Below are 44901 nucleotides of genomic sequence, written 5' to 3' on the forward strand. Positions count from 1 at the left end.
CCCGGGCCCCGCGCCGGCCGACGGTCCCGTGCCGAGCCCCGGTCCCGCGCCGGATTCGGGACCGGCCCCGGACCCCGACCCGGTGCCGGACAACGTCAGCCAGTTGCCGACCAGCCTCAACGTCATCTACGAGATGGGCCGGCTGGACGAGCGACTCGAACAGGAACGCCGCCGACGAACCTGAAGGCGCACCGCCGCCACCGGTCTCAGCGTGCCGAGTAGGCACCCTCACGCCGAGGGATCTCGTCGTCGTACGCCCCGACCGGCCCGCTGTAGCGGACCTTGCCCTTCGGGTACGGCCAGGCGTTCGCGACGCACCCGTGCAGCCCCAGCGTCTGCTGCTGCATCACCGGCGCCGGCCGGCCCCGTCCCGGGCACCGTTCGTGGCCGTACCCCAGTTTGTGGCCCACCTCGTGGTTGACCATGTACTGCCGGTAGGTGTCCAGGCTCGCGCCGTAACGCGGCACCCCCTTGACCCAACGCGCCACGTTGAGCACCACACGGGCACCGTTGCGGCACGAGGTGTAGGCGTCCGGCACGTCCTGGCAGAGAGTGTCGCGGGTGCCGGGGGTCGCCAGGTAGATGGTGAAGTCGGTCGGTTCGTCGGCACCGACCCGGCGCAGCCGCCACGCCCCGCCCGCCGTCCACCCGCGCGGGTCGTTCAACGTCGTGGTGATCGCCGTCGCGATGTCAGCCACTGGCAGACCTCGGATGTCACGCTCCACGGCGACCCGGTAGCGCAGCAACCGGCCGATTGTCGCGCGTCCGGGCGATTTCTCGCCGGACGCCACCGACCAGCGGTTACCGCCGGTGGCCGGGTAGCTGACCGGGATGACCGGCGCGGAACTGGGTCGGACGTCGGTGGTTGCGGTCGGCCGAGCAGAGGTTGTCGCTGGCCCGCCAGCCAGCGGTCCGGCGGCGACCGGCTCGGTGACGGGTTGCCCGGCGGCCGGCAGACCGCATCCGGTGAGCAACGCCATCACCAGCAGCGACGCCATCGAGGCGGTACCCCAGCGGCGGGTAACCTTCGTCGACATGTCTCTCCCCTCGGGCGTCGCTCGGCGGCGGCGCGGAGGAGAAGACGGGTGACCGTGGCGAAAAGTTGATGTGACCCAGGGCTCAACCTTTCGCCGGCCCCGCCCGTCTCTAGCTCTGTGGCACGGGGGAGGATTCGCGGTGGCGCGGGGTGACGCGGATTTCGTCGAGTTCGCGCGGGCGGCGTCCGCGCGACTGACACATGCCGCGTTCCTGATGACCGGCGACCACCACCAGGCCGAGGACGCCGCGCAGACCGCCCTGGTCCGGACCTACGCGTCGTGGTCGCGGATCCACGACGACGACGCCTACGGGTACGCGCGCCGCACGCTGGTCAACCATCTGGTGGACGGGTGGCGACGACCGATGCGGGAGTACCCGACCGACGAGGTGCCGGAACAGCGACGTGAAGACGTGGCCGACGACGTGGCAACCCGGCGCTGGTTGATCGCCATCCTCGGTGCGCTCAGCCCCCGGGAGCGCGCCATCGTCATCCTGCGCTACTACTTCGACCTGCCGGAGGCGCAGGTGGCCCGGGAACTCTCGGTATCCGTTGGCACGGTCAAGAGCACCAGCTCGCGAGCTCTGGAGAAGTTGCGCAGCGCCACGCCCCGGATGGCCGATGAGGAGGCGCGCCGATGAGCGAGCTGGAACGACTCCGCCACGCCATGCGGGCGACCGAGCGTCCCGACGCCGTGCTCGATCTGGCCAGCGTGATGCGCGAGGGACGTCGGTTGCGTACCCGACGGCGCGTCGCCGGAGCCGGGGCGGCGACCCTCGCGACCGGCCTGGCCGCCGTGGTCGTCGTGGTGGCGGTCGGCGCATCCGGGCCGGGCGCTCCGGCGCCGACCGAACGCCCACCGCCGGTCGCTGTCGCTCCGCCCTCGGTCGGTGTCTCGCCGATGGCGGAGAAGTCGCTGAAATCCACGCCACCGCCGACGGTGCGTAACGACGAGCCGCTACCGAAGCCCCTGGGCCAGTTGGTGGACAGCGGGGTGCGGCACGGCACCGAGCGTCGGGTCTACTACTTCGTCCCGGTCTCCGTGCCGGGCGAACCCAAGGTGTCCATCGGTCTGGCCGCCGGTCGCCAAGCGCCGGGCGGCCCGTTGACCACGGACATCCTGGTCAACGACGTCGAAGGCAGTGACCGCAGCGCCGGGTTCCACCAGATCGGCTACGACGAGGGCTCGGCCCCCGCGCCGGTGCCCACCTTCGGCTACTTCGTCGGCCCCGCCAAGCGGATCATCGGCACCGTGGACGGTCGGCAGGTCGATGCCCGAGTGGCGCGGTGGAGTTTCGACAAGCAGGTGGTGATCTTCTGGTTCGACCCGGTGCACCTCACTCCGGGGGAGCGGCTGGACGGCATCGTCGCCCGCGACGGCGGCGGCCGCCGACTCTGACGCGCTGCCGACTCTGACGCGTCCCCGGCGCTCAGGCCAGCCGACGCTCGATGGTCACCGTCGTTCCCTCGGCGGTGGAGACCAGTCGCACGTCGCCGTAGGCGTTCATCAGCAGCGCGCCGCGTCCCCGGTCCATCGCCGGCCGGCGGTCCCGCCAGGTGCCGAAGTCCCGTACCGAGATCCGGATCAGGCCGCCACCCACCTGGACGCGCATCCGCACCTCCGGACGGCTGGGGCGCTGCGCGTGCTCGACGGCGTTGTTCACGGCCTCCGAGGCGGCGAGCAGGAGATCTTCCAGGACGTCCGGGTCGACGTTCAGGTCGCCCAGGGCGCCGCGGACGTCCCGACGCATCGCGGCGGCCGAGGTGGGTTCGGACGGGTAGGTCCACCCGACGTCCAGGAGGTCACCCAGCACGTCCGGGTCGGCCGGCGGCTCCGCGACCCCGGACGCGTCGCGGACGGGATCGAGCGTCGGGGCCGGCTTGACGGGGCCGACCGGGGCAGGTCGTGCCGGGGCGACGACCGTCGCCGGGTCGCCGCCGAGGGCCGCCGGAGGGGTCCGGTCGCGGGCTCGTCGGATACTGGCCCGGATCCGGGCGATCAACTCGGCCGCGGCGAACGGTTTCACCAGATAGTCGTCGGCGCCCAGGCTCAGACCCTCCACGCTGGCCTCCCCGCCGGCCCGGGCGGAGAGCACCAGGACCGGCAGCGCCCGGGTGGTCGGGTCGGCCCGGAGCCGGCGCACCAGGTCGAAGCCGTCCAGTACCGGCATCATCACGTCGGTCAGAACCAGGTCCGGCAGGTCGCGGTGGATCTCGTCGAGGGCCTGCTGGCCGTCGGTGACGGCACGCACCCGCCAGCCCTGCCCGGTGAGCAGCCGGCTGAGGTACGCCCGCATGTCGGCGTTGTCGTCGGCGAGCAGGATCCGGGCCCCGGCCAGCTCGTCCGTGGCCGGTCGGAACGCGGGATCGGGCGCGGGCGCCACGTCGTCCGGTTCGGTGAGCCAGCCCACCGCCTCCTCGACAGCGGCCCGCGCCGCGTCACCCCGCCCGTCCACTGCCGGCCCGCTGACCGCGGTGCGGTGCGTCGCCGACCAGGGCAGCGTCACGGTGAACCGGCTGCCGACGCCCACCTGGCTGGTCACTCGGACGTCGCCGCCCTCCAGCCGGGCCAACTCGTACACCAGGGCCAGGCCGATGCCCGTGCCCTCGTGACTGCGCGAGCGGGCACCCCGCACCCGGTGGAAGCGTTCGAAGAGTTTCGGCAGGTCCCGTTCCGCGATACCGATGCCGGTGTCCGCGACGGTGAGGCGCACCTCCTCGTCGTCGGCGTCCAGGGTGACCCGGATATGGCCGATGAACGTGTACTTCAGGGCGTTGGAGAGCAGGTTCGTGACGATGCGTTCCCAGTTGACCGGGTCGACCGCGACCGGTCGGGGCAGCGGTGGGCAGTTCACCTCGAGAGTCAGTCCGGCCCGCTCGACGGCCGCCCGGAACACCCCGGCGAGTTCGGCGGTCAGCGCCGCCAGGTCGACCAACCGGGCGTCGCTGCGCGCGCGCCCGGCCTCCAGGCTGGAGAAGGTGAGCAGGCTGTTGACCAGCGTCAACAGTCGTGTGGCGTTACGCCAGCCAGTCTCCACCCGCTCCCGCTGCACCGCCGGCAACGGCGCGGTGGCGTCGGTGAGGGCGTCGGTCAGCGGGCCGAGGATGAGGGTCAACGGGGTACGGAACTCGTGGCTGACGTTGGCGAAGAAGTCGGTTTTGACCCGGTCCAGTTCCGCCATCGCCTCGACCCGGCGCCGCTCCTCCTCGTACTCCTGGGCGTTGCGCAACGCCACGGAGATCTGCTGGGCGAGGAGCTGGTGAAAGGAGCGGTACGCCTCGTCGAGCCCACGGCTGGGGCTCACCCCCGCGAGCAGGACGCCGAGCGGCTGATCCTCGTCGCCGGAGGGCAGCGGCAGCGCCAGCGCGGTGCGGACCGGGTCGTTCCATGGGCCGGCGGGCAGCGGCAGCCGGTCGGCGACGTCGGTCACCTGGGTCGCCCGGCCCTCGGCGGCGTCCGTCAGCCCCCAGGCGTACGCGGGCGGGCCCGGGTCGGTCAGCTCGACGGCGTCCGGCAGGGCCCGGGCGTGCCCCTGCTCGCCGCCGGTGCAGGCGACCCGTCGCAGTACCGCGCCGTCGCGCAGGTAGATGGCGGCGAACGGCACGTCCAGGGGATGGTCGTCGATCACGTCGATCAGTAGTGCGCCGGTGGCGTCCACGTCGACGGTGCGCCCGTCGCCGAGCACGGACAGGTCGCGCAGGAGGCGGAGCCGGCGTTCGCCGATCACCTGCTGGGTGACCTCGCTGCACACGGTCAGCACGCCGACGGTGTGGCCGTCGTCGTCGCGGGCCGGGGCGTGCGAGACGCTGAAGTACGCCTCCTCGCGGTAGCCGGCGCGCTCCAGCAGCAGTTGCAGCGCGGGGACCCAGCTGGCCACCGCGGTCGCCATCGCCTTCTCGACCAGCGGTGCGAGCACGTCCCAGCCCTCGGCCAGGGTCATCCGCACGTCGTCGCCGAGCGCGGCGGGGTGCTTGTCGCCGATCAGCGCCGAGTACGCGTCGTTGTAGAGCTGGGAGTAACTCTCACCCCAGAGCAGCAGCATCGGGTACCGCGAGGAGAGCACCATCCGGACGGCGGCGCGCAGGCTGTGCGGCCATCCGTTGACCGGGCCGAGCGGGGTGCGGGCCCAGTCCAGCTCTGCCATCAACCGTCCGGTTTCGCCGCCGCCGAGGAACAGGTCGCTGCTGGGTCGTGTCACGCTCGATCCGGCCCCATCGCAAGCCCCCGTTCCGGGCCTGACGACCCCTGCCGCGTTACCTACCCATCCTGACACTTCTACTCAGTTGTGCCGACGCCGGTACCCACCGTCGAACCGGCGGTGGTTCGGGACGAACGACCGATGCCTCATACATCGACATCTGTAATTGTCTCGGGTATCCCTCCGACCCCGAGGAGCCCCCATGAGAGGCAGAACGCTGAGCGCGAGAATCGCGCTCGCCGTGTTCGCCGCAACGACGGTGACGCTGGCCGCCCAACCGGTGACCGCGTCACCCCCGACCGCCACGACGGTGGCCCGGCCGATCGCCGCGCCCGTCGCGGCGTTGGCGGCGCCGGACATCTCCGTCACCAACGTCCAGGCGCACCTGACCCAGTTCAACGCCATCGCGAACAGCAACGGTGGCAACCGACGGGCCGGCTCGGCCGGCTACACGGCCTCGCTCAACTACGTCAAGACCAGGCTCCAGTCGGCCGGCTACACCGTCAGCGAGCAGTACTGCTCCAACTGCCGGTACCCCTCGAACAACCTGATCGCGGAGTGGCCCGGCGGTCCAGCCGACCAGGTGGTCATGTTCGGCGCGCACCTGGACGGCGTCTCAGCCGGTCCGGGCATCAACGACAACGCCACCGGCTCGTCGACCCTGCTGGAGAACGCGCTGGTCCTGGCCGCGCAGAACCCGACCATGACGAAGCGGGTGCGGTTCGCCTGGTGGACCGACGAGGAGCAGGGGCTCAACGGCTCCCGCTTCTACGTGAACTCGCTCAGCGCCACCCAGCGCGGCTACATCAAGGGTTACTACAACTTCGACATGGTCGGCTCGGTCAACGGCGGCTACTTCATCAACCGGGTCACCTCGACCACGGCGGCCCCGCTCAAGGCGTACTGGGACTCCCTGGGCCTGCAACCGGAGGAGAACGTCGAGGGTCAGGGCCGCTCCGACGACTACTACTTCCAGCAGGCCGGCATCCCCACCTCCGGCTACGCCGCCGGCGCCAGCGCCCGCAAGACCAGCGCCCAGGCGGCCAAGTGGGGCGGCACCGCCAACTCCGCGTACGACCCGTGCTACCACCGGTCCTGTGACACCACCGCCAACGTCAGCGCCACCGTGCTGAACCGGGCGGCCGACGGTGTCGCGTACGCGCTGTGGCAGCTCGCCGTGAGCGGCGGCACCCCGACCTGCACCGGCGGTCAGGTGGTCGGAAACGGTGGCTTCGAGAGCGGCAGCACGCCGTGGACCGCGACCTCCGGCGTGATCACCAACTCCAGCGGCCAGCCCGCCCGGACCGGGTCGTACAAGGCGTGGCTGGGCGGCAACGGCAGCACCCGCACCGAGAGCCTGTATCAGTCGGTGACGGTGCCGGCCGGTTGCGCCACCTACACGCTGGCGTTCTGGCTGCACATCGACACCGCCGAGACCACCAGCTCCACGGCGTACGACCGGCTCACCGTGCAGGTCGGTTCGACCACGCTGGCGACGTACTCGAATCTGAACGCCGCGACCGGCTACGTGCAGCGCAGCTTCAACGTGGCCGGGTTCGCCGGGCAGACGGTGACGCTGCGGTTCACCGGCACCGAGGACTCGTCGTTGCAGACCAGCTTCGTGATCGACGACGTGACGTTGCAGGCGAGCTGACCGCGTACCCGAAAGAGGTGGGCCGCCGCCGGGGTTTCCCGGCGGCGGCCCGTCGCGTCGTGGATCAGGGGAGCTGTGGGTAGAGCGCGGCGACGCCGCCGGGGAACCCGGCCTGCACCCGCCGGCTGACGTCGTCGGCCACGATCTCGTAGGCGTCGGCCTCGACGCCGTCGACGGCGAGCCGGGCGATCACCGCCGGGTCGGACTTGGGGCCGGTGACCGTCGCGGCCATGTCGGTGTCCAGGTAGCCGACGTGCAGGCCGGCCACCCGGACGCCCCGGTCGGCGAGCTGGAGGCGCAGCGCGTTGGTCATCGCCCACTCGGCGGACTTGGCAGCGCCATACGACCCGTGCAGGGGGAAGTTCACCCAGGACAGCACCGAGAGCACGTTGAGGATGGTTCCGCCACCGTTGCCGGCGATGACCGGCGCGAATGACCGGATCATCGACAGGGTGCCGAGGTAGTGGGTCTCCAACTCCAGCCGGATGAGGTCCAGGTCGCCGTCCAGCAGGTCGGCCCGGTTGTCGACGCCGGCGTTGTTGATCAGCAGGTTGACGTCGCCGGCCAGTTTCGCGGCGGTGGCCACCGAGGCGGGGTCGGTGATGTCCAGCCGCACCGGCGTCACGCCGGGCAGGTCGACGCTGTCGGGATTGCGGGCGCCGGCGTAGACCGTGGCGCCCCGGGTGAGGAGTTCGGCGGCCAACTGTCGGCCGAGGCCCCGGTTGGCGCCGGTGACGAGGGCGGTGCTTCCAGCAATCTTCATGGCGGTCACGCTATCCGACCTGACTTCTGTAAAGCAAAGTCAGCCATGTCACGGGGGTGGTCGGCTGGATCGGGAATACGACCCGGACGCGCCCACACCCCGACCGGTGACGACTCGTATCCTTTCCGCGAACCTCCGTACGAGCCGAGATGGGAGACGGTGTGAGCAACCAGGCCGAAACGTTGGAATTCCAGGCCGAGGCGCGTCAGCTCCTCCAGTTGGTGGTCCACTCCATCTATTCGAACAAAGACGTCTTCCTGCGGGAACTCATCTCGAACGCGTCCGACGCACTGGACAAGCTCCGGCTGGCCACCCTCGTCGACAAGGACCTCGTCGCTGACACCGACGACCTGCACGTCGCCTTGGAGATCGACCGCGACGCCCGAACCCTCACCGTTCGGGACAACGGCATCGGGATGACCCGCGACGAGGTCGTCCAGCTGATCGGCACGATCGCCAAGTCGGGCACCGCCGAGCTGCTGCGCCAACTGCGCGAGTCCGCCGACGCGCACGCCAAGCAGGACCTCATCGGCCAGTTCGGCGTCGGCTTCTACGCCGCGTTCATGGTCGCCGACCGGGTCACCCTGCTGACCCGCAAGGCCGGCGAGACCGGCGGCACCCGCTGGGAGTCCACCGGCGAGGGCACCTACTCGATCGAGGCGGTCGACGAGGCGCCGCAGGGCACCACTGTGACCCTGCACCTCAAGCCGGCCGACACCGAGGACAACCTGCACGACTACACCGCCGAGTGGACCATCCGCGAGATCGTCAAGCGCTACTCCGACTTCATCGCCTGGCCGATCCGGATGAGCGTCGAACGCCCCGGCGCCGACGGTGAGGCCGCCACCAGCGAGGTGCAGACCCTCAACTCGATGAAGGCGCTGTGGGCGCGGCCCCGCGACGAGGTCGACGCCGCCGAGTACAACGAGTTCTACAAGCACGTCAGCCACGACTGGGCCGACCCGCTCGAGGTCGTGCACATGAAGGGCGAGGGCACCTTCGAGTACGAGGCGCTGCTCTTCCTGCCCAGCCACGCCCCACTGGACCTGTTCTCCCCGCAGGGCCGCCGAGGCGTCCAGCTCTACGTCAAGCGCGTCTTCATCATGGACGACTGCGAGGCCCTGGTCCCGACCTACCTGCGCTTCGTCAAGGGCGTGGTCGACGCGCACGACCTGTCGCTGAACATCTCCCGGGAGATCCTCCAGCAGGACCGGCAGATCCAGATCGTCCGCCGCCGCCTGGTCAAGAAGGTCCTCGCCACGGTCAAGGACCTCAAGGCCAACCACGCCGAGCGCTACCGCACCTTCTGGACCGAGTTCGGCGCGGTGGTCAAGGAAGGGCTGATCGACGACACCGACAACCGGGACACCCTGCTGGACCTCCTGTCGGTGGCCTCCACCCACGACCCGGCCGAGCCCACCGACCTGGCCGGCTACGTGTCCCGGATGAAGGACGGCCAGAACGACATCTGGTACGCCACCGGCGAGTCCCGGGCCGCCATCGAGAACTCCCCGCACCTGGAGGCGTTCCGGGCCAAGGGGCACGAGGTGCTGCTCCTCACCGACCAGGTCGACGAGGTGTGGGTCGAGCGGGTCGGCACGTACGACGGTCGGCCGCTGCGCTCGATCGCCAAGGGCGAGATCGACCTGGACACCGACGAGGAGAAGAAGCAGGCCGAGGCCGAGCGTGAGCAGCAGCGACAGGAGTTCGCGGCGCTGCTCGACTGGCTCGGGACCACCCTCACGGACAGCGTCCGGGAGGTGCGCCTGTCGTCGCGGCTGACCACCTCACCGGCCTGCGTCGTCGGCGACGCCCACGACCTCACCCCGACCCTGGAGAAGATGTACCGGGCGATGGGGCACGAGCTCCCCACCACCAAGCGGATCCTGGAGATCAACCCGGGTCACCCGCTGGTGTCCGGGCTGCGCAAGGCCCACGAGCAGGGCAGCGACTCGGCCGCCCTGACCGAGACCGCCGAGCTGCTCTACGGTCTGGCGGTGCTCGCCGAGGGCGGTGAGCTGACCGACCCGGCCCGCTTCACCCGGACGCTCGCCGATCGGCTGGCCCGCACCCTGTAAGGCCGGGCTGGGTTACGACAGTTGAACGCTCGGCCGGATCACCGGCCGAGCGTTCAACTAGGTGGTGCGGATCAGCCCCGGTGTTGGTGCCCCGTCACGCGGCGGAGGCGGCCTTCGACCCGCGGTGCGACGCCGCCGGACCGGCGTTCCAGCCCCAACGGGGGGCCGGTACCGCCGCCTCGCGGCGCCCGTCCGTGTCGACGTCCTCGCCGTCGGTCCCGTCGACGGTCAGCTCGACCGAGCCGGGTGCGCTGCGGGCCAGTCGCAGTGAGTGCTCGGCACCGGTGCGGGCCGCGCACGGCCAGGGCTGCCCGGCGCACTGAAGGTTGCGGCACTGACCATCGTCGTCCGCCTCGTGTGCGCTCAGCACGTCGACCGCCAGCTGCCAGAGCAGCGGGTCGGTCACGTCGTGCGGGCGCTCGGCGGTGCGGCTCGGTCGGTTGCTGGTGTCGTCGGACATGGTGGGCCCCCCTCGTCAGGCTGTACCCCCCAAGGGTCACCCGTCAGCCGCCCGCTAAACCCCCGACCTGCCGTGATGTGTCTCAGCTCGCAACTGGGCCGCGGACGCCGCACGCGTATCGGTCAGTCCGGCAGTAGCGGCACCCGGCTCCCGGCCGATCCGGCTCAGTCGAGGCAGAACTCGTTGCCCTCGGGGTCGGCCATGATGAGGTGACCGGCACCCAACGGGGGAGCGGGTTCGTGCCGACCGAGCCGCTTGGCGCCATGCGACACGAGTCGATCGGCCTCCACCTCCAGGGCCGCCATCCGCTCGTCACCCGCCAGCCCGGGGGCGGCGCGGACGTCGAGGTGGACGCGATTCTTCACCCGCTTGTGCTCGGGCAACCTAGATTCGGTAAGAACCGATGGGTATGCTGATCCTGTGGCAGCGATCGATCCCCAGGCCCCGATCGGCGTGACGTATCCCCACGTCGCGCTATACACGCGTATCAGTAAGGACAAGTACGGCAACGCCGAGAGTTGCTTCGATCAGGAAGCGATCGGGCGGAGGTATGCCGACAGGATGTGGCCGGGTGTGCCGGTGGTGGTGTACTCCGATCCGGACCTGTCGGCGTTCGACGACGATGTTCATCGGCCGGGTTATGAGGCGTTGAAGGAGGCCATCAAGGCCGGGTTGGTGCGGCACTTGTGGGCGGTGGAGCAGACTCGCATCGAGCGGCGGGAGGTGCCGTGGTTTCAGATGGCGGCGCTGCTGGACTCGGTGGGTATCGAGTTGCTGCACACGCACCGCGACGGCGTTGTGCGGGTTCAGGACGAGGTGGCTGGTATCAAGGCGGTGCTGGCGGCGTCTGAGGTCCGCAAGATGAAGAAGCGCATCGCGGACAAGTTCGATGCCCAGGCGGCTCGTGGCGTTCCGCCCGGCTCGCGGCCCTACGGGTATGTACACGGTCGTTTGGACAACGGCGACCGGACGTACGTGATCGTGGAGGATCAGGCGGCAGTGATTCGCGAGGCGGCCGGGCTGGTTCTGGATGGCTGGTCGTTGGAGAACATCGCGCGACGGCTGCGGAAGCGGGGTGTCTGTGGCGCTCACCGGGTGAAGGTCCGCGATGAGAACGGCGAGGTCGTCACCGACGAGACCGGTCGGCCGGTCACTCGCCCATCGGAGATCACCGGCGCCACGGTGAAGGGCATGCTCACCAACCGGGCGGTCGCCGGAATCAACGTGCGCAGGGACGTCGAGGTCGGCGACGGCAACTGGACGCCCATCCTCGACAGGTCCACGTGGCGTCTGGTGGGCGCGAAGCTGGGCGGCGACCGGCAGGTGACGACGGTCAAGGGGCGCACGTACGTCATCGGTGACAGTCATCGTGGCCGGGCTCCTGGCCGCCGGTACCTGCTCACCGGCGGGAAGGCCCGGTGCGGCGTGTGCAAGGCCGAGCTGGTGGGCTCGGAGAAGCAGCTGCGCAACAAGTCTCGGGGCGTCTACACCGTGCCGTACCTGTTCTGTCATCCGAAGACCGGCGGCAAGTCTTGCGTCGGCATCATGGCGATTCCGACCGAGGAGTTTGTGGTTGCCGAGTTGTTCGATGAGATCAGGCGCCGCAAGGACGATCAGCAGATTGACGATGGGGCCGTCGGTGCTCGGCGCGACGAACTCGACAATGCGTTGAACGACGTGGATGAGCAGCGCAAGGACCTCGCTCGGATGTGGGCGTTGAAGCAGTTGACCGGTGTCGAGTGGGCTGAGGCGCGTTCTGCTCTGGATGCTGAGCAGCATCGGTTGGAGTCCGAACTTCGCAGGCTTCCTACGGCTGGCAAGGGTCGTGATCCGGCGGCGATCCTGGCCGACTGGGCCGTGATGACGCTGGACGAGCGACGTGAGGTGATCGATGACTACATCGAGAAGGTGGTCATCGAGCGCGCCAGGCCGGGGTTGCAGCGGTTCGACTCCGACCGGGTGAAGGTCATCTGGCGGAAGCCGCTGCACGCCCGGCCTGGCGGCTGACGCTACGACGTGACGTCATCCGGGTTCGGGATTCTCGCTGTCTGCTGGCGAGGTGGTGTCGACGGGGCGTAGCTCGGCGGGGACGTCCCAGCCGCGGGCGACGAGTTCGGCGATCAGCCCGCGGCTGAGCCGGGGTCGCTGATCGGCAGGCATCGCCAGCCTGCGGCGGCGTGCGGACCGGAAGACCCGCATTGCTTGCCGGCCGACCAGCGATGGCTCCTGCGGCTCGGGTGTGGTCGCGTGGCTCGCATCGGGCCGAGCGCCGACGGCGACGGTGGGCGCTGCGGCGCTCGGGTGGGATGCGGACTGTGGATCTGGCAGTGCCTGGCGTTGAGGGGTTGGGGTTCCGGCGTCAGTGGCCGGGACGTCTTCGGCCATACGGCTCCATCAATGTGTGTGTCTGGCTGGGGCTCGGTGTTGCGTTCACGGGGTTCTCCTGTTCTGCGCCTCGGGGGCGCTTCGTGGCCGCCGCGACGGTCGCGGCGGAAGGCTCGGACCCTCGGTGTGCAGAAGGTGGGTTGCGGGTTGGAGGAAGGCTTGGCCTGGACTCATCGATGAACTGTTTTGTTTGTCGGGTTCCAGCGGGCGTCGTGGTCGGGGTCGATGTAGGGCAGCTTGATGAGGCGTTGCCGCCCGGTGGTCGTGCTGCCGAAGACGTGCCACACATCCTCGGCGGGAGTCTTGCCGGTGCCGGTGAGGTAGTCGGCGGCTGTGGTGGCGACGATCGCCGGAGGCCGGTCGGCGTAGGCGACGCGGAGCCGGTCATGCCAGTGCTGCTCACGCAGCACGGTCGGCAGCACGAAGAGCACGGGCCAGCCCCACGTTTTGGCGTAGGCGAACAGCAGCCCGTACTTGCTCACCTTCTCGGTGAGCAGGTCGAGGCGCTCGCTCCCGGTGTCGTACTCGGCGAAGAACGGCACCGCCCGCCCGTCCTCGACCCACACGCCCGCTGCGTCCGGGCGCGGTAGGCCAAGGAACTTGGTCATCAGCCTGTGGTCGGAGCCGTCGCGGAACAAGGCCCCCGGCTCGTGGAACGCCGCTGCCGGCCGCCACACTGCGAGCCTCGCGCCGGGGTGGGTGCGCTCATGGAAGGCGAGGTCGATGAACACGCTGTTCCCGCCGAGCAGGTGCGGAAGATCCGGCCGGGAGATCAACGATTGGTAGCGGCGGCGGGCTTGGTCCCGGCGGGGCAAGCCCTCGCCGCGTTGGCCCATGACGTGCTCGTAGCCGAGCTGGGCCAGGACGTAGTGATAGGGGTAGGAACCTCCGTCGAGCTTGTTCGGCCGGAAGCGGGCCACCGCGCCCAGAGTGCTCAGGCGCAGGAGTCGGCGTTGGGCGAAGTCGAGGGAGGGAAACAGGGCTTTGGCGATCTGGTCGGTGGTCAGGACTCCGTGGTCGTAGAGCCAGGCGAGCAGGCGATCGTCTCGGTTCGTGATGGAGGCTTGCAGCCGCAGCAGCGGTGGCACGAGCGTTGCTCGTCTACTGGATGTGTTCACGTACACCCCTGGGGGGAGAGACCCCGTGAAGGGTCTGTCTGGATACTTCGCGGACCGCTGTTGGGCGGCCCGACCTGCACTGTTAGGCGTTTGATGGGGTCGGTTTGGGGGTCGGTGTCAAGACGGACGGCCGGACGGAGCCCAACACCGACCCCGCCACGGACACCGGCACCGCGAGCAGCAAACGCCAAGCGGCACAAGGCATCCGGGTCTGTGGGGAAGAGCTTGTCGGCATGGTGGGTGAGATAGCGAACGATGTTCATCGGGTGAAGCCTTTCGAGAGCCAGACATCTGTCTGATGGGCATGTCCGTGGTGCTTGCGGGGTCCGGCAGAAGCGTGATGCGCCGGTCGAGGTCCTGTCAGCGCTCCGGTCGAGGTGCTGACAGGTCGGGTGCGGACGGTCGTGACGAGTCCTCGGCCGTCTCGTCCGTGTCCGCGCCATACTGGACGCGACCGAGGACCGGACGGACGGGACCGGGACTCATGTCCGCTGACCGACGCTCCCGGCCGCGCCTCGACGGTCCGGGTACGGCGGTGCGGCGGTGCTGGGTGGCACGGGCGAGGGCCGCTGTGTGCAGCGGCCGACAGCCGTGGGTGGGGTTCGGCGTGGTCGTCGCGGCTGTCGGGTCCGTCATCCTCACGGGGACTGGTCTGCGATCGGACGCGGTCGAACGATAGGCTCGGTTGCGGGTTCCTCCTTCGGTATGGCCTCGCCGGGGCGGGGCGCGGCGGATTGGCGCGGGGCGGGTTGTCGAGTAGAGCGTCGCTGCACTCCAGTACCCGGCCTGTCCGGTCTGGCGAACGCCACCCGAACCTGACCCGACCTGACCACGGCCGGATGCGACCTGACAACGCAGCTCAGCGGGGGTGCGGCGTGCGGCCTGACAGGTTCGCCTGGCACCCCTCTTGGGCAACCGAAACCCGCGTCTCTGGACAAGGTGTGATCCAGTTCACGTCTAACGCCCACCTGGCAGCGGCACGGCGGGTGCTCTGTGGCGAGCCTGTCGCCGCGACAATCGAGAGCTGTGGAGCCTGTCGCGGTCGCCCCGGTGTTCGTCGCCGAGCGGCCGATCCTGGGCTGGCTCGACCCGGTCTTCTTCACCCTCGCCCAGCGTGTGCACATCCCGGCCCTGGCGCTGACCGCCGACTTCCCGCCGACCGACTGCACCCCGGAGCTGTTGCGCGCCGAACTCGAACGCCGCACCGACGACAAGGAGCCCACCGACGACCTATGGACCGCCGTCATCGCCCAAGCGCGTCAGCCCGGCGAGGCCGGGCGGGTGTGGCAGCTGCTGGCGTGCGGGCTCGCGCTCAAACGACTGCGGGCCGTGGACCGACGTATGCGCGCCGCGACCGTGGACGAGCGCGGCGACATCCACGCCGACCTGCTCGAAGGGTTCCTCAACCGCCTGGCCACCGTCGACACCAGCAGGCCCAACATCGCGGGCAGGCTTGTGGACGCCGCAAGGTACAACGCGCGCAAGGCCCGCAAGGCCCGCCGCACCCACCTTCCCGTCGAGTACGCCCTCCACGCGCCCGACCCCACCGCCACGCCCGGCACTGGCCCGCACAACTGGACCGAAGCCGTGCAAGGCATGGCCGACGACTTCACCGCCGCCGGCCGCCGTCTCGACCCCCAAGGTCTGGAGCTGATCGCCCGCACCCTGCTCGACCGGCAACAACTCACCGAGGCCGCAGCGGACCTCGGCCTGAGCGTCGATGCCGCCTACAAACGCCGCCGCCGAACCGAGGAGGCCATCGCCGCCTTCTACTGCATCGCCGGGCGCCGCCCGGCCAGTGGGCGCGCCAAGGCCGTCAGACGCGATCCTGCTGCCACGGCAGAGGGGGCATAGCCGGAACCGCGGATTCGTCCACGGCGGGTCGGCCGTGAGCCACCTCCCACAACTCGCGGAAGATCTCCGCCAAGTCCTCGGCCCACATCTGATCAGCCTCGACCCGCCACACCGTCCGACCGAGCGCGTCCGCCACGACGAGCACCGGCCCGCCAGATCGGGCCACCAGCGTCGCCGACTCGGCGTGCCCCACCACGATCGGGGCTTCGTCCCCACGGGCGGCGTACACGCGATCACGACCCGGCGGCGGGTCCTCGCGCGCCAGGTCCCACACCGCGAACACCGCCTCCTCGATCGCCGGGACCGCACTGACCCGCGCCATCAACGCCAAGGTCGCCCCCTTGGACGACTCCCACCGTCGCCCCGGCAGAATCGCCAGCTCCAGCGCGAACTCGGCGCTACGCGCGATACGCCACGCCCGCCGCTCGGCCAGCCGCCGCGCCGCTTCACCCCCCTCGACGGGCACGGCCGCCCCGGCGCGCCGATCAGCGTCATGGTCGCTCACATGCGTCAGCCTGCCACCTCCGCCACGGCCCCCGATACCGTCCCACCCAGCGAACCAGCGGTGCAACAGAGCCCTCCACGATTCCAGAGGATTGACAGGCAGGCCACCAGCCCACGCTTGAGCGCGCCGCGTCCTTGGATGTAGAGCGCCTGTTGGATCGCCTCGTGGCTGATGCACATGTCCTTGTCGTCGGGGAAGTCGACGGCCTGGGCTTCCCTCTGAGATGTGGACACCCTGAGACTGGATGTTGATCCCCAGAGGAAGGGGTGTCCCCGTTGGGGCGTCCATCGAAGTGCACGGAGCCGACAGAGAGGGTCGTTGTCGACGTCGCGGGTGTAGTGGAACCGGGTGGTGGGGCGGCTCTTGGTGGGTTGTCGAGCCAGTGCCGCATCCCACCTGGCTCTACACCGACCACAGGGCGCTCGGCGGAACCGGCCGATGTTGGGCATACGAGATTCGCCCCTCCGGCCGGAGCCCGGCCGGAGGGTCAAGTGTGACTGGTAAGCAGTTCTTCGCTGAGGGTCTGGTTCCGTTCTCTTAACTGCTGCGCGATTCTTGTCCTCTCTGCCAGGTTTTTGATCAGGCACCTCGTGCAGGCCACCGATCCGATGGTGATGGCCCAGTCGGTGAGGTGTTCGTAGCCTGCGATGGCCAGATTGGTTATGCGTTGTGCGGAGTTCAGCGCGAATAGGTCGCGAACCGCGTCGTCGTGAGGTATCCGCAGGAGATTCTGGAAGTCCTCCCGCACTCCGTGGATCGGTCCCGACCGGGTATGCAAGGGAGTCACGCCGAGGTGGCGCAGGCATGTGTCGATTCTGGCGGAGTGTCGATCACTCATGCTGACCATATCGCCGAGGATTTGCTTGAGTGTGTCGTCGCGGACCCGAGATCGGACAAGGAGCCCGAGGATGGATATCGCTTCGCGTTCGAGGTCTTGCATCGCCGCGAGTTCGAAAAAGAATATCTCTTTTGCTGTTTTCATCCCTTGCCTCCTTCGCCCGTGTTCGGGCTTTCCTTCAGTTGGCTGAGGCGATACCGCGTTCGTTGTGGTTGGTGTCTGGCCGGCGACGGCCGAGGGCGTCCACCCTTCCCCACCGGCCTGGGATGTCGAGCAGTTCGATTCGTTCGGTGCCGCTGGGCAGCGCGGGATCAACGACGAGGTGATTTCCGTGGGGTTGCAGCCCGAGGATCACCCGGATGAGGAGAAGAGGGGTTGCGGCGGACCATGCTTGTGGACTGCAGGCTGTCGGGTATTGCACCGGGTACTTCGTTCGTTCACGATCGTATCCGGCGAATGCCTCCGGCAGGCGGCCTTCGAAGTAACGGGCCGCGTCGAACATCGCTTGGCAGATGACGCCGGCCTCCTCCCGGAACCCGTACCGCCACAGGCCCCACGCGATGATTGAGTTATCGAATGGCCACACCGTCCCGACGTGATAGCCCAACCCGTTGTAGCGGCCGTTGCCGGTGGCGAGGGTGCGGATGCCCCAGCCGGAGAACATCCGGGGTCCGAGCAGGTGGGCGGCGACGTCCGATGCCCGCTGTTCATCGACGATGCCGCTCCACAGCAGGTGCCCGATGTTGGACGACAGGGCGTCTACCTGCCGGCCTTCCGCGTCGAGGGCCAGGGCGTAGTATCGTCCGTCATCAACCCAGAAGTCCCGGTTGAACCGGGCTTTGAGGTCGGCTGCCTCTTGCTCAAGTCGCTGCGCGTAGGCAGGGTCGTTCCACACGAGACGGGCGAGCCGAGCGCCGCGCATCTTCGCGTCGTAGGCATAGCCCTGTAACTCGCAGGTAGCCCTCGGGAAGCCGGGTAGCCGGCCGTCGGCGTAGGAAATCGAGTCCCACGAATCCTTCCAGCACTGGTTCTGCAGCCCTGTGTCGGGGTTCCTCGTCTGGTACCACACGTAGCCGGTGCCGAGCAGGTCGCCGTAGGTGTCGATCCAGTCGAGCGCCGCCCTGGCCTCCATCTCGAAGCGTTGCGGGAGCAAATCGTCACCGGTCCACGTGTGGTACTCATCGAGCAGGATCACGAAGAGCATTGTCGAGTCGGCGGAACCGAAATAGGGCGAGTGGGGCTGCTCCCCGAAAGCGGCGGACTCGCCGTACCGCAGTTCGTGGAGGATCTTTCCCGGTTCCTCGTCCCGGAAGTCATCGAAGCGAGAGCCCTGGGTGAGGGCCAGCGTGGTGATGATCGGCGGCGCGAGGTGCGGCAGGAAGGACAGGGACTGCAGGCAGGTGAACAGGCTGTCACGGCCAAACAGGGTCATGAACCACGGAAGGCCCGCGGCGACGAGTTGGGTGCCCGTGCTGACGGAGGTGTAGCGCAACGCCGCCAGGTCGGTGAGGCTGCGACGGTAGGCGGTGGTGATCGACTCGTTGTCGCTGATCAGCCGGGGCGTCTCGCTCAGCCAGGTGCTCAGCGCCTCGCCGATCTGCGTCGCGGACCGGGGGCGATGCAGACGCAGGCTGTCACGGAAGTCGTGTCCCTGCGCGCCTACGATGTTCGTCGCCACATGGAAACGGGTGCGCCACTCGGCGTGCGCTGGGATCCGGATGCGGAACGTCATGCCGTGCTCGTCGACATCGCCGGCAACGCTGCTGGACACCACTGTCTCGCGTTGAAAGCTGCCGCGACGGTAGGCGAAACAGAGAAGACCGTCCTGGACAACAACGCTGATCGGGGCGACCTTGTTTGTCGGGTTCTTGACGTCGAACAGATCCGCGAAGTCCGCACCCATCTCTACTCTGACCACCAAGTCCACCGGTTCGTTACCCTCGTTGAGAACCGCGAGATCCTCAACGAAACTCCCGCCGATGCTGCGATGACGGATCGCGGAGATCTCCGTGTCAACGTAGTGGGTCGGCTCACCAGGGACCAGGAAGAACCGACTCTCGTAGTACTGCAGGTCATCCACCGACAGGGCGGTCAGGCGGTCGCCGTTGATGGTCAGCTGCCACACCGACAAGAACCGGGTGTCGTAGGAGAAGAGCCCCGTGGGAAAGACGGGCGAGGGATCGACATCTCCCTGCCGGTCGCTGACCAGAAACGTGTTGCCGTCAAGGATGTTGACCAAAGGGTTCATAACCCCTCCGCGGGCTTACCGCGGGCGACGGTCTCATTCATCCGCTCCCGCCACCAACTGCTACCTGATCGGCCCCTCGGGTCGCCCGACCCCGGTGCCGAGGGAAAAAACCGCCTGAAGGCCAACAAGAGCCTGACGTCACCGACCAGAGTCGCCTCGTTCCGCAACAGCGCGGCGATCACCTGTTCTCTCCCCGCCATCAGCTGATGAAGAAGAGCGGCGGGCACCGCCAACGTCGCCTCAGCCGGCTCCACGCCGTGGTCCAACGCCACCGCCCGGTCGCGCATGATGAACCGCCACAGCTCCGCGTTGTCAGCGTACTCCACCCTGATCAACAACGTGCCGGCCACCCAACCGGGCAAAACGCGGCCCGCACGCGACGGCAAGGCCCTGAAGAAGACCTCCCGCTCCCGGCTGAGTTCCCTGGTCGAGGGCGACATAACCGTATGGTAGGCGTCGCGCCCACCCTCCGTGTGCGGACTCGGCCAGCCCGAGGAGTACATGCTCACTTTCGAGTAAGAGCGACCGGCAATAGGTCCAAGATCCGGACAGGCGGGTACCCGCAGGCAGCAAGCAGGCACGGGTCCATCGATCATCGGAGTTCTCTACGCTCTGTGACCGATGGCGTCCCGTGCCTGCGCTGCCATCATCGTTGCTCGAACCGATCTTCCTCCAGTTCGCCGCGTTGTGTCCCGAGCAACCCGGGTTCGACCCGGGCCATCCCCTCGGTTGCCACCGCCGCCGGATCCCGAACCGGGTCGTGTTCGAACTGCTCATCGCCTCTCTGGTCCATGGATCCGGGTACGAACGGGTAGCCACCGACCAGTGCTCGGACCGCACGATCCGCCGACGCCTGCACCTGTGGGCCGAGGCCGGGCTGGGCGAACAACTCCACGAACTCGCGTTGGACGCCTATGACCGCATGATCGGCCTCGACCTGGCAGACGTCAGCGCTGACGGCGCGATCACCAAGGCCCCATGTGGTGGGGACCGGGCCGGCCGCTCCCCGGTCGACCGTGGCAAAGGTATGAAGCGCTCGACCGGTGTGGACGGCTACGGCATCCCACTCGGCCAGTGCCCAGGCACGCTCATGCATCGCCTCCGGGTGTCTGCCGTGGCGGATCATCAGTGCTCCCGCTCGTACAGCAAGTTCTCGGCGTCCAACGGCGCACTACGCCCGCCGACCGCATAGCCGCCGTACTCCGGTTGCGCCCGCCCCCGGTCCTGATCGGTCGCCGGAATGGGATCGGGTTGCCGAGCCTCTGACCGGCTACCGGTCCGGCAGGTGCAGGGAGAGCGCGTCCGCCGTCGTACCAGCGGGGGTCTTCCCCGGCCGCCGCGATGACCGTTGCGGCGAACGCCCGCACCGCGCACGGCGTCGGTCTGCCACACCTCGCGCACGCCTCAGCCGCTGTGCCCTCGTGACGCTGGTACAGCTCCACAGCTGTTGCGTGGGTCAGAGTGCCGCGCAAGGTCGGAATCGGTCGATGCATCGCGGCCCCCGTTCCTCTCGTCGCGGCCGTCGCTGGGGTGTCAGGAGGCGGGGCGTGTCCGGTCCGCTTGGTGGATCGGGGTGACGGTGGACCTGCCTTTCGTGGCTCGGCCACCGTGCGCGCGAGGTGTGGTGTCGTCAGCACTGGTGAGGAGCAGCCGGAACCGGGCTTTGGAGTCGGTGTCGACGAGCGTGAGTGCCTGATCCAGCGCCGATTGCGCCGCGACCCTCGGCGGTGCGGGCGCCCTCCGGTGCTCCCAGCGAGAGACGGTCGCCGTGGTCACGCCGAGGTGTTCGGCGAACGCGCGGACGTTCATCCGCAGCGCCTCGCGCAACGCGCGGACCTCCCGCCCGGTCCACCGGCCGACGACCATCGGCGTGCACCCGCACTCACCCGGACACTCCGCTTCCGCAGTGGGCACGGCCGGCGGCGCCGCGTGGTGCCGGCGTTGCCGTTCGCGGGCTTGTACTTCCTGGGCATGGAAGTCCCGCACGAGCGCGTCCACCTGATCGAACGCGGCCAACAGGGCTCCGTCCGCGCCGACCGCTGCGTCGGCGCCCTGCCAGAACCGGCGGGTGGTGCTCTCCCGGCCGATCTCGACGTTGCCGATCTGGCTGCGGGAGTAGCAGATGAGCTTGGCAAGCTCGACCTGCGTCATCCCAGCGACGCCACGCCAGGCGGCCAAGTGCCGGCCGAGATCCTTGCGTGCCTCGGCCACCTGACCCGGGGTGATTCCACCCGCCGCGCCGAGGCGGCGCGGCTTGCCGGGTACCTGCCGGGCCATCCTGCCCGGCCGCGTGAGCTGAGTACCCGCCACCGCTACCGCGCCCGCCGCTCAGCCAGCGAGTACACCTGCGCACCACCCGCAACCGCCGGGAAGTCGACCACGGCCGCGGTGAGGCTCGCCGGACCGGCGCCGGACGCGTCGATCAGCACCCACACCCCACCGGCCAGCACCGCCACCCGGCCCGCCGCGCCGTCCTGGCACACCACCGTGACCGCCGTTCCCGCCTCCGCGCTCACGTCCACCTGCACCGCCGCCCCGGCGTCCGCGTCCGCCCCGGTGAGGGCGGCAAGCGCCTCGGCCACCGGCGCGGCGGGCGGTGCGATGCCCACGCCCGTCGTCGCCGCGCCAGGCTCGGCCGGGCCAGCCTCGCCGGACGCGTCCGGTTCGACCGTCGGCGCGTCGCTGGCGTGCCCCTGGATGATGTAGAACCCAAGTTCGGCATCGGTGTCCCGGCCGAGCACCGCCCGCAACGCGGTGCGGGTGTGCGCCGCCGGCCATCGATGCTCGCCACGTTCGAGTTTGCCGATGTAGCCAGCATGGATGGCGAAGTGTCGTCCCGCGTGCTCGTACAGATAGGCGTTGACCGCCTCGGCTAACTCCTGCCGCGACATCGGCCGACCCGACCCCGATGGGGACCGCCGCGCCCGCCGAGCGTTGCGCAGCAGTTCGTTCGGCCCCGGTTGATACGCCACTGTGTACATCCGTCCCTGAAATGCGTGGTTGTGGTGGCAGGCACGGGCTAGGCGAGCGGTACGCGCACTCCGCAGCGGTGCGCGGGCCCCTCTCCTAGCCCCGCCCGCGCGGAGTGTGTGGGCGTGCCAGGGTGAGGCACCCGGCGGGCCTGCTGGGTGCCGCCCGCCGGGGCGTCGTGTGTTGTCTAGGCCGGGTTAGGTTGTTAGGCGACCGGCTCGCCGGTGAGGATCACCGATTGGTCGTGGTCGAGCCAGATGTGGTGGCGTCCGTCGTCGTAGGCGGTCATCCCGAAGCGGCGGATGCTAGGAAGCTGCCAGCGGTTCCAACGCTGCCAGGCGTCCTCGATGGCGGGCCACAGGGCGCGGGGTCCGCCGTAGGTGACGGTGGCCTTGTCGGTTCCGGGCCGGTACTGCACCCACGAGCAGTCGGTCTCGGTGTGCAGGAAGATGCCCTCGCCGCCATCTGGCAGGTTCTTGCTGATCGGGCCGAGACCGGGCACGGCCAGTTGCAGCAGGAACCGCAGCTCGCGCTCGTCGAACGCGTCGGCGGGGATGTCGCTGGTGGTCTGCGTCGGCTGGGTGAAGTCGAAGCTGGTGTCCGGGTCGGTGCCGTCGCGGAGCGGGTGGTCGGCGCGGGAGCGCAGCCACATGAAGTGGCCGGGGGTGTCGTGGAAGCGGCCCCGCACCGAGCTGGGCGTGGTCTTGTCGGCGACCAGGAGCGCGGACGCGAGTTCGCCTCGCACGTCGGCGACGATGCGCCCGCCGTGCACGAGCTGGCTGATCCAGGCCGGTGGGATCGTGGCGACGGCGGCGGTGGCGATGATCCGGCTGTACGGCGCGCGGACCGGCACCCCGAGCGCCCCGTCCCCTGCGGCCAGGAACGGCCGGTGGCCGAGGCCAGCCAGCCGCGCTCGGGCGGTCTCCACGAGCATCGTGTCGATGTCGATGCTGGTCACGTTCGCGTCGCCGAGGCGGTGGCACAGCAGGGCGGCGTTGAAGCCGGTTCCGGTGCCGATCTCCAGCACGCGCATTCCGCTATCGACGTCGAGCAGGGTGAGCATCTGCGCCATCAGGCTTGGGCGGGTCGAGGAACTGGTCGGCCAGCAGAAGCCGCCGCCCGGGTGTTCGGCGATCTGGGTGACCAGCGACTCATCGGCGTATACCGCCGCCAACCCTTCGGGCGTGTCGGCGCTGACCCGCTCGTTGTCGTCGTCGTAAAAGTGCGGCACGAACACGTGCCGGGGCGTCGCGGCGAACGCCTCCCGCCAGCCTGGAGCCAGCACATCCCGCCGGGTCAGCTCGGCAACCAGTGCGTTCGCGTGGTCCTGCCACCTACTCATGCGCGAGTTCCCTTCACCAGCAGATCGGCCAGTGCCGCAGCGATCGGCGCACCGGTCTCATGTTCCAGCCACAGCCACTGACCTGCCGGGTTGCATTCGAGCATGACCCAGCGGCCTTCGGGGGTGATAACGAAGTCGAACGCGCCGTAGCTCAACCCCAGCCGTTCCAGGAAGCGGCGCACGCCCGTTGCGACTGATTCCGGCACGTCGATGTGCTCGTAGGTGAGCGAGTCGTAGTCGGCCCGCCAGTCCACCCGTCCAGCCTGCGAGCGCGAGCGGATCGCGACCGCGATCGGCAGCACGCCGACCACGGTCACCCGGGCCTCGAACGCCTTCGGCAGATACTCCTGCACCAGGTGCGCGGTCGCCGCGAACGCCTCAGCGGAGATGTCGGCGGGGTCGATGATCGTGGTGTAGGGCTTGGTCGCCTGGTGGCCGTCCTCGGTGAACACCAGCGACGACAGCGGTTTGCACACCACCTGCCCGCCGACCCGCTTGGCGAACGCGGCCACATCGGCGGCCACGTTGCTCAGCAGCGTGCACGGCACCGCCAGCCCGCACCGGGCGGCCAGCGTCAGTTGCAGCGGCTTGTACTCGGCAGCGGCGGACTTGACCGGGTCGTTGACCCACAGCGCATCCAGGCTGGCCAGAAGCCCGCCGAGGCCGTGACGGGCCTCGACGGCCGCGAACACCTCATCGGCCGGTGACATCCCGGCAGGCAGCCGAAAGCTGGTTGGCCGCCAGTAGAACACCGAGCGCACCCGCTCCAGATCGAGCGTGTCCGCGGCGGTGCTCAACATGCCGGCCCAGCCGCCCTCCGCCGTGGTCGTCGCGGACAACCGCAGCTCCATCGGAAAGTCGCCGGTGTCGAGTCGCACGACCTTGCCTCCGGCGTGGGCCAACGCAGCCGCCACAGCGTCGGCTGTCGGGTCGTCAGCGCTGGTCAGGACCAGGATCGTGTCTTTGGTGTTCACGGCCGTCGCCCCCGCTTCCTAGCTGTCCGAGCCGGTGTCGGTCTGGCTGTCGCGGGACACCTTGCCGTCCGAAGACGTCTCGGTCGCCATGGAAGTCCGTGGCGAGGTGGAAGTGGTGTTGTGCTTGCCCTGTAGCGGCATCGGCACAGCCAGACTCGCCGCATACGGCCGAAGCTCGCCCGGGATGTGAGACATCGGGTAGGCCACGCCGCCGGGCTCACCCATCGGCAACAGCGCCGGGGGCGAGAACAGCGGAGCGACCACCCTGGGCAGGGTTGGGGTTCTCATCGCGGTGGTCCTTCCTGCCGCCACGTCGGCGGCATCGAACTAGGGGTTGTGGGTTGCCCGCGCGGTACGCAGCTCCGCGCGGGCAACCATCCGGCCGCCTTGGCGAGGCGTCAACGGCCGGAAGCCTCTCGATCGGCGGGAGCGCCGAACGCGTGAAACGGTGTGCGGTCGGCGGCTGTGAAGTCACCGTTGGGGCCGATCAGTTGCAGGGGCCGCCTGCGGGGAAGTTGCCGGTCGTGGCCGAACAGCGCGACGTGCGCGGTGTTGCGCTGGCTGCACGGCTCCAACTCGCCGCAGGCAAGGCACCGGCCGCCGCGATCGCAGCGCAGATGCGCAGCGATCACGCTGTGGGCCGCTTCCACTCCATGCAAGGCGCTGCCGTTCACCGACGCCCGCACGGTCGCCGTCGCCATCACGATCCTCCTTCGCCAGGCGGTGTCTGGGTTGATGCCCACCGGGACCGGATCTCGGCGACCGTGGCCCGGCCCTCGCCGGTCAACCGCACCGTCAGGGCTCGGGTGCGAGGCACGATCTCCATCAGGTGGTCGCCGAGCAGCAGGTGCACCGTCGTGCGCACCGCCTCCACCGACACGTCGTGCAGCAGCGCGGCGAGCTGGCTGACCGTCCAGTCCCGCCCCGGCTCAGCGAGCAGCGCGTCATAGATGCGCTGACGCGGAACGCTCGCCACGGTCAACACGTTGGCGCTCAAGGCTTTCACCGCCCATCACCCCCGTCCGCTGCGAGCACCCGTTGCGCCCAGCGAGCCTGCGGGCACGGAAACCAGGCGAACCTGCACGACACCTCATGGCATCCCCAGCACAGCCCATCGGGCTCCGCCCGATGCACCAGCAGGACCGACCGCGCGTCGGCGATCTCGTCGGCGTGCGCCTTATCAGCTTCGATGATCACGACCATGGGCCTGTCCTCGCATCCAGAGCGTCAATCTGGCTGGCGTTCCATCCGACGTTGACCAGCCACGTCGAAGGCCCACCCGTAGGTAGCGCAGGGGAACCGCGCGTGACAGTTCAAGCAGCGGCTGCATTCCGGCCACTCGATCGGGCAATAGTTCGCACTGCCTGCATCGCCCACCGAACGTTGGCGTCGACCGCGCCCGCTCCATTCCCGGCGATCTCTGTCATCTCTTGTTCCCCCCTCTCACCGTGAGGGCACCCAGCCGGACGGAGGCTCCTGTCACGCCCGGCCAGGGCGACCACCTTGGTTGCCGCCGATTTACGGCGTCGATCTATGTGACCTGACGTTATGGAGCTGTCGCGCACCGGAACTACTACATCGGTAGCAGTGTCCGTATCGTGATGGTCATGGAATGTGGTGGATATGGATATTGAGCCGAGCCTCATTCGCGGCATCGGGGCGAACATCGCTGCTCACCGACGTGCCGCCGGGGTCACGCAGCAGGAACTCGCGTCACGGATCGGCAAGTCGGTCCAGTGGGTGTCGGCTGTGGAGCAGGGCCGCAGACACGCGGAGCGGCTTACCGACCTGCTTCGGATCGCGCAGGTCGTGCAGTGCACGATCGAGGACCTGATCGGCCGCTCCGTGGACAACCTCGTTCCCGGACCTCGCCCCGCGGGCGAGGCGGTAGCCGCCGTCCGAGAAGCGATCATGCGGGCAGCGGCACCCGCCGCCTTCCCCCGAGTTGCCGAGCCCGTGCCAAACATCGGCGAACGGGTAATCGCGGCGTGGACGATTTGGCACAGCTCGCCGACCGCGCACACCATCCTGGGCGGCGTGCTGCCCGGCCTGATCGTCGACGCTGTCGCCGCCTACCGCGCCGCCGAGGACCGCCGCTCGGCCGCCCGCAACCTCGCTGGCACGTACCAGGTCGCCCGGCAGTGGCTACACCACATCCCAGACGGAGACCTCGCCTGGATCGCCGCCGACCGAGCCATGAACGCCGCACGCGAAGCCGACGATCCCCACTTGATCGCGATCGGGGCGTGGGCGCTGTCGGCGTCCTATCGCCGGGCCGGGCAACAAGACGAGGCCACCCGCCTGTGCCTCGCCGCCGCCGACGAACTGAGGGCGCACATTGATCAATCTGCGCCCGATCCGAAGCTGCTCGCCGACTACGGGATGCTTCACCTAGCCGCGTCCATCAGCGCCGCCCAGTCCGACGACGACGGGCGCGCGTGGGCATTCCACCGAGTCGCCGAGGAAGCCGCCCGCGCGATCGGCCGTCACTACGATCCATGGACCGCCTTCGGTCCCGCCAACGTCGACATCCATGGCCTGGCCATCAGCGCCGAACTTGGTCGGGCGGATGACGTCGTCGAGTACTCCGCGCGTCTACACATCGATGACATACCAAGTGTCGAGCGTCGGGCCGCCGCGCTGATCAACACCGCTCGCGGCTTCGTCCGCCGAGGCGAGGACGAGTCAGCAATCCTCGTTCTGCTCGACGCGGAGAAGATCTCGCAGGAGGAGGTACGGGACTCGACACTGGTGCGCGAACTCCTGCGTGAACTGATCTTCCGGGACAGGGCGAGAGCACGGACACATGTGCGCGCACTCGCCCAACGAGTTGGCCTCATCCCAGCGAACTGAAACGATGACCTCGCATCCAGCCATCGGTGCCGGACGAGCGGCTCGTCAGGAGGCCAGCGATGACCGCCGGAGTCGCCGCCGCGACGTCGCCCGCAGCGATGGGGCCGCCCGCCGACGCCCGAGCACCGGCCCGCCCATGGACGAAGGCCGCCATCGCACCAGCATCCATCGCCCCGACCCCTTGTGCCATGAGCGCGCCAGCGATCCCGGCCAGCACGTCGCCCGTTCCCGCCGTCGCCAACCACGACGGCCCGTCATTCTGACTCGATAGCCAGCCCTCTGGACTGGCAACCAGCGTTGTCGGTCCCTTCAGCAGGACCGTCGCGTCCACCTGCTTGGCCAGCAGCGTTGCGTAGAAGGCCGGCCGAGCCTCAACCTCGCTGCGCGGGACCGGCGTGCCCAACTGCCCGAGCATCTGCGAGACCTCGCCGGCGTGCGGAGTCAGCAGTACGGTGTCCGCCTCGGCGGCTCGAACTCCACCGGACCGCTGCCTGACGCACGCCGCGAGTGCCCCCGCGTCCACGACGCATGGAAGGCCAGATGCCAGAGCTTGATCGATCGCCTCGTCCTGGTCGGTGTCCGACTCGACACCCGAGCCCAACAGCCACGCCTGAACGCGGCCCTTGCCAGGCACCGCCTCCGGCACGGCGCGAAGCACGTGGTCCGTCACCTGGCGCGGGCCGATGAACCTCACGATCCCGACGCCCGCCCGCTGCGCGCCCAGCACGGCGAGCACGGCCGCGCCGGGGTAGGCGTCCGAGCCCGCCACCACGCCGAGGACACCCCGCGTGTACTTGTGACCGGCGTGGTTCGGCACCGGCCACCGCGCCGCCACACCGGCGTCGGTCAACCGGCGCACGTACGGCCGAGACGGCAGACCCTCGTCAATGCCGACCGGCACGTGCACGAGCCGTCCAGCGACGTGGGCCGCTGGTGGCAGGAGGAGACAAGGCTTCAACGTGCCGAAGGACACGGTCACATCGGCGGCCAGGCAGTCCCCATGGATCTCGCCGGTGTCCGGGTCAAGACCGCTGGGCATGTCCACTGCGACGACCGTAGCTGCGCGTGGAACCGCCGCTGCCAGTCGCTTCGACACCCCGCTCAGGCCAGGCCGACCACTTATGCCAACAATCCCATCGAGCACGAGTTCTGCTCGTTCGAGAAGGCGGCTTACCCGGTCTTCACCTGCGGGTTCCCGTGCATCTATGACTCGGCCGCCAGCACCGACGAACGCTCGGAGACCACGCTCATAGGCGTGGCCTCCGACCATTGCGGCGGTGACCTGCGCACCGCCACGCTGAAGACGAGCACCGGCAAGAAGCGCGTCGCCTCCGTTGTTGCCGCTACCAACCAGCATCACGACACGGCGGCCGTAGACTCCACCGCTGTTCTCCCGCAGTATCCGGGCACACACCGAGTTGAGTGCCGCAGCGGCCCTGTCCATCAAGCCGCCCTCGGGCAGGCGAGCCAGGACCGGCAGCTCAGCGGCCCGGATGTCGTCAGCGCAAAAAGCCGCCAGAACCTCGTCCACAGAACGCATTACGCAAGGATTCCATACAGCGAGCGAGGCTCATCAATCAGCCAAGCTTGGTGCCGCGAACGCGGGCCGATGTACCGGAGCGGCACTGATCGGACTGCCAACCGGCCTGTGGAGAACACCGGTCTGCACGTTGTAGGCCGTCATGCCAGCCGAGAGGGCCGCCGTGACTCCCACTTCGGCGTCTTCGTACACCAAGCAGCGGGCCGGATCGGCACCGAGTCGCTGTGCCACCAGTAGGAAGATGTCCGGCTCAGGTTTACCTCTGCCCTGCGGAACATCGCTCCACGTCACGACAACATCGAACAGGGCATCAAGACCCGTGGCTTCCAGCCCTGCCCACACGGTATTCGTGGACGCGTTCGAGCCGATGCCAAGCCGCTGACCGCGACGCCGCGCAGCACGAGCCACCCGCGCGATCTCCTCGACTACTTTCAGGTCAGGAGCAGCAGCCTGCACGTAAAAGCGACACCTGCCGATGATCTCGTCAATCGGCTCGGGCAGCGGCCCGAACTCCTGCTCCCACACGATCAGCATGTCCGGCGAGGCAATCGCCTGGCGCGGCCAGTACCAATCCGGGTCGAGCTTGACCCCCGCATCACCCATCGCACGAGCGAGGGCACCGAAGCAGACGTCGCGGGAGTCGACCAGGGTGCCATCCCAGTCGAAGATCAGGGCCTCGTAGGTCTTGCCGTCCGGGACGGCAGTGCGCGCGGTCACCAAACCAACGTACCTGGCGACGCAAAGGCTTCCGCGATCATGGACAACGACACCGGGGGTGCCACCGGATCTCGGTGGCACCCCCGGTGTCGTTGCGTTCCCCTGCGCGATCCTCCGCGTTGGCGGCGGACCGTTGACGGGCCAGTGGGGCCCCTCGCTATCGACGCCTCACGGCCGACGCTACGCCACCACCTCCGACAGCGGTTCCGGCTCTTGCCGACGGGGCCGGACGGACACCGGGCCGATGGTAGTCACGTCGTGCTCTGCCTTGAGGATCTTGAGTAGGAGTGACGCGCGTGCGTTGGACACGCCGTGCCCGTCGTCGCGCATAGCGTCCGCGAGGTTGTCCCGCGACAGTGACCGGCCCTTGGTGGCGAGGCTCGCGCGGGCCGCCCGCGCCGCCGGTATCAGGTGCGCCACGGCGCGGATGCCGACCGACCCCGCCGCCCCGGCCGCCCGGGTCGCCGATCCCGCCCGGAGCAGGCTGGCCCGCGCCGCCCGGGGTGCCCCCGTTTGCCTCGGCGGCCCGGTCGGCCGGGGCGATCGCGGACGACGCCGGGCTACTCGTCCGCTCACCGGGGAACCGCGTCATCGCGACTCCGGTCGGTGGACATGACGTCAAGATGCATCCGGGCGACCGGTTCTTGGTTCACCAGTTTTCCCCTCCGGCACCCGCTGGAAGAACAGCCGTGGCCGCGTCCCCTCGGGGTCGACCACCGCCGACGCGTCGTTGCGATTTTCCGGTGGCACACCCATCGCCTCCAGCGCCTGGTCCCAGGACTCGAAGTCTCCGGGCGGGGCCTGCACCTGGTAGCCGAGCGCCTCGGCCCAGAACGCGGCCAACCGGGCCGGGTCGGCGCAGTCGAACGTGATCTGGACGTCGCGGGTCACGGCGGATCCCTGTTTCCTGATCTGGTCGGTCATGGTCCCACCCTCTCCCGGATAGCGGACAGAGCTGTTCCGCTATCCGTGCAACGATCGACGAGTGACCGTCGAGGCGACCACCGAGCGGGTGCTGCGGCTGCTGGCGCTGCTGCAACGACGACTGTCCTGGACGGCCACCGAGCTCGCCGTCGAGCTGGGCGTCACCGACCGTTGCGTACGCCGTGACGTGCAGCGCCTGCGGACACTCGGCTACCCGGTGCGCGCGGTGTCGGGCGTCGGCGGCGGCTATCAACTCGGTGCGGGCACCCGACTGCCGCCGTTGCTGCTCGACGACGAGGAGGCGGTCGCCACCGCGGTGTCACTGCGGCTCGCCTCCGGGGGCACTGTCGCCGGGGCGAGCGAGGCGGCGCTGCGGGCGCTCGCGAAGCTCGACCAGGTGATGCCGTCGCGGCTCCGCGCCGAGGTGCGGGCGGTGCACGGCGCCACCGACACCCTCATCGGCCCGGTGGCCGAGATCGACGCGGAGCTGCTGGTGACACTGGCCCGCGCCTGTCGGGACCGGGTGCGCGTTCGATTCGACTACCCCGGTCGGGACGCTGGCGAGCAGGAACGCACGGTCGAGCCGGTTCGGATGGTCACGACCGGCCGCCGCTGGTATCTGATGGGCTGGGACGTCGACCGCGACGACTGGCGGACGTTCCGGTTGGACCGGATGCGGTCGGCGGCGGCCACGACCTGGCGTTTCCCGGCACGCGAGCACCCGGATCCGGTCGCCTTCGTGCAGCGGGCGGTGACCGGGGCGCCGTACCGGTATCTCGCCCGAATGCGCGTGCACGCCCCGGCCGACCAGTTACGTGAGGTGGTCCCGCCCCAGGTGGGACGGGTCGAAGCCGACCGCGACGGGTGGTCCGTGCTGGTCCTCGGCGGCGACAGCCTGGACTGGCTCGCCGCGCACCTCGCCCGCCTGACCTATGAGGTCGAGGTGCTGGAGCCTCCCGAGCTGCGCGAGGCCGCAGGCCGGCTCGCCCGTCGCCTCGCGGTGCTGGCCGGTGCGACGTCGGAGCCCGGCGCGCGGTGACGCAGCGTGTAACGGCGCAGCGACACCGGGCCGCCGTCAGGAGCGGTCCATGGTGCCGTGCTGGTGCCGACACACCGCCATCCCGCGCGCTCGTACAGTGCCGCGGCCGCGGTGTCACCGGCGGCCACCTCCAGCACCAGGTCCGTTGCGCGTTTGTCCGCCCACTGGCGGGCCCGGTCCAGCAGTGCGCTGCCCAGCGCCAACCCCCGGGCCTTCGGCACCACGAAGAGACGAGCCACCTCGGCCGTCGGCTGGGCCAGCGGCCCGCTCGCCGGGTTGGGCAGCCGATGCACAGCGATGTGTCCCACCACGGCAGCATCATCGTCGACGGCGACCCAGGCCCGCGCCGGGTGCGGCTCGCGGAGCCAGCGGTGCGGGTCGGCGGGCCAGTTCAGCGGGTACCTGTCGACCCGGTGAACCTCGGCGAGCGCCGCGACGCAGCCGTCCACGTCGGAGGCGCGCCGCCGGCGGATGCGCGGTGGGTTCACAGGTCGTCAAACGGGCTGGCGTAGCGGAACTCGCCCCGGATCGACTCGTTCCACGCGTGCATCGGCCGAGCCATGAAGTACTGCGGCCCCCACGGCTGCGGCGGGGTGACGCCCAACTCGACGGCGGGCCGGAACCCGAAACGCGGGTAGTAGTCGGGGTGACCGAGCAGCACCACCAGCGGCTCGTCGCGCGCGTCGGCCGCGCCGAGCACCGCGTGCATCAACGCGCTGCCGACCCCGCGCCGCTGCCACCCGGGCAGCACGCCCAGCGGCCCCAGGCCCAACGCCACCGCCGCACCGCCCACCAGGCCGCGGGTGGCCACCACGTGACCGACCACCTGGCCGTCCGAATCGGCCGCCACCAGGGAGTACGCGGGCAGCCAGCCCGGGTCGACGCGGAGCGCGTCGACGAGCGTCGCCTCGACCGGCACGCCATCGCTGCCCTCGGCCTTCGCGAAGGCGGCGGAGTGCACCGCCCGGATGGCGTCGACGTCGGCGGGCGTCTCGCGTCTGATCAGCACCGCGCCACCATAGACGCGGTGAGTCGCCGGCTCCACGCGTTTATCGCAGGCACCGATCTGCCGGCGGTCGTCGTGCCTGGCGGTCGTGGTGGGTGGCGGTCGTGGTGGCCGGCGGGCGGCACTTCGCGGACATGGCGGGGAAACGCTTGATGTCTGTGAGTCATCAAGATGCCGCCCAGTCATCAAGCTCACCGCGATCCGCGATCCGCGATCCGCGATCCGCCACTCCGGGCCTGGTACTTCTCTGGTCCGCGCGTGCGGGCCTCGCCGGCCCTCCGGGCGTGATCTCAGCCGACGGCGGTGGCTGAGGGCGGGGCAGTGCCGCCCTGTGGTGCCTCCGGAACCATCAGCCGGATGATCTCCGCCCGGTCGGCGGGCGAGGGCAGCCCCCAGTCCGGCCGGTAGCCGTACACCTCGTGCAGTGGCGTGGAACCGGTGCGGCCGTCCAGGATCTCCACGGCGTCCGTCCCGATCAGGCCGGGGTGTTCGACGCCGCAGGCCTCGGCGACCCTGATCAGGTCCCGGCGTAGCGTCCGTAGATAGTTTGCCGCCCGGACGGCCTTCGACGCCGGGTCCAGGCCCCCGGCGAGCCACGCGTTCTGGGTGGCGACACCGGTGGGGCAGGTGTCGGTGTGGCACTTCTGTGCCTGGATGCAGCCGATCGCCAGCATCGCCTCCCGCCCGACGTTGACCAGGTCGCAGCCGAGCGCGAACGCCACGATGGCGTTGTCCGGCAGACCGAGCTTGCCGGCGCCGACGAAGACCACCTGCTCGTGCAGGTCGTGCTCGGCGAAGATCTTGTAGACCCGGGAGAAGCCCTGCTGGAACGGGAGCGACACGGAGTCAGTGAAGATCAGCGGTGCGGCGCCGGTGCCGCCCTCGCCGCCGTCGATCGTCACGAAGTCCACACCCCGGCCGGTGTCCCGCATCAGGGTGGCCAGTTCCTGCCAGAAGCCCAGGTCACCCACCGCCGACTTGATGCCGACCGGAAGACCAGTCTCGGCAGCCAGCAACTCCACCCAGTCGAGCAGGCTGTCAGAGTCGGAGAACTCGGCGTGCCGGGATGGGCTGACGCAGTCCTCACCAGCCGGAACGCCCCGGGTGGCGGCGATCTCGGCGGACACCTTCGCCCCGGGCAGCAACCCACCGAGGCTCGGCTTGGCGCCCTGGCTCAGCTTGATCTCCAACGCCTTGACCGGCGCGCCGGCGACCAGGTCCTTCAGCCGGTCGAGGCTGAACCGGCCGTGTTCGTCGCGGCAGCCGAAGTACGCCGTGCCGAGTTGGAAGACCAGTTCACCGCCGTTGCGGTGGTACGGCGACAGACCGCCCTCACCGGTGTTCTGCAGGCAGCCGGCGAGCGCCGCCCCCTTGTTGAGCGCGGTGATGGCGTTGCCGGAGAGCGAGCCGAAGCTCATCCCGGAGATGTTGACGACCGACTCCGGCCGGAACGCCCGGGCCCGTCCCCGTGCCGCGCCGAGCACCTTCGCGCAGGGCAACCGCACATCGTGGCCGGCGGCCGGTGACGACGGCGGCACGGCACGACCGAACGTGCGGTGTTTGATGATCGGGTACCCGGGGGTGTACTCGATGTCGTTGTCCGTGCCGAAACCGAAGTAGTTGTTCTCCTGCTTGGCCGACGCGTACACCCAGCGGCGCTGGTCGCGGGTGAACGGCCGCTCCTCGTTGTTGCCGGCCACGATGTACTGCCGAAGCTCCGGCCCGATCGTCTCCAACAGGTAGCGGGCGCGGCCGAGGACCGGGAAGTTGCGCAGCAGCGCGTGGTCGCGCTGGATCAGGTCCCGCGCGGCGAGCGCCGCGACGGCGGCGGCGACGGCGGGTACGGCTCGACGGGCCCAGGTCATGCCGGGGACTCTTTCCGCCCCGGCGGCGGATCAAACCGGTGAGCTGGCTGGTGGCGGTGCGGGTGCGCCCCGCACCGCCACCCACGCCTCAGCGGTGCCGGAACGACTCGCGGACCGATCCGCCGACGACCGTGCACCACGTGCTCGTGCTGAGCTTGCCGTTGCGGGGCAGACCGTGCAGCGCCTGAAGGTCCTGCACCGCCCTGCGGGTGGCGTGGTCGTACGCCCCGGTGACGGTGACCGCGTACCCCTTGGTGGCGAGGATTTCCTGCACGGCAGTGACCGGCGCTCCGGCCGCGTGCTGGTCCAGTTCCGGCGCCAGCGTCTCCCAGGTGGGCGTGGTGAGGGTGGCGTCCACGTCCACCGCGATGCCGTTGCGGGCCTGCCAGTCCTGCACGGCCGCGACGGTCGCGGCGTCGAACGTGCCGCTGACGGTCACCGGGTAGCCCCGGTAAGCGAGCAGGTGCTGCACCACCCGGACCGAGGGGGAGTTGACGAAGCGCCACAGGTCCGGCCAGCGGCGCGCCGGCACGTCACCGAGTTTGGTGCCCAGGGCGGCGTGCACCCGTCGCCGCAGCTCGGGGAACTGGCGGTAGAAGGCGGCGCCCGGGCACTCGGTGGTGCGGAAGTCCCAGTGGCCGAAGATGTCGTGAGCGTGCAGTCCGTACTGCCGGCAGATCGCGACGCAGAGCTTGACCAGTGAGTCGGTCAACGCCTCCGGCGGCGTCTCGGTGACGTAGGTGCCCTCGTTCTCGATGCCGATGGCCCGGCCGTTCTCACCCGGGCAGTGGGCCGAGATCATCTGCCGGTCGCCGGCTTCGAGCCGCTCCAGGCTGCCTCGGCGGCCCTCCAGCACGTAGCCGCCGCGGCTCACCGTGAAGTGCTGGCCGGTGTCCGACCAGCCGTTGCCGTCGATGTGCAGGTCCTGGCAGTCGTGCGCGAGCTTCACCGCCTGCTCGCGGGAGTAGTCGGTGACGTTCGGGAACGCCATGTGGTGCACGATGATCTTGTTGGTGGCGATGGCGCTCACCGACAGCGGGTCCTTCGGTGGGCGGGCGGCCCACTCGTCACAGCTGATGATCCAGTCCAGGTCGGTGCCCGGCGCTGCCTGCGCCGCGGCCGGGAAGGCGAGTTCGCTCCCGACGACGGCGACCGTGGCGGCGCCGAGACCGGCCCGCAGCAGCGTCCGGCGATCCACTTCGGAATGGTCGACGTGCATTGCATCTCCTCCTGCGGCCGACGGCGGGGGATGAAAAGTAGCTCCAGTGGCCGCACGCACTCCGGAGAATATTGCCAAGACTCGCTCGCGCGCTAGAGGGTGCCCAGCCTCGGGCGGGTGACCCGGCCTGGTCGGCGTTTCCGCGTCGCGGGTCGGGGGTAGGTCCGAGCTGACCCAACCGGCTGCCCCTTAAGGAATGACCAGATGAGTGACAACGTCAGCGACGCGGTGGGCGACGCTCTCCGCTCGGTGATGCTCTTCCTGCCCAAGGCCGTCGCCTTTCTGGCGATCCTGGTGGCCGGATGGCTGATCGCCAAGGCCGTACTGAAGATCGTGGAGAAGGTCCTCGAACGGGTGGGCTTCGACCGCGCCGTCGAACGCGGCGGCATCCGCCGCGCGTTGAGCCGCTCCCGGTACGACGCCAGCGACATCGTCGCGAAGCTCGCCTACTACGCGGTGCTGCTGTTCACCCTTCAGCTCGCCTTCGGCATCTGGGGGCCGAACCCGATCTCCGACCTGCTCGGCGCGGTGATCTCGTGGCTGCCCCGGGCCTTCGTCGCCATCGTCATCGTCGTGGTCGCCGCGGCCATCGCCAACGCGGTCAAGGACATCATCAGCGGCGCGCTCGGCGGTCTGTCGTACGGCCGGGTGCTGGCCACCATCGCCTCGGTGTTCATTCTCGGCCTCGGTGTCATCGCCGCGTTGAACCAGATCGGCGTGGCCACCGCGGTCACCACTCCGGTGCTGATCGCCGTGCTGGCCACGATCGGCGGCATCCTCGTCGTCGGTGTCGGCGGCGGTCTGATCCGTCCGATGCAGAGTCGTTGGGAGTCGTGGCTGACGCGCGCGGAGCAGGAGTCGCAGCTCATCGCCGAGCACGCCCAGGCGTACCGGGCCGGTCGCCGCGACGCCGAGGCCGAGCTGGCCCGCCAGTCGGCCACCACCAGCGGCGCGGAGGCCATTCAGGTGGTGCCCCGGCCGGCCGACGCCGACGCCACCCAGGTGGTGACCCGACCCGCCGACCCGGAGTCCACCCAGGTCGTCCACTTCCCGGTCAGCTCCGACGCCACCCAGGCGGTCGGTCGCGGTGCCCTCGACGGCGATACGACACCGGCCCGGCCCTCCGCTACCGACGACACGACCCAGGTGGTCAGCGGCTCGGCCGACTCGGAGGTCACGCAGGTGGTGGGCGCCGGTGCCGACCCCGACGCGACCCAGGTGGTCCGGGGCAGCACCGATCACGCGGTGCCCGGGCAGCGCACCAGCGACGACAGTGAGACCACCACTGTCATTCCGCCGGTGGACCGGCGCTGACACCAGCGGTACGGCGCGGGGCGGGATCGATCTGATCCCGCCCCGCCGCGCGTCGGCCGTTCCGCCCCGCCGCGCTCGCCCGGCACGCCGAAAACGCTGGCCGCAGCCGCACCGGTTGTCTAGCATCGCGGGCATGACCTGGCGACATTGATCCAGCAGCGTCGGCCGATCCCGTGGGCCACCGCGGGCACCGCACGTCCGGTGTCCGTGTCCACTCCCACGGGAAGGCCCCATGATCCCCACCGCTTCGCGCGTGCCCGACCCGGCGGTCCGTCGGCTGACGGCGACCCTCTACGGGTACGCGTTCCTCAGTGATCTTGTCCTGCTCTATCCGCTGTACGTGGTGTTCTTCGCCGACACCGGGCTGTCGGTGGGGCAGATCGCGTCGCTCTTCGTCATCTGGTCGGCCGCCGGCATCCTGTTCGAGGTGCCCTCCGGCGCCTGGGCCGACGTGCTGTCCCGCCGGCTGCTGCTGTGCCTCGCGCCGCTGGTGGCCGCCGCCGGGTTCGCGCTCTGGGTGCTGGTTCCGTCGTACCCGGCGTTCGCTGTCGGTTTCCTGCTCTGGGGCGCCGGTGGCGCACTGGTCTCCGGCGCCCTGGAGGCGTTGGTCTGGACCGAGTTGGACCGGCTCGGCGCGGTCGGCCGGTACGCCCGGGTGCTCGGCCGCGCGCGGACGGCGGGTGTGCTGGGCGTGGTGCTCTCCGGAGTGCTCGCCGGCCCGGTGCTCGCGGCCGGCGGGTACCCGGCGGTCGGCGCGGCCAGCGTGCTGGCCTGTCTGCTCGCCACCCTCGTCGCCACCCGGCTTCCGGAGCACCGCCTGCCGGCCGCCGCGCCCGTCCCGCTGGCCGAGGCGGCGATGGCCGCTCGGTCGGTGGCTGCCGCAGCACCCCGGCCGGACGGGCCGGACACCGTCCCACCCGCGAACCCGGACGACGATGGTGACCTGGGGTGGTGGGAGACGCTGCGCGCCGGAGTGGCGCAGGTCCGCACCCGTCCGCCGGTGCGGGGCGCCGTGCTGCTGGTGGCCGTCGTCGCCGCCGACTGGGGTGCCCTGGACGAGTACACGCCGCTGCTGGCCCTGGACACCGGCGTCGGGGCGCAGGCCGTACCCCTGCTGCTCCTGCTGCTCTGGGCCGGGGTGACAGTCGGCGGGCTGCTCGCGCCGGCGGGGGAGCGGCTGGGCAGCCGAGGGTACGCCGCCCTGTTGGGGCTGGTCGGCGTCGCGCTGGCCGGCGGTGCCCTGCTCCGGCACCCGGCGGGGTTCGTGCTGATCGCGGTGGCGTTCGGCGCGGCACAGTTGGCCACCGTGCTGGCCGACGCGCGGCTTCAGGCGCGGATCACCGGCACCAGCCGCGCCACCGTCACCTCCCTGGCGGGGATGGCCACCGACGTGCTGATCATCGTGACGTACGCCGGCTACGGCCTGCTCGCCACGGCGGCCGGCAACGCGGTGGCGTTCGCGCTGACCGCCGGGGCGTACCTCGTGGTGGCGCTGGTGCTGCTGACCCGCCGTCGGCCGCCGGCCACCTCGGCCGCGGTGCCGGAGCCTGCCTTCGACTGGAAGTCGCGGTGACATCAGACACCGTCACCTAAGGTTATGTCGGGAATCCTTGACACGTCGGGAAGTTCCGACGCATCATCCTGACGTGCCCGAAGACGACCTCTTTCTCGCGCTGGCGAATCCGGTCCGCCGCCGTCTGCTGGAAATCCTGACCGACGGGCCCCGCACAGCAGGCGACCTCGCCGCCAGCTTCGACCTGAGTCGGCCGGCCGTGGCCGAGCACCTGCAGATCCTGCGGCGGGCCGGGCTCGTGCAGGACCAGCCCACCGGACGACAACGGCACTACCACCTGACCGCCGAGCCGCTCGCCCAGGTCGGCGACTGGCTGCACCCCTTCGAGCGGTTCTGGCGCCAGCGCCTCCGCACCCTTGCCGACATGCTCCAGGAGGAGACCATGACAGATACCGCCACCATCGCCGTGGACCAGTTCATCGCCGCGCCGCCGTCGAAGGTCTGGCGCAGCCTCACCGAGCCGGAACTGCTCGCCCGTTGGTGGGTGCCGGGCGACGTCGCCGCCGTCGTCGGTCACCGCTTCCACCTACAGATGCCCGGCTGGGGAGCTGTGGCCTGCGAGGTCACCGAGGTGGAGCCCGAGCGGCGTTTCGTCTACACGTTCAACGAGAACTGGACGCTGACCTGGCGACTGGTTCCCGAGGGCAACGGCACCCGACTGTTCCTGGACCACTCGGGATTCGACCTTGACGACCCCCGGGCCCGAGACGCCTTCGCACGGATGGGGCCCGGCTGGCGGGACAAGATCCTGCCCGGGCTCGCCCAGTTGGCTGCCGACCTGCCGGATTAGTCACCGAATCGACGAAGGGCCCGGCGACGGCCCGAAGAGACCGTCGCCGGGCGGCACGGTCAGCCGGCCATGTGGAGGAACGACCACTGGTGGCCGTCGATGTCCCGGAAGCCGCGCATGTACATCGGCCCGTTGGCCATCCCCGGCCCGAGCGACTCCCCACCGGCGACCGCCGCCTGGTCGACCAGTTCGTCGACCTGCCCCCGACTCGACGCCGACAGCCCGACGATGACCTCCCGGCTGCTCGCCGTGTCCGTCGCGGCGACCCCGGTGTACGCCTCGAAGCCCGAGCGGAGGTGCAGCACCAGTCGGGTGGTGTCGGAGACGGTGAGCACCATGCTGTCTCCGTCCGGCTCGGCCTGGTCGCTGGTGAAACCGATCGCCCGGTAGAACTCGGTCGCGGTGGTCAGGTCGCGCACCGGCAGGTTGATGAACGTCATGGTCATCGGTGGTCTCCGTCCGTCTCGAGCAATGCCTTCAGTGCGGCGAGCCGTTCCCGCCAGTACGCCTTCAGCTCCGCGGCCTGCTCGGCCCCGGTCAGCTTCTCGTGCAGGACGCTGACCCGGGCCTTCGACTCGCCGACAGCGTCGATGCCGACGACGATCCGGGTGGGGCCACCGGCCCAGTCGGCCCGGAAGCTGCGCGGCGCGGTGGCGGTGCGGACGCGCACCTCGACGTCGGGCAGCCAGCGGGCGCGTGCCGTCTCGTCGGCGAACGCCTCGAACAGTCGCCGCGCCGACACCGCCACCGTCCGGCTCGCGCTGGCCTCGAAGCCACCGCCGCGTCGCTGGCCAGGCGCGCGCAGGCCGCGCGCCTGCTCGTACCCGACGGTGATGGTCTGCGCCCACCAACCCGCCACCTCGTGCTCGGTGCCCAGGTGACGAGCGATGCGGGTGTGCGTCCACCCGGTCGCGGACGCGGCGTCGAGCAGGCCGAACCACTCGGCCCAGCCGCGGCCGGTACGGTCGCGGATCAGGTCGTCGGCGATCCGCTCGGTCTGCGCCGCGGCGGCCGCGGGAGGCGCCGCGGCGGTGGACTCCTGAGCTGGCGGTGCGGCCGGCTCGGCGGCCCGATTGATCAGGTGCCGGCGGGCCGTGGTGTAGCTCTCGCCGGTCTTCTCCATCCGGGTCCGGACCCGGGCCTTGAACGATCTCTGGGTGGTCATCACATGCTCCCGGTCAACGGCACGGTCACCGGGACCCACGCTCCCGCCGACCCCGCCGGAGTGGGGCATGTGGCACCACGTCCCGAGGGCTCCAGGCCCCCTTTGCCTCCGCGTTGCCGGCGGCGTGAGCGCCGGGAGGGAGGTGCGGCGCAGGACTACGCCAACGCCATCCTACGCCACAGCAGCCCTCAGGGCTGGTCACCGTCGAGGTAGACCCACCGGCCGTCCTCGCGGACGAACCGGCTGTGTTCGGTCAACGTGCCGGGCCGGCCCGCGTCCCGGTAGTGGGCGTGGAACGTCACGGTGCCGGCGGTGTCGAGCAGGCCGCCCCGCTCGGTCTCCACGATCTCCAGTCGGGTCCACCGCTGCCCCGGGTCGAGCTCCAGGGAGGAGGGCCGGGTCGACGAGTGCCAGCTGCGCAGCAGGTAGCCGGAGTCGCCGAGGGCGAAGGCGCTGAACCGGGAACGCATCAGGGCCTCGGCCGTCGCCGGGGCGTCGCCTCCATGCGCCGGGGCGCAGCACTCCGCGTACGCCCGGCCGGAGCCACACGGGCACACCCGCCCCGTCGTCGCGTTCGCCCGCCGACGTCCCGCACCCTTACCCACGTCGCTATCCTGCCGCACCGGCCCTAATCCAGCGGCACCGGCAGCGGAACCGGTCGCTTGGCCACCCGGTCATCGCCCGACGACCGGCCGCGCAGGTGCCGCACCAGCCAGGGCAGCAGGTGCCGGCGGGTCCAGGCCAGCTCGGCGCCGAACACCTCACCGCGGCGCCGCAGCGGTGCCGGCGGCAACGGCCGCGTCCAGGAGTCGTCGAACCCGGGCAGACCCGCCGTGTACGCCAGGGCGGCGGCGATCCGCTCGTGCCCGGCGCTGTTGGCGTGCAGCCGGTCGTCGCTCCACAGCCGGGGATCGGAGGAGACCGGGTGAGCCCCCAGGTCGAGGAGGGTGGCGCCGGTCCGCGCGGTGGCGGCCCGCAGCGCCTCGTTGAGCGCCAGCATACGACCCCGCAGCGGTCGGGCCAGCGGCATCACAGGCGCCGGATCCGGCATCGTGAACGTCAGCACTGTGGCCCCCTGCTCGACCAGCGCCTGCTGCATCGCCGCCACATCACCGGCGACCTGGTCCGCGTCGAAGGAGGGGCGCAACACGTCGTTCATGCCGGCGACCACGGTGGCCAGGTCGGGGGCCAGGTCGAGGGCGGGCTGGAGCTGCTCGGCCCGGATCAGCGCGGTGATCCGGCCACGGATGGCGAGGTTCGCGTATTCCAGACCGCCCTGGGCCCGGGCCACCGCCAGGGCGAACCGGTCGGCCCAGCCCCGGTAGCCGCCGACACCGTCGGGGTCGTCGAGCCCTTCGGTGGTGCTGTCGCCAATCGCCACGTACCGCTGCCACATCACCCGCGCGACGTTAGCCCTCCGGCGACTCGGCCGGACCGCCGGTCGGTCGACAACGACAGTTGACGATTGTTCCTAGACTCGCGGCATGACGCGAGCCCCTGCGGTGCCACTGGCCCCGAACGTCTGGCGCATCCCCACGGTGGGCCGCTCGGCAGTCAACTCGTACGCCTTCGTCGACGACGACGGCAGCGTCACGCTTGTCGACTGCGGGCTGGCCAAGGCGCCGGCCCGGATCGTGCGCGGGCTCGCGGCGATCGGCAAGGCGCCGGCGGACGTCACCCGGATCGTGCTCACCCACGCGCACCCCGACCACGCCGGCGGCGCGGCGGAGTTGGCCCGCCGCACCGGCGCCCCGGTCGCGGCGCACGCCGCCGACGTGGCGTACGCGGAGGCGGGTCGCGCGCCGGTCAGCGATCCGGCCGTGACCGGCGGTCGACTCTTCGCCCGGCTCAACAGCGGCCGGTTTCCGAAGGTCGAGGTGGCCCAGCCGCTGGCCGACGGCGACCTGCTCGACGTCGGTGGTGGCCTGCGGGTGGTGCACACTCCCGGGCACTCGCCCGGGCACGTGTCGCTGCTGCACGAGCCGACCCGCCTGCTGATCACCGGGGACGCGTTGTTCAACGTGCTCGGCGTCCGGTGGCCGATGAAGTGGCTGTGCAGCGACTTCCAGATGACCCGCGAAACCGCGCACGTCCTGGGCGAGTTGGATTACGACCTCGCGGCCTTCACCCACGGCCCGGAGTTGACCGACAACCCCCGCGACCGCATCCGCGCCTTCCTCTCCGCGCGCCGTTGAGCGGCCCGACCGCGTTCTGCCGAGCGGGGTCCGCCTCCGGACAGCGGGGCGTTGCGGCTCAGGCGGTGCGGGTGGCGAAAACGACGATGTTGTCGACGTAGTTGCCGGTCGCGTCGTCGAACCGGCCGCCGCAGGTGATCAGGCGCAGCCCCGCGGCGTCCGTCGGGCCGTAGACCAGCGTGGTGGGGAAGTGCTCCTTGGGGTACGCGCGGACGTCGTCCACGGTGAACGTGGCGACCCGCGTGTCGGCGCGGGTGACCTGGACCTGCTGCCCGGCGTGGAGCCGACCGAGGTCGAAGAAGACCGCCGGCCCGGATGGTGAGTCGACGTGTCCCACCAGGACGGCGTTGCCGGTCTCGCCGGGGCTGACCCCGTGCCGGTACCAGCCGGCGAGGGTGGGCCGATCCAGTGGCGGCACTTCCAGCACCCCGGCGGCGTCCGCGCCGACGGGGACGATGTCGGCGCGTACGCCGATGGCGGGGATCTGCACCCGGACCGGCGCGGCGGGTGGCAGCGGCGCAAGGTCCGGTGCGGGGTGGGTGCGTCTCGGCGCGTCGGCCGACGGTGAGGGTGGTTGTGCCGGGTCGGCGGTGAGGCCGACGGTGATCAGCCCGAGCCCGGCCACGCCGAGGAGGGCGACCACGGCCGGTAGGGTCCGCCGCGACCACACGTGTGCGCCTCCGTCTGGGATCGTCGGGGTGCCCGCACCGGTGTCACCGGCGCGGGCACCCGTCTCAGGGATGGAACGGTCGCCGATCAGGCGACAGTGGACACCGGACGACGCCGGCGGATCAGGATCACCGCGCCGGCGAGGGCGGTGCCGAGCAGTGTGCCGCCGGCGGCGAGAGCGCCGGTGTCACGGTTGTCGCCCCCGGAGCCGGCCGGCGCGCCGCCGATCGGGGTGACGGCGAACGTGGCGGTGCCGGCCGAGCTGCCGTCGCCGCAGGTGGCCGCCACCGTGTAGGTGCCCAGGGTGAACCCGGCGGTGAACAGTTCGGCGCTCAGCCCGCCGCCGGCGGCGGCCGTGGTGGATCGGACGTTCTGGTCGCGGTTGGGGCCGGTGACCCGGAAGATGGCGTCACCCGACTTGGGGTTGCAGGTCGTCGCGGTGAGCACGACGGTCCCACCGACCGGTGTGGTGGCCGGTGACACCGTGGTGTCGGCCAGTGCGGCGCCTGGCAGCAGGAGCGTGCCGAGGCCCACGCCGAGCGCCGCCGAGCAGAGTGCTGTTGAGACCTTCATACGCGTCTTCCCTCACTTTTCGTCCGCTGAGAGCGTGGGACGTCGTTCGGGTGGCCAACTCCGTGACTAGCACCGGTGTGCCCAACACTAGGTGGGTTGGGTCCTCGATCAGGTGAAAATGAGAAATCCTCGTTGCCGTCACGTGTCCACCCGAAGGCGGGGAGAGCCGCGAGCTGTCGCCGCTGGGCCGATGGCGAGGTATTGCCGGCGACGGCGCGAATACGCCGCCCTGCCGGCGCCCGGTCGGGCGCGGCAATGTGGCAGCGTGGTGCGAGTGACCGACTCCGTGCCACTCGACGTCGACCTCGCGCTGCTCGGTGGCGGCGGCGCGGCATCGTTGCTGCTCGCCGCACTGGACCGGCACGGCGTCCGGGGCCTGCGGATCGCCATCATCGACCCGGTGCGGCGGCGCGGTCAGGACCGTACCTGGGCGTTCTGGGGCCACCCCGACACCGACCTCGACCCCCTGCTCAGCGCGAGCTGGCAGCAGGTCGAGGTGGCGACGGCGACGCGCCACCGCGTCCTGGACCTCACCCCGCTGCGGTACGCCATGCTCCGCTCCGGCCCGGTCTACGACCGGGCTGCCGCGGCCGAGCGTCGCCTCGACGCCACCCGGATCGTCGCGCCGGCCGACACGGTGCGCGACGACGGCACCCGGGTGCTGGTGCGAACCGGCGACGGGCGCACCGTACGGGCCGGCTGGGTGCTCGACTCCCGCCCCCGCCCGCCGGCCCGAGCGGGGCGAACCACCTGGTTGCAGCACTTCCGGGGATGGTGGCTGGAGGCTGACCGCCCGGTGTTCGACCCCACGCGCGCGGTGCTGATGGACTTCCGTACCCCGCAGCCGCCCCGGGGCGTCTCCTTCGGGTACGTGCTGCCGGTCAGCGACCGCTACGCCCTGGTCGAGTACACCGAGTTCTCACCGGACCTGCTCACCGACGCCGGCTACGACGCGGCGCTGGGCGGCTACCGGGATCTGCTCGGGCTGGATCCGGCCGGGCTGCGGGTGCGTGAGGTGGAGAACGGGGTCATCCG

At 70.3% G+C, this 44901-nt stretch carries 45 protein-coding genes and 4 pseudogenes; 15 read left to right on the forward strand and 34 right to left on the reverse strand.

The window, feature by feature from the left end; translation table 11 throughout:
* Positions 1-184 (forward strand): annotated as a pseudogene (locus tag DLJ59_RS37020) (hypothetical protein); the annotation flags it as partial.
* A gap of 22 nt (positions 185-206) precedes the next feature.
* Here the strand turns inward: DLJ59_RS37020 and DLJ59_RS24960 are convergent.
* Positions 207-1037, reverse strand: a complete 831-nt coding sequence (locus DLJ59_RS24960) for a DUF3152 domain-containing protein (protein WP_124775063.1) — start codon at positions 1035-1037, stop codon at positions 207-209.
* A 139-nt stretch (positions 1038-1176) separates the two neighbouring features.
* On the opposite strand from DLJ59_RS24960, the gene DLJ59_RS24965 reads away from it, so the two are divergent.
* Both DLJ59_RS24965 and DLJ59_RS24970 read left to right on the forward strand, forming a co-directional pair.
* Complete coding sequence (locus DLJ59_RS24965) at positions 1177-1677, forward strand: SigE family RNA polymerase sigma factor (RefSeq protein WP_124775065.1); 501 nt, start codon at positions 1177-1179, stop codon at positions 1675-1677.
* Positions 1674-2435, forward strand: coding sequence for a hypothetical protein (locus DLJ59_RS24970; protein ID WP_124775067.1), 762 nt, complete (start codon positions 1674-1676; stop codon positions 2433-2435). The genes DLJ59_RS24965 and DLJ59_RS24970 overlap by 4 nt, the downstream gene beginning before the upstream one ends.
* 31 nt (positions 2436-2466) lie before the next feature.
* Here the strand turns inward: DLJ59_RS24970 and DLJ59_RS24975 are convergent, their stop codons facing one another.
* Complete coding sequence (locus DLJ59_RS24975) at positions 2467-5235, reverse strand: ATP-binding protein (RefSeq protein ID WP_124775069.1); 2769 nt, start codon at positions 5233-5235, stop codon at positions 2467-2469.
* 202 nt (positions 5236-5437) lie between these two features.
* Between DLJ59_RS24975 and DLJ59_RS24980 the strand changes: the two genes are divergently transcribed.
* Positions 5438-6889, forward strand: a complete 1452-nt coding sequence (locus DLJ59_RS24980) for a M28 family peptidase (protein ID WP_124775071.1) — start codon at positions 5438-5440, stop codon at positions 6887-6889.
* Between the two features lie 64 nt (positions 6890-6953).
* Here the strand turns inward: DLJ59_RS24980 and DLJ59_RS24985 are convergent, their stop codons facing one another.
* Positions 6954-7652 (reverse strand): SDR family oxidoreductase, encoded by a 699-nt coding sequence (locus tag DLJ59_RS24985; protein ID WP_124775073.1) that lies wholly within the window; start codon positions 7650-7652, stop codon positions 6954-6956.
* A gap of 149 nt (positions 7653-7801) precedes the next feature.
* On the opposite strand from DLJ59_RS24985, the gene htpG reads away from it, so the two are divergent.
* Positions 7802-9730, forward strand: coding sequence for a molecular chaperone HtpG (gene htpG, locus DLJ59_RS24990; protein WP_124775075.1), 1929 nt, complete (start codon positions 7802-7804; stop codon positions 9728-9730).
* A 94-nt stretch (positions 9731-9824) separates the two neighbouring features.
* Here the strand turns inward: htpG and DLJ59_RS24995 are convergent, their stop codons facing one another.
* Together DLJ59_RS24995 and DLJ59_RS38345 are read right to left on the reverse strand one after the other, a co-directional pair.
* Positions 9825-10190, reverse strand: coding sequence for a hypothetical protein (locus tag DLJ59_RS24995; protein ID WP_124775077.1), 366 nt, complete (start codon positions 10188-10190; stop codon positions 9825-9827).
* A 164-nt stretch (positions 10191-10354) separates the two neighbouring features.
* Positions 10355-10678 carry a VOC family protein gene (locus DLJ59_RS38345; protein ID WP_425271458.1) on the reverse strand — a complete coding sequence of 108 codons (324 nt, stop codon included), beginning with the start codon at positions 10676-10678 and terminating at the stop codon, positions 10355-10357.
* On the opposite strand from DLJ59_RS38345, the gene DLJ59_RS25005 reads away from it, so the two are divergent.
* Complete coding sequence (locus DLJ59_RS25005; protein WP_244236215.1) at positions 10560-12197, forward strand: recombinase family protein; 1638 nt, start codon at positions 10560-10562, stop codon at positions 12195-12197. The two genes, DLJ59_RS38345 and DLJ59_RS25005, sit on opposite strands and share 119 nt — an antisense overlap.
* A gap of 15 nt (positions 12198-12212) precedes the next feature.
* Here the strand turns inward: DLJ59_RS25005 and DLJ59_RS37620 are convergent, their stop codons facing one another.
* Together DLJ59_RS37620 and DLJ59_RS25015 are read right to left on the reverse strand one after the other, a co-directional pair.
* Positions 12213-12350: a hypothetical protein gene (locus tag DLJ59_RS37620; RefSeq protein ID WP_244219151.1), complete on the reverse strand. Its 138-nt coding sequence runs from the start codon at positions 12348-12350 to the stop codon at positions 12213-12215.
* A gap of 395 nt (positions 12351-12745) precedes the next feature.
* A complete protein-coding gene (locus tag DLJ59_RS25015; protein WP_244236216.1) occupies positions 12746-13693 on the reverse strand; it encodes a replication-relaxation family protein in 948 nt (315 codons plus the stop codon).
* Between the two features lie 1026 nt (positions 13694-14719).
* Here DLJ59_RS25015 and DLJ59_RS37625 point away from each other — a divergent pair.
* Entirely contained in the window at positions 14720-15547 is an 828-nt protein-coding gene (locus DLJ59_RS37625) for a hypothetical protein (protein ID WP_244219150.1), read from the forward strand.
* On the opposite strand, the gene DLJ59_RS25025 is transcribed toward DLJ59_RS37625, so the two are convergent.
* The 5 genes and pseudogenes from DLJ59_RS25025 to DLJ59_RS25045 form a co-directional block, all read right to left on the reverse strand.
* Positions 15510-16052: a hypothetical protein gene (locus tag DLJ59_RS25025; RefSeq protein ID WP_244219149.1), complete on the reverse strand. Its 543-nt coding sequence runs from the start codon at positions 16050-16052 to the stop codon at positions 15510-15512. The two genes, DLJ59_RS37625 and DLJ59_RS25025, sit on opposite strands and share 38 nt — an antisense overlap.
* A 95-nt stretch (positions 16053-16147) precedes the next feature.
* A pseudogene (locus tag DLJ59_RS25030) lies at positions 16148-16255 on the reverse strand (IS30 family transposase); the annotation flags it as partial.
* Positions 16256-16539: 284 nt separating this feature from the next.
* Positions 16540-17034 (reverse strand): YciE/YciF ferroxidase family protein, encoded by a 495-nt coding sequence (locus tag DLJ59_RS25035; protein WP_124775081.1) that lies wholly within the window; start codon positions 17032-17034, stop codon positions 16540-16542.
* Positions 17035-17068: 34 nt separating this feature from the next.
* Positions 17069-19138: an amylo-alpha-1,6-glucosidase gene (locus DLJ59_RS25040; protein ID WP_124775083.1), complete on the reverse strand. Its 2070-nt coding sequence runs from the start codon at positions 19136-19138 to the stop codon at positions 17069-17071.
* Positions 19135-19578, reverse strand: coding sequence for a hypothetical protein (locus DLJ59_RS25045; protein ID WP_124775085.1), 444 nt, complete (start codon positions 19576-19578; stop codon positions 19135-19137). The genes DLJ59_RS25040 and DLJ59_RS25045 overlap by 4 nt, the downstream gene beginning before the upstream one ends.
* A gap of 191 nt (positions 19579-19769) precedes the next feature.
* Between DLJ59_RS25045 and DLJ59_RS25050 the strand changes: the two are divergent.
* A pseudogene (locus DLJ59_RS25050) lies at positions 19770-20210 on the forward strand (transposase family protein); the annotation flags it as partial.
* Between the two features lie 461 nt (positions 20211-20671).
* Here the strand turns inward: DLJ59_RS25050 and DLJ59_RS25055 are convergent.
* The 8 genes from DLJ59_RS25055 to DLJ59_RS25090 form a co-directional block, all read right to left on the reverse strand.
* Complete coding sequence (locus DLJ59_RS25055; protein WP_124775089.1) at positions 20672-21415, reverse strand: transcriptional regulator; 744 nt, start codon at positions 21413-21415, stop codon at positions 20672-20674.
* Positions 21416-21450: 35 nt separating this feature from the next.
* On the reverse strand, positions 21451-22029 hold the full coding sequence (locus tag DLJ59_RS25060) for a hypothetical protein (protein ID WP_167493742.1): 579 nt from the start codon (positions 22027-22029) through the stop codon (positions 21451-21453).
* Between the two features lie 284 nt (positions 22030-22313).
* Entirely contained in the window at positions 22314-23450 is a 1137-nt protein-coding gene (locus DLJ59_RS37955) for a methyltransferase domain-containing protein (protein ID WP_124775093.1), read from the reverse strand.
* Entirely contained in the window at positions 23447-24424 is a 978-nt protein-coding gene (gene tgmB, locus DLJ59_RS25070; protein WP_124775095.1) for an ATP-grasp ribosomal peptide maturase, read from the reverse strand. The genes DLJ59_RS37955 and tgmB overlap by 4 nt, the downstream gene beginning before the upstream one ends.
* 18 nt (positions 24425-24442) lie before the next feature.
* Positions 24443-24712 (reverse strand): hypothetical protein, encoded by a 270-nt coding sequence (locus tag DLJ59_RS25075; RefSeq protein WP_124775097.1) that lies wholly within the window; start codon positions 24710-24712, stop codon positions 24443-24445.
* A gap of 110 nt (positions 24713-24822) precedes the next feature.
* A complete protein-coding gene (locus DLJ59_RS25080) occupies positions 24823-25125 on the reverse strand; it encodes a hypothetical protein (protein ID WP_124775099.1) in 303 nt (100 codons plus the stop codon).
* A complete protein-coding gene (locus DLJ59_RS25085) occupies positions 25125-25430 on the reverse strand; it encodes a hypothetical protein (protein WP_104114867.1) in 306 nt (101 codons plus the stop codon). Before DLJ59_RS25085 ends, DLJ59_RS25080 begins: the two co-directional genes overlap by 1 nt.
* A complete protein-coding gene (locus tag DLJ59_RS25090; RefSeq protein ID WP_124775101.1) occupies positions 25427-25627 on the reverse strand; it encodes a hypothetical protein in 201 nt (66 codons plus the stop codon). Before DLJ59_RS25090 ends, DLJ59_RS25085 begins: the two co-directional genes overlap by 4 nt.
* Positions 25628-26047: 420 nt before the next feature.
* Here DLJ59_RS25090 and DLJ59_RS25095 point away from each other — a divergent pair, with 420 nt between their 5' ends.
* On the forward strand, positions 26048-27277 hold the full coding sequence (locus tag DLJ59_RS25095) for a helix-turn-helix domain-containing protein (RefSeq protein WP_124775103.1): 1230 nt from the start codon (positions 26048-26050) through the stop codon (positions 27275-27277).
* Here DLJ59_RS25095 and DLJ59_RS25100 read toward each other — a convergent pair.
* From DLJ59_RS25100 to DLJ59_RS25115, 4 genes are all read right to left on the reverse strand, one after another.
* On the reverse strand, positions 27261-28817 hold the full coding sequence (locus tag DLJ59_RS25100; protein WP_124775105.1) for an NAD(P)H-hydrate dehydratase: 1557 nt from the start codon (positions 28815-28817) through the stop codon (positions 27261-27263). The two genes, DLJ59_RS25095 and DLJ59_RS25100, sit on opposite strands and share 17 nt — an antisense overlap.
* Before the next feature lie 33 nt (positions 28818-28850).
* Positions 28851-29534 (reverse strand): HAD family hydrolase, encoded by a 684-nt coding sequence (locus DLJ59_RS25105; protein ID WP_124775107.1) that lies wholly within the window; start codon positions 29532-29534, stop codon positions 28851-28853.
* 180 nt (positions 29535-29714) lie between these two features.
* Positions 29715-29954, reverse strand: a complete 240-nt coding sequence (locus DLJ59_RS25110; protein WP_124775109.1) for a hypothetical protein — start codon at positions 29952-29954, stop codon at positions 29715-29717.
* Positions 29955-30152: 198 nt separating this feature from the next.
* Positions 30153-30458 (reverse strand): VOC family protein, encoded by a 306-nt coding sequence (locus DLJ59_RS25115; RefSeq protein ID WP_208648830.1) that lies wholly within the window; start codon positions 30456-30458, stop codon positions 30153-30155.
* A 61-nt stretch (positions 30459-30519) separates the two neighbouring features.
* On the opposite strand from DLJ59_RS25115, the gene DLJ59_RS25120 reads away from it, so the two are divergent.
* On the forward strand, positions 30520-31497 hold the full coding sequence (locus tag DLJ59_RS25120) for a helix-turn-helix transcriptional regulator (protein WP_124775111.1): 978 nt from the start codon (positions 30520-30522) through the stop codon (positions 31495-31497).
* On the opposite strand, the gene DLJ59_RS25125 is transcribed toward DLJ59_RS25120, so the two are convergent.
* From DLJ59_RS25125 to DLJ59_RS25140, 4 genes are all read right to left on the reverse strand, one after another.
* Positions 31389-31985: a GNAT family N-acetyltransferase gene (locus tag DLJ59_RS25125; RefSeq protein WP_124775113.1), complete on the reverse strand. Its 597-nt coding sequence runs from the start codon at positions 31983-31985 to the stop codon at positions 31389-31391. The two genes, DLJ59_RS25120 and DLJ59_RS25125, sit on opposite strands and share 109 nt — an antisense overlap.
* On the reverse strand, positions 31982-32506 hold the full coding sequence (locus tag DLJ59_RS25130) for a GNAT family N-acetyltransferase (RefSeq protein ID WP_124775115.1): 525 nt from the start codon (positions 32504-32506) through the stop codon (positions 31982-31984). Before DLJ59_RS25130 ends, DLJ59_RS25125 begins: the two co-directional genes overlap by 4 nt.
* Positions 32507-32793: 287 nt before the next feature.
* Positions 32794-34368, reverse strand: coding sequence for an FMN-binding glutamate synthase family protein (locus DLJ59_RS25135; RefSeq protein ID WP_124775117.1), 1575 nt, complete (start codon positions 34366-34368; stop codon positions 32794-32796).
* 88 nt (positions 34369-34456) lie between these two features.
* Positions 34457-35566 carry a peptidoglycan recognition protein family protein gene (locus DLJ59_RS25140; RefSeq protein ID WP_244236217.1) on the reverse strand — a complete coding sequence of 370 codons (1110 nt, stop codon included), beginning with the start codon at positions 35564-35566 and terminating at the stop codon, positions 34457-34459.
* A gap of 225 nt (positions 35567-35791) precedes the next feature.
* Here DLJ59_RS25140 and DLJ59_RS25145 point away from each other — a divergent pair, with 225 nt between their 5' ends.
* The 3 genes from DLJ59_RS25145 (at position 35792) to DLJ59_RS37635 (ending at position 39264) form a co-directional block, all read left to right on the forward strand.
* Positions 35792-36901: a mechanosensitive ion channel family protein gene (locus DLJ59_RS25145; protein WP_124775121.1), complete on the forward strand. Its 1110-nt coding sequence runs from the start codon at positions 35792-35794 to the stop codon at positions 36899-36901.
* A 232-nt stretch (positions 36902-37133) separates the two neighbouring features.
* Positions 37134-38474 (forward strand): MFS transporter, encoded by a 1341-nt coding sequence (locus tag DLJ59_RS25150; RefSeq protein ID WP_124775123.1) that lies wholly within the window; start codon positions 37134-37136, stop codon positions 38472-38474.
* Between the two features lie 73 nt (positions 38475-38547).
* Positions 38548-39264, forward strand: coding sequence for a metalloregulator ArsR/SmtB family transcription factor (locus DLJ59_RS37635; protein WP_244236218.1), 717 nt, complete (start codon positions 38548-38550; stop codon positions 39262-39264).
* A gap of 59 nt (positions 39265-39323) precedes the next feature.
* On the opposite strand, the gene DLJ59_RS25165 is transcribed toward DLJ59_RS37635, so the two are convergent.
* From DLJ59_RS25165 to DLJ59_RS25180, 4 genes are all read right to left on the reverse strand, one after another.
* Positions 39324-39710 carry a VOC family protein gene (locus DLJ59_RS25165; RefSeq protein ID WP_124775125.1) on the reverse strand — a complete coding sequence of 129 codons (387 nt, stop codon included), beginning with the start codon at positions 39708-39710 and terminating at the stop codon, positions 39324-39326.
* On the reverse strand, positions 39707-40429 hold the full coding sequence (locus DLJ59_RS25170) for a hypothetical protein (protein ID WP_167493890.1): 723 nt from the start codon (positions 40427-40429) through the stop codon (positions 39707-39709). Before DLJ59_RS25170 ends, DLJ59_RS25165 begins: the two co-directional genes overlap by 4 nt.
* 188 nt (positions 40430-40617) lie before the next feature.
* Positions 40618-41034, reverse strand: a complete 417-nt coding sequence (locus DLJ59_RS25175; protein WP_124775127.1) for a YchJ family protein — start codon at positions 41032-41034, stop codon at positions 40618-40620.
* A 23-nt stretch (positions 41035-41057) separates the two neighbouring features.
* Positions 41058-41825 (reverse strand): SGNH/GDSL hydrolase family protein, encoded by a 768-nt coding sequence (locus DLJ59_RS25180; protein ID WP_124775147.1) that lies wholly within the window; start codon positions 41823-41825, stop codon positions 41058-41060.
* An 88-nt stretch (positions 41826-41913) separates the two neighbouring features.
* Between DLJ59_RS25180 and DLJ59_RS25185 the strand changes: the two genes are divergently transcribed.
* On the forward strand, positions 41914-42624 hold the full coding sequence (locus tag DLJ59_RS25185; protein ID WP_124775129.1) for an MBL fold metallo-hydrolase: 711 nt from the start codon (positions 41914-41916) through the stop codon (positions 42622-42624).
* Positions 42625-42682: 58 nt separating this feature from the next.
* On the opposite strand, the gene DLJ59_RS25190 is transcribed toward DLJ59_RS25185, so the two are convergent.
* Together DLJ59_RS25190 and DLJ59_RS25195 are read right to left on the reverse strand one after the other, a co-directional pair.
* Entirely contained in the window at positions 42683-43267 is a 585-nt protein-coding gene (locus DLJ59_RS25190; protein ID WP_244236219.1) for a class F sortase, read from the reverse strand.
* A 113-nt stretch (positions 43268-43380) separates the two neighbouring features.
* Positions 43381-43866, reverse strand: coding sequence for a hypothetical protein (locus DLJ59_RS25195; RefSeq protein WP_124775133.1), 486 nt, complete (start codon positions 43864-43866; stop codon positions 43381-43383).
* 255 nt (positions 43867-44121) lie between these two features.
* Here DLJ59_RS25195 and DLJ59_RS25200 point away from each other — a divergent pair.
* Positions 44122-44901 (forward strand): annotated as a pseudogene (locus tag DLJ59_RS25200) (lycopene cyclase family protein); the annotation flags it as partial.

Source organism: Micromonospora inaquosa, assembly GCF_003857055.1.
In the GTDB taxonomy this organism is placed as follows: Bacteria; Actinomycetota; Actinomycetes; order Mycobacteriales; family Micromonosporaceae; genus Micromonospora; species Micromonospora inaquosa.

Bases quoted from the DNA above. Each gene is read 5' to 3' on its own strand.
- DLJ59_RS24960 (WP_124775063.1), bottom strand. From the start codon at position 1,037: ATGTCGACGAAGGTTACCCGCCGCTGGGGTACCGCCTCGATGGCGTCG.
- DLJ59_RS24970 (WP_124775067.1), top strand. From the start codon at position 1,674: ATGAGCGAGCTGGAACGACTCCGCCACGCCATGCGGGCGACCGAGCGT.
- DLJ59_RS24980 (WP_124775071.1), top strand. From the start codon at position 5,438: ATGAGAGGCAGAACGCTGAGCGCGAGAATCGCGCTCGCCGTGTTCGCC.
- DLJ59_RS24985 (WP_124775073.1), bottom strand. From the start codon at position 7,652: ATGAAGATTGCTGGAAGCACCGCCCTCGTCACCGGCGCCAACCGGGGC.
- htpG (WP_124775075.1), top strand. From the start codon at position 7,802: ATGGGAGACGGTGTGAGCAACCAGGCCGAAACGTTGGAATTCCAGGCC.
- DLJ59_RS24995 (WP_124775077.1), bottom strand. From the start codon at position 10,190: ATGTCCGACGACACCAGCAACCGACCGAGCCGCACCGCCGAGCGCCCG.
- DLJ59_RS37620 (WP_244219151.1), bottom strand. From the start codon at position 12,350: ATGCCTGCCGATCAGCGACCCCGGCTCAGCCGCGGGCTGATCGCCGAA.
- DLJ59_RS25035 (WP_124775081.1), bottom strand. From the start codon at position 17,034: ATGAAAACAGCAAAAGAGATATTCTTTTTCGAACTCGCGGCGATGCAA.
- DLJ59_RS25040 (WP_124775083.1), bottom strand. From the start codon at position 19,138: ATGAACCCTTTGGTCAACATCCTTGACGGCAACACGTTTCTGGTCAGC.
- DLJ59_RS25045 (WP_124775085.1), bottom strand. From the start codon at position 19,578: ATGTCGCCCTCGACCAGGGAACTCAGCCGGGAGCGGGAGGTCTTCTTC.
- DLJ59_RS25055 (WP_124775089.1), bottom strand. From the start codon at position 21,415: ATGGCCCGGCAGGTACCCGGCAAGCCGCGCCGCCTCGGCGCGGCGGGT.
- DLJ59_RS25060 (WP_167493742.1), bottom strand. From the start codon at position 22,029: ATGTCGCGGCAGGAGTTAGCCGAGGCGGTCAACGCCTATCTGTACGAG.
- DLJ59_RS37955 (WP_124775093.1), bottom strand. From the start codon at position 23,450: ATGAGTAGGTGGCAGGACCACGCGAACGCACTGGTTGCCGAGCTGACC.
- DLJ59_RS25075 (WP_124775097.1), bottom strand. From the start codon at position 24,712: ATGAGAACCCCAACCCTGCCCAGGGTGGTCGCTCCGCTGTTCTCGCCC.
- DLJ59_RS25080 (WP_124775099.1), bottom strand. From the start codon at position 25,125: ATGGCGACGGCGACCGTGCGGGCGTCGGTGAACGGCAGCGCCTTGCAT.
- DLJ59_RS25090 (WP_124775101.1), bottom strand. From the start codon at position 25,627: ATGGTCGTGATCATCGAAGCTGATAAGGCGCACGCCGACGAGATCGCC.
- DLJ59_RS25095 (WP_124775103.1), top strand. From the start codon at position 26,048: ATGGATATTGAGCCGAGCCTCATTCGCGGCATCGGGGCGAACATCGCT.
- DLJ59_RS25100 (WP_124775105.1), bottom strand. From the start codon at position 28,817: ATGCGTTCTGTGGACGAGGTTCTGGCGGCTTTTTGCGCTGACGACATC.
- DLJ59_RS25115 (WP_208648830.1), bottom strand. From the start codon at position 30,458: ATGACCGACCAGATCAGGAAACAGGGATCCGCCGTGACCCGCGACGTC.
- DLJ59_RS25135 (WP_124775117.1), bottom strand. From the start codon at position 34,368: ATGACCTGGGCCCGTCGAGCCGTACCCGCCGTCGCCGCCGCCGTCGCG.
- DLJ59_RS25145 (WP_124775121.1), top strand. From the start codon at position 35,792: ATGAGTGACAACGTCAGCGACGCGGTGGGCGACGCTCTCCGCTCGGTG.
- DLJ59_RS25150 (WP_124775123.1), top strand. From the start codon at position 37,134: ATGATCCCCACCGCTTCGCGCGTGCCCGACCCGGCGGTCCGTCGGCTG.
- DLJ59_RS25165 (WP_124775125.1), bottom strand. From the start codon at position 39,710: ATGACCATGACGTTCATCAACCTGCCGGTGCGCGACCTGACCACCGCG.
- DLJ59_RS25170 (WP_167493890.1), bottom strand. From the start codon at position 40,429: ATGACCACCCAGAGATCGTTCAAGGCCCGGGTCCGGACCCGGATGGAG.
- DLJ59_RS25180 (WP_124775147.1), bottom strand. From the start codon at position 41,825: ATGTGGCAGCGGTACGTGGCGATTGGCGACAGCACCACCGAAGGGCTC.
- DLJ59_RS25185 (WP_124775129.1), top strand. From the start codon at position 41,914: ATGACGCGAGCCCCTGCGGTGCCACTGGCCCCGAACGTCTGGCGCATC.
- DLJ59_RS25195 (WP_124775133.1), bottom strand. From the start codon at position 43,866: ATGAAGGTCTCAACAGCACTCTGCTCGGCGGCGCTCGGCGTGGGCCTC.